Source organism: Burkholderia sp. Bp9090 (genome assembly GCF_003857985.1).
In the GTDB taxonomy this organism is placed as follows: Bacteria; Pseudomonadota; Gammaproteobacteria; order Burkholderiales; family Burkholderiaceae; genus Burkholderia.
Window position 1 is genome coordinate 1 of the sequence record NZ_QTPV01000051.1, and the last position, 54505, is coordinate 54505.

Below are 54505 nucleotides of genomic sequence, written 5' to 3' on the forward strand. Positions count from 1 at the left end.
AGCGCGCGCACGGCCGGGAAGGTCTTGCTGATGCCGCGCATCTCGAGCAGCGGCCGGGGGGACTCAGAACGCGACATGGTTGACCTCCTGCGATTCGGTGCGGGCGCCCTTGAGGATGCCGGCCCGTGGAGAGAAGTTGAAGAACATCGGCAGTGTCGCGGCACCGATCGCGCCGGCGTCGGCGCCGAACGTGCCGCGTACGAGCGTCGGCGTGCCGCGCGCTTCCGGCGCGGTGGCGACGAGCGCCGCGCGCAGGCGGGTCGTCACCGCATCGAGCAGGCCGGCGTCGGTATCGGCGTCGAGTACGACCACCGGCGCATCGACGACGCACAGCACCGCACGCAATGCCGGCGCGAGCGCGTCGACACAGTCGTCGATCCATTCGTCGACCGCCGGCAGGCCACGCGCGATGCAGGCCTCGAGATCGGCGCGGTTCTCGACCGTCTCGCCGCAATGGCGCAGATGACGCACGAGCGCGTGCAGCGATGCGCGGGCGAGCAGGATGTCCCACGGGCCGCGGGGCGGCGGCGCGGACGCCAGCCGGCTCGGCGGCACAGGAATCACGGCGATGTCGCCGGCATTGCCGGTCACGCCGCGCAGGCAGTCGCCGTCGATCGCGATGCCGCCGCCGATCGCGGGACCGATGAACAGGTACACGAAATCGTCGCACTGCCGGCCGTACCCGTAGAACAGTTCGGCGATCGCGGCCGCGTTGCCGTCGTTTTCGCCGAACACGGGCAGCGACAGCGTGCGCCCGAGGTCGCTCGCGAAGTCGACGTCTTCCCACGCGCGGAACGTGTCGGGTGCGAGGCCGAGTTCGCGCATCCACGCGCCGAGGTTGTACGGCTGGGCGACGCCGACGCCCGTCAGGCGCGCGCGCTCATGCGTGGGGAGCAGGTCCTGCATCGCATCGATGTCGCGCCGCACGATGTCGAGCACGTCGGCGGGCGGGGGGAGCAGGCAGTCGTGGGAGCGGCGGCCGAGCACGTCGCCCGCGAAATTGACGAGCGCCGTCTCGATGCGCATCCGGTCGAGGTGGACGCCGATGCCGAACGCGCCGCGCGGATCGAGGCGGATCAGCGACGCCGGCTGGCCGCGCTGGCCCTCGGTGCGGCCGGCGGATTCGATCAGCTTCGCGTCGGCGAGGGACGCGATGATGCCGCCGACAGCCGCGCTCGTCATGTTCGCGAGACGCGCGAGGTCGGCCTTCGACGCGCTGCCCACGCGGCGCAGCGTCTTCAGCAGCAGGCGCTCGTTGTAACGGCGCACGTTGGCCGAATTGCTGCCCTGACCGAAGTGCGGGCTTCGCATGGCGTCTCCTTCCATGTTGCGTCGAACATCGACGCATTAAATAAATCATGTTGATTTATTTAACCGCGTGAGCGCTGGCATGTCAGCCTAGGGAAATCCCGGTTTTGTTGCGGGATGAAGGCGGGGCTTGGGTTGCTGCGGGCGGATGGCGACCGCGGCGTGCAGCGGGGCCGACGCTTTCGAATTCGTGCGATGGATCGCGGCTGGCGTGCGCTCGACGGATCGCCGGCCGGACTGACTCGTCGCGCGGGCCGGGGCGATTTGTCCTGATGCGCGGGCGGCGAAGGAAGGATGGCGCGTCATGCGCGTCACCGGGACGGGGACGGCATGGGACGCGGCGTGAACCTGGTATCGATTCGGCGCCGGAAATGAAAAAAGGCCGGCTAAAAGCCGGCCTTTTTAGAAAACAGATGGTGCCCAGGAGAGGACTCGGTCACACGAGCGCGACCCCGGCTGCGCTTGCAAGCGCAGCCTTTCGAGTCCTCGCGCAAAGCGCGCAGGCGCTTTGCTTCCTGGGCTGAAAAAGAAAAAGGCCGGCAGAAGCCGACCTTTTTTAAATAAGTGGTGCCCAGGAGAGGACTCGAACCTCCACGATGTTGCCACCGCTAGGACCTGAACCTAGTGCGTCTACCAATTCCGCCACCTGGGCACGTTTCGCTTGCTGCGATGCGAAGACTGCTATTCTAGCGTGTCTGAAGGATCTGTCAACAGAATTTGAGGTTACGAACGAAAATAATTTGCCGGCCTGCTTGCGATGCGAGAGGGGAGCGGGAGTGTTCGTCGATGCGTCGTGATGGTCAGGTGCGACCATCGTGCCGCGGCGAGCGTATCGATTCGGCGCCGGAAATAAAAAAAGGCCGTCTGAAAGCCGGCCTTTTTAGAAAACAGATGGTGCCCAGGAGAGGACTCGGTCACACGAGCGCGACCCCGGCTGCGCTTGCAAGCGCAGTCTTTCGAGTCCTCGCGCAAAGCGCGCAGGCGCTTTGCTTCCTGGGCCTGAAAAAGAAAAAGGCCGGCAGAAGCCGACCTTTTTAAATAAGTGGTGCCCAGGAGAGGACTCGAACCTCCACGATGTTGCCACCGCTAGGACCTGAACCTAGTGCGTCTACCAATTCCGCCACCTGGGCACGTTTCGCTTGCTGCGATGCGAAGACCGCTATTCTAGCGTGTCTGGAGCATCTGTCAACACAATTTTTCGATGGCGATCAAAATTATCGCGCGTTGCAGGTTCCGGGCATCAGGCGTCGATCGGCTCAGCACGCTTTGCCGCGAAATTCCAGCGCAGCGCTTCACCCGTGTCGACGCGGGCGGGCAGCAAACCGGCCGCGAGGAACGTATCGGCGATCTTCTGCTGCTCACCGAAGTTCTGCGTGGCCACGGTGCGCACGAGATAGCTGCGTCGTGCGTTCGCGCGCTCGATCGTCTTCGCGTCGAGTCCCCAGATCGGGGCGAGGGTATTGGCGGCCTCCTGCTGATGTTCGCGCAGCCAGGTGCCGGCTTGCGACAACTGGTCGAACACGATCTGGATGACGTCGGGGCGCGCGGCGGCAAAGCTGCCCGACGCCAGGTAATAGCGTTGGTACGACGCAAGCCCGTCGCCGTCGGCAAGAATCCGCACGTCGGGATTCGCGTCGACCGATGCGACATACGGGTCCCACGTGATCCATGCATCGACGCTGCCGCGCTCGAACGCCGCGCGGCCGTCGGCCGGCGTCAGGTAGTGGATTGCGGCGTCGGCGGGGGGGAGCTTTGCGCGCGCGAGTGCGGCAAGCAGCAGGTAGTGGCTGCCGGCTGCCTTCGTGACGGCGATGCGCTTGCCCTTGAGATCGGCGAGCGTGCGCAGCGCGCTGTCGCGCTTGACGATGATGGCCTGCGCTTTCGGTGACGGCGCTTCCTGCGCGACGTATACGAAGCGCGCATGCGCGGCCTGCGCGAAGACGGGAACGGTGTCGGCCACGTCGGCACTGAAATCGACCGCGCCGACGTTGAGCGCTTCGGTCAGCGGCAAGCCGCTCGCGAATTCATGCCACGACACGCGCAGGCCGAGCGTCGCGAGCGACTGCTCCAGCGTGCCGCGCGTCTTGAGCAGCGTAATGAGCGTCGACGATTTCTGGTATCCGATGCGCAACGTGGAGGGCGCGTTCTCGGCGTGCGTCCGGATGCCGGCGACGCTCAGGCCGGCGGCCAGCATCGCGCGCGCGAACGCGCGGCGGTTCATCGACGTCATGGGGTGGTTCCTCGTCGGGTTCGTTGAAAGCGAGGCGGCTAACGTACCAACGGGGAGAGCAATCGATAACCGATTAATTCTGCTATCGATCGGAGTGGCGGGCATATGGCGCGGTACAGGACGCGCAATGTGCGGCCGGAAATGAAAAAAGGCCGGCTAGAAGCCGACCTTTTCAAAAACAGATGGTGCCCAGGAGAGGACTCGGTCACACGAGCGCGACCCCGGCTGCGCTTGCAAGCGCAGCCTTTCGAGTCCTCGCGCAAAGCGCGCAGGCGCTTTGCTTCCTGGACCTGAAAAAGAAAAAGGCCGGCAGAAGCCGACCTTTTTAAATAAGTGGTGCCCAGGAGAGGACTCGAACCTCCACGATGTTGCCACCGCTAGGACCTGAACCTAGTGCGTCTACCAATTCCGCCACCTGGGCACGTTTTGCAGTAGCTGCTTGCTGCAAAGAAGCGAAATTATAGCGCCCCAATTAATCGTGTCAACACTTTTTTGCGATGCACCGCAAACCGGTCGCCGCGGCGCCTGCACGCGGCATTCGCGTCATTTGGCGACACAGGCGGGTGATAGAATGATCCGCCGCCGTCACTATAGAACTGTCTGACGGACACTTCTATGTTGATGCCGTGCACCATTAGTCAACGCAACGAGAACAATCATCGACAAACCCTTGAGCAAATATCCGTACCCCATTCCGAGCCGTGAAGAAATTCTCGGCGTGCTGCGTACGAGCGACGCGCCGCTGGCAGCCAACGACATCGCCGAAGCGCTGTCGATCAAGCGTCAGGAGCGCGAGGGGTTCTTCCGGCGTGTCGCCGCAATGGAACGCGACGGCCAGATCCGCCTCGACAAGCGCGGCCACTACCAGCTCACCCATCCGTCGAACTTCGTTGCCGGCCGCGTGCAGGGCCATCGCGACGGCTACGGGTTCGTGATCCGCGACGACGGCCAGGACGACCTGTTCCTGCCGAACGGCGAAATGCAGAAGGTCATGCACAACGACCGCGTGCTCGCGCGGATCGTCGGCTACGATCGCCGCGGCCGGCCGGAAGGGCACGTCGTCGAAGTCACCGAGCGCGCGAACAAGCGCGTGATCGGCCGCCTGCTCAACGAGAACGGCGCGCTGATCGTCGCCCCCGAAGACAAGCGCATCGGCCACGACATCCTGATCACGCAGAACGTGAAGAAGGCGAAGGTCGGGCAGGTCGTCGTCGTCGAACTGACCGACTTCCCGAGCCGTCATTCGCAACCGCTCGGCCGCGTCGTCGAAGTGCTCGGCGACATCGACGATCCGGGCATGGAAATCGAGATCGCCGTGCGCAAGTACGGCGTGCCGCACGAATTCAGCCAGCCGGCGCTCGACGAAGCCGCCGCGCTGCCGGACAAGGTACGGCCGACCGACCTGCGCTTCCGCGTCGACCTGCGCGACGTGCCGCTCGTGACGATCGACGGCGAGGATGCCCGCGACTTCGACGATGCCGTCTACTGCGAGCCGACCAAGGTCGGCCGCGGCGACGGCTTCCGCCTGATCGTCGCGATCGCCGACGTGTCGCACTACGTGCAGCCGGGCAGCGGGCTCGATGCCGACGCGCTCGAGCGCAGTACGTCGGTCTACTTCCCGCGCCGCGTGATCCCGATGCTGCCGGAGAAGCTGTCGAACGGCCTCTGTTCGCTGAACCCGCAGGTCGATCGCTGCGTGCTCGCATGCGACATGGTGATTACCGCGCGCGGCGAGATCAAGGCGTACCAGTTCTATCCGGCCGTGATCCATTCGGCCGCGCGCCTCACGTACACCGAAGTCGCGGCCGTGCTGTCGAACACGAAGGGGCCGGAGGCCGCGCGCCGCGCGGACCTGCTGCCGCACCTGCAGGATCTGTACGGCGTCTACAAGGCGCTGTTCGCCGCACGCCAGAAGCGCGGCGCGATCGACTTCGACACGACCGAGACCTACATCGTCTGCAACTCGCAAGGCAAGATCGAGCAGATCGTCCCGCGTCAGCGCAACGATGCGCACAAGCTGATCGAGGAATGCATGCTGGCCGCGAACGTGTGCGCGGCCGATTTCCTGAAGCGCCACAAGCACCCGGGCCTGTACCGCGTGCACGCGGGGCCGACGCCGGAGAAGCTCGAGAACCTGCGCGCGTTCCTGCGCGGCATGGGCCTCTCTCTCGGCGGCGGCGACAAGCCGCATGCGAGCGACTACGCGGCGCTGATGGCGCAGATCCGCGACCGGCCCGACGCGCAGATGCTGCAGCCGATGCTGCTGCGCTCGATGCAGCAGGCCGTCTACAGCCCTGACAACATCGGTCACTTCGGTCTCGCATACGAGGCGTACGCGCACTTCACGAGCCCGATTCGCCGCTATCCCGACCTGCTCACGCACCGCGCGATCTACGCGATCCTGTCCGGCAAGAAGTATGCGCCGAAGGCGCCGGACGGCTTCGAGCTGAACACCGCGCTGTCGCCGCGCGCCCGTGCGATGCAGCAGGCCGACGACGAAGCGCGCGGCCGTTCGCGCTCGAACACGGCGATCTGGGAAGAACTCGGCCTGCACTGCTCGGCGAACGAGCGCCGTGCCGACGAAGCGTCGCGCGACGTCGAGGCCTGGCTCAAGTGCTACTTCATGCGCGACAAGCTCGGCGAGGAGTACGGCGGGATGGTGAACGGCGTCACGTCGTTCGGCATCTTCGTGCAGCTCGATACGCTGTTCATCGAGGGGCTCGTGCACGTCACGGAACTCGGCTCGGACTACTTCCAGTACGACGAGATCAAGAACGAGCTGCGCGGCGAGCGCACGGGCATCCGTTATCGCCTGTCGGATCGCGTGCGCGTGCAGGTGAGCCGCGTCGATCTCGACGCGCGCAAGATCGACTTCCGCCTCGTGCGCGACACGCCGGTGAAGGCGCCGCGTCCGGCACCGGCGCCGGCTGTCGCCGGCAACGGTAACGGTAACGATCGCGGCGGCCCGCGCGTGCGCGCGTTGCCGCCGGTGGAGGACGCCGCGCCGCGCCGCAAGAAGGCGGCCAGCGCGCCGACCGTCGCGGTGAAGGAGGCGCGCGCCGCGCGTGCCGCGAAGAAGAAGGGCGGCGCGGCGGCGAAGACGGCCGCGAAGAAGGTGCACGCCCGCAAGAAGTATTGAGCGTTCGGGGCGGCGCACGCGCACGCCCTTGCAGTATCGAGAGACGCCGCGCTTGACCGGTCACCGGCCGGCAACGCGGCGCTTTCCTTTTCCATGGATCGCGGCTGCGCACGTCGCGCGGCCGCACGTTTGATCGAAGGTTGTTCCAGTCATGTCTCGTCTGAAGGTTCTTTACGGTTTTCATGCGGTGACCGCACGTTTGCGGCACGATGCGTCGACGGTTGCGGAGGTGCTGTACGACCAGACGCGCCGCGACCGCCGCATGCAGGACTTCCTGCACGCCGCGAAGGAAGCGGGCGTGCGGCTGATTGCGGCCGATGAAACCCGCCTGTGGGGCCTCGCGCATACCGAGCGCCACCAGGGCGTCGTGGCGCGCGTCGAGGATGTTCCGCTCGCACAGAACCTGTCCGAGCTGCTCGACGGCATCCAGGGCCCGGCGCTGCTGCTGGTACTCGACGGCGTCACCGATCCGCACAACCTCGGTGCATGCCTGCGTGTCGCCGATTCGGCCGGCGCGCATGCGGTGATCGCGCCGCGCGACCGCGCGGTCGGCCTGAACGCGACCGCGGCGAAGGTCGCCAGTGGCGCGGCCGACACGGTGCCGTACATCACGGTCACGAACCTCGCCCGCGCGCTGCGCGAGCTGAAGGACGCGGGCGTGTGGGTCATCGGTACGTCGGACGAGGCGTCGGGCACGCTGTACGACACGAAGCTCGACGGTCCCGTCGCCATCGTGATGGGTGCGGAAGGCGAAGGCATGCGCCGGCTCACGCGCGACACCTGCGACGAAGTGATGAGCATCCCGATGGCCGGCAGCGTGGAAAGCCTGAACGTGTCGGTCGCGAGCGGCGTGTGCCTGTATGAAGCGGTGCGGCAGCGGCGCGTGAAGGGCTGATACACGGGCTGACGCGCGCGGTCTCGCGCGCTGCGCGGGGCTGTCACGACCCGCACGACGCGTGCCGCGACTGCGCGCGGCACGCGCCTCCCGGAACTCGCGAACATGACCCTGTTTCGACTCGGCGCATCGTGCGCCATCCTCGGCCTGCTGGCCGCCTGCACGTCGCCGTCACTGGTCGGGCGCGGCACTTACTACGCCGACACGAGCTTGCACGCACGCGGCGCCGATTCGCGGATCCGCTTTCTCGTGATGCATTACACCGAAAGCGACGAAGCGAAATCGCTGCGCACGCTGACGGGCGATTCGGTCAGCGCGCACTACGTCGTGCCGCCGCAACCGCGCATCGAACGCGGGATGCCGGTGGTCTACCAGCTCGTGCCCGAATCGGAACGCGCATGGCAGGCGGGTATCAGCGAATGGCAGGGCACGACCGAGCTCAACGCAGCGTCGATCGGCATCGAGAACGTGAATCGCGGCCCGCTCGATCCGCAAAACCGCACGTGGCAGCCGTATCCGCCCGAACAGGTCGATGCGCTGATCCGTCTGTCGAAAGATGTCGTCGCGCGCTACCGGATTCCGCCGACGCGCGTGGTCGGGCACAGCGACATCGCGCCGCAACGCAAGATCGATCCGGGGCCGCTGTTCCCGTGGCATGCGCTCGCGCAAGCCGGTGTCGGCGCGTGGCCGGACGATGCGACCGTGGCCGCCCGGCTCGGCGGCCGCGATCCGCACGCGCTCGTCGACGTGCGCGAACTGCAGCTGAAGCTCGCGCGCTACGGCTACGACGTGCCGGCCGACGGCGTGCTCGACACCCGCACGCGACGCGTACTCGCGGCGTTCCAGATGCATTTCCGGCCGGCCGACTATGCGGGCAATCCGGACGCCGAAACCGATGCGATCGCACAGGCGCTGCTCGACAAGTATTTCTCCGCCACGCCGCCGGCGGGCGACGCATCCGCCACCGGCGCGCCGTGATCGCCGGCGTGCCCGGCGCTGATCGCAGCGCCGGCACCCCACCGAAAATGCCCGGGTCGTCTCCCGAGTCCGGTAAACTGGCGGTTTTCCGCAATCCCGCTGTATTCCCACCCCCATGACTCAAGACGAACTCAAACGCCTGGTCGGCCAGGCGGCCGCCGATTATGTGATCCAGAACGTGCCGGAAGGCGCCGTGATCGGCGTCGGCACCGGCTCGACCGCCAACTGCTTCATCGACGCGCTCGCGGCCGTCAAGTCGCGCTATCGCGGCGCCGTGTCGAGCTCCATCGCGACCACCGAACGCCTGAAATCGCACGGCATCAAGGTGTTCGACCTGAACGAGGTCGAATCGCTGCAGGTGTACGTCGACGGTGCCGACGAGATCGACGCAAGCGGTGCAATGATCAAGGGCGGCGGTGGCGCATTGACGCGCGAAAAGATCGTCGCGTCGGTGGCCGATACGTTCGTCTGCATCGCGGACGGCAGCAAGCGCGTGCCGGTGCTCGGCGCATTCCCGCTGCCGATCGAGGTCGTGCCGATGGCACGCACGGCGATCGGCCGGCGCGTGACCGCGCTGGGCGGCGTGCCGGTGCTGCGCGTGACGAAGGACGGCGCGCCGTACATCACCGACAACGGCAACGAGATCATCGACGTCAAGGGGCTGCAAATCACCGATCCGCGCGGTTTCGAGGCGCAGGTCAACGCATGGCCGGGCGTCGTGACGGTCGGCCTGTTCGCCGCGCGCGGCGCGAATCTGTGCCTGCTCGGCACGGCAAACGGCGTTGAAACGATCGTTTATCCCGATTAATCGAAACTGAATGAGAAGCAGTCCGTAATGGCATCCGGATGCCGTAATGGATTGCATGTTCAAAGTTCGTGGAAAGCCCGGCCCGGCAAGCGCAGCGCGCTTTCCGGGCTTTTTTTGAAGCCTTATAAATCAACCGCATCAAAAAGAGGGATAACCCTGTCAGGTGTTTACCAGATAGCGAAATATCCCCGAACTCATCAACTTATAGATCATAAGAACAGTCGTAACCAGGGCCGGCGGAACTGCGGAGCAGGTGTTCGCAAATCGACGCACGGGGAGGTGTCATGGAGCAGGGCAAAGACCGGTCACTGGTCGCCAAAGTGATGGATGGGCTTGTCGCAGGTATCGTCGAGGACAAGTACGGCGGCATTCTGCCGCCGCAGGATGTGCTGTCGAAAGAGTTCGACGTGAGTCGCACGGTGATGCGCGAAGCATTGTCGATGTTGCTCGCGCGCGACATGCTCGACGTGCGTCCGAAAGTCGGTACGCGCGTTCGGCCGATGCGCGACTGGCGCATGATCGATGAAGACGTGGTGAGCTGGCGGTTTCGTGCGAAGCCGGATCCGCAGTTCATGCGCGACGTCATCGAATTCCGGATGCTGATCGAACCGCGCGCGACCGCGCAGGCGGCGGTCCGTGCGACGGCGGCCGACATCGCGGGCATCCGCGAGGCGTTCGAAGCGTTCAAGGTGTTGCAACCGGGCGACCCCGGTTATGACACGGCGGACGAACTGCTGCACACGCGAATCGTCCAGGCGAGCGGCAACCAGTTTTTCCAGCAGATGGCGGCGATCGTGCGCGGCGCTGTGCGGCTCGTGAATCCGCGCGTCGCGCAGAAGGACGGTGCGCACGACATCGCGGTGAAGGCGCATGCGCGCGTCGTCGATGCGATCGAACGCCGCGATCCGCGCGAAGCCGAGGCGGCGTCGCTTGCCCTGATCGATTTCAGCGCCGACGAGATCTCGCGCGATTTCTCCGTCGACGTGCCCGTGCGCGCTTGAATCGGCGCGGGTCGCTTATCCCTGTGCCGGCGAGCCGTTTATCATGACGGCCGGCCGGCAGCGTGCCGGCCACCGTCATACGACCGACACGGAAGATCCGGATGAACGAATTCGACAACCGCCCGGTGCGCTTCGGCATCGTCGGCGCAGGCAGCATCGCACGCCGTTTCGCGCAAAGCCTCGCGCACGTGCCGGGTGCCACGCTCGCCGGCGTGTGGGCCCGCCGCGCCGATGCGGCAACCGCTTTCTGCGACAGCTGCGGCGGCAAGCCTGCCGCCAGCCTCGACGCGCTCCTCGCGAGCGACATCGACGCGATCTATATCGCGACCCTCCACGACAGTCACGCGCACTACGCGCAAGCGGCGCTCGCCGCCGGCAAGGCCGTGCTGTGCGAAAAACCCGCGACGCTGAACGCGACGCAGCTCGATGCCGTGCTGGATGCGGCACGCACGGCCGGCCGGCTCTTCATGGAAGCGATGAAGCCGCCGTTCTTTCCGTTGTATCGTCGGTTGCGCGCGCATCTGCATGACGATCCGATCGGCGAGATCAGGCTCGTGCGCGCGGGCTGCGCGTCGTCGTCGGTGCCGGACGATCATTCCGTCTATCGGCTCGACCGCGCCGGTGGCGCGCTGCTCGACATCGGAATCTACGAAGCCTTTCTCGCGGTCGACTGGCTCGGCGCGGCAGTCGACGTGCAGACGCTCGGCCGCATCGGCGCGACGGGTGTCGACGTGTTCGCGAGCCTGAACAGTCGTCACGCGAACGGCGGCATTGCGCAGCTCTTTTGCGGGCTCGACGTGATGGGACGCGGCGATGCGCTGATCGCTGCAGCAGGCGGGCACGTGACGATTCACGAAAAGTGGTGGAACCCCGCGCGGGCGACGATCCGCTATGCGGACGGGCGCACGGTCGAACTCGACGCGCCGGTCGACGGCGGCGGCCTGAACTACGAGACCGCGCATTTCTGCGACCTGCTGCGCGCGGGCGAACTCGAGAGCCCGATCATGACGCACGACCATTCGCGGCGAATGATCGCGATGACAGATGCGGCACGCGCGGCGCTCGGCGTGCGCTATTCGGGCGAGTAGGCGGGAAGGACGGGAAGGCGGGGGCCGGGCGCGCATCCGCGGCCCGGCGGGAGAGGCGACGTGCTCAGTGCCGCGCGGGCAGCGACAGGCGCTTTTCGTACCAGCGCTGGACCCATTCGAGGATCTGGCACAGCACCCAGTAGATCGCGGCGGCGGCCAGGTACAGCGGCAACGGCTGGTAGGTCGCCGCGATCACTTCCTGCGCGCTGCGCAGCAGTTCGGTCACGGTGATGACGGACACGAGCGACGTGTCCTTGATCAGGCTGATCAGGCTGTTCGACAGGCTCGGCACCGCGATGCGCAGCGCCTGCGGGCCGATCACGTAGCGCAGCGTCTGCCCCCACGACAGCCCGAGGCTGTAGGCGGCCAGCCATTGGCCGCGCGCGATTCCGTTGATCGCGCCGCGCATGCTTTCGGACATGTAAGCGGCGACATTCGCGGAGAGCGCGATCACGCCGGCCGGTGTCGGGTCGAGCGAGATGCCGAGGCTCGGCAGTCCGTAATAGATGACGAAGATCTGCACGAGCAGCGGCGTGCCGCGCATCAGGCTCACGTAGGCGCGCGCGAGCCCCGCGAGCGCGTTGACCCAGATGCGTTCGAAGCCGTCGAGCGGTTCGCTTTGCCGGATGCCCATCATCGCGAGCACGACGGCGCCGAGCAGGCCGAACACCATCGACAGCACGGCGAACTTGACGGTCAGTACGGCACCCTGGGCGAGCACCGGCAGCGATTGGACGAGCAGGGACGTTGTCGACATGGAATACGAATCGAATGCGTGCGCGAAAGCGCAATCATAAACCGGACCGATAAAACAAAGGGCGGCATCGCTTCGGATGCCGCCCTTTCCGGCCCGCCGTCAGGCGGGAAGCAGAGGCGTGCTTACTTGACCGGCTTCGTCACGTCGATGCCGAACCACTTGTCCGAGATCTTCGTGAACGTGCCGTCGGCCTCGAGTTGCGCCATCGCGTCGTCGATCGCCTTCTGGAACTTCGGGTTGCCCTTCTTGAACGGGATGCCCGACGGATTCGCCGAGCCGACGTTCGCGCCCGGGCGCAGCGGCAGTTGCGAGTTCTTCGTCAGGTACGCGAGCATCAGGCGGTCGTTGAGCGCCGCATCGAGACGGCCGGCCGCGAGGTCGCGCAGGTACTCGGGCGCGCCCGGGTAGGTCTTCACGTCGATGCCGGGCACCGACTTCGCCATGTCCATGTAGTTCGTGCCGAGCGCGACGCCGAGCTTCTTGCCCTTCAGGTCGTCGAGCGACTTGAACTGGCGCGTGTCGTCCTTGCGCTGGATCAACTGGGCGGACGAATAGGTGTACGCGGGCGAGAAGTCGAGCGTTTCCTTGCGCTTGTCGGTGATGCCGACCTGGTTGGCGATCACGTCGAACTTGCCGGCCTGCAGGCCCGCGATGATGCCGCTCCATTCGGTCGTGACGAACTCGGCCTTCACGCCGAGCTTCGCGGCGACGGCATTCGCGATGTCGACGTCGAAGCCGACGAGTTCGCCTTGCGGGTTCTTCGAGTTGAACGGAGGGAACGTGCCTTCGAGGCCGACGCGCAGCGTGCCGCGTTGTTTCACCTGGTCGAGGAGGTCGGCCGCCTGCGCGGTGGCGGCGGCGAACGACGTGCCGATCAGGCCGGCGACCAGCAGCTTCTTCAGCAGCGAAATTTTCATCGTGTGAGCTTCCTTGCCCCAGCGGGGCGCTTGATTCTGACTGTGGGGTCGATCATAGCAAAAATACAATCGACCATTAAATATCGTTTGTTTATGGCTATATTACACGGTGCGGTCACGCGCGATCGCCTTCACGCACTCGGCGACGAGCGCGGGGCCGCGATAGATGAAGCCCGTGTACAGCTGGACGAGCGACGCGCCGGCCGCGAGCTTCGCGCGCGCGTCCTCGCCCGAGAAGATGCCGCCGACGCCGATGATCGGCACCGCGCTGCCGACTTCGGCATGCAGTTTGCGGATCACTTCGTTGGACGCATCGAACACCGGACGGCCCGACAGGCCGCCGGCTTCGTCCGCGTGCGGCAGGCCCTGCACGGCCGCACGCGACAGCGTCGTGTTGGTGGCGATGACCGCCTCGATCTTGTGGCGCAGCAGCGTGTCGGCGATTTCCTTGACCTGTTCGTCGTCGAGATCGGGCGCGATCTTCAGCGCGAGCGGCACGAGCTTGCCGTGCAGGTCGGCGAGGCGTTGCTGCTTGTCCTTCAGCGCCGCGAGCAGCGCGTCGAGTTCGCCCGCGCCCTGCAGCTGGCGCAGGTTCTTCGTGTTCGGCGACGAAATGTTGATCGTCACGTAGCTTGCGAACGGATACACGCGCTCGAGGCAGTAGAGATAGTCTTCCGCGGCGCGTTCGATCGGCGTGTCGGCGTTCTTGCCGATGTTCAGGCCGAGGATGCCGCGATAGCGGGCCGCCTGGACGTTCTTCACGAACTGATCGACCCCGTGGTTGTTGAAGCCCATCCGGTTGATCAGCGCTTCCGCCTGCGGCAGGCGGAACATCCGCGGGCGCGGATTGCCCGGCTGCGGGCGCGGCGTGACCGTGCCGACCTCGATGAAGCCGAAGCCGAGCGCCGCGAGGCCGTCGATGGCCGCGCCGTCCTTGTCGAGGCCGGCGGCGAGGCCGACCGGGTTGCGGAACGTGAGTCCCATCACGGTGCGCGGCGCATCGGGCACGCGGGCCGACAGCGCGCAGGCGAGGCCCGTGCGGCCGGCCGCGCCGAGCGCGCGCAGCGTGAGGTGGTGAGCGTCTTCCGCATCCATCTTGAACAGGGATGCGCGGGCCAGCGGATAGAGGGAACTGAACACGGGAATTGGGCGGACGGCCGGAATGAATGACAACCCGCTATTTTACCGGGAGTTGCGCGGCAAGGGCGGGCTTCGCTTCGCATGCGCGGCCGGTGGCACCGCTTGTGCCGCGCGGCAACGCGTGCAAGGGCCGCAGGGTGCCCGTTGCAGGCGCGCCGCCGCGCCGCGGGATGGCCCGTCAGCCCGACCCGGAATGTCCGCCCGGCAGCGGCGCACGGGCGAGTGCCGCGTCGACCGGCGGCAGGTCGATGCGATCCGGATCGAGTATTTTCCAGCGGCCGTCGAGCAACCCTTCGAGCGGATGGAAGTTGGCCTTGTAGGCCATCTTCGGGCTCTCGCGGATCCAGTAGCCGAGATACACGTACGGCAGGCCGAGGCTCTTCGCCTGCTCGATCTGCCACAGGATGTTGTACGTGCCGTAGCTCGTATGCTGCTCGTCCGGCTCGAAGAACGTATAGACCGACGACAGTCCGTCGCCGAGGATGTCGATCATGCTGACCATGCGCAGCTTGCCGGGCTCGCCGCCCGGCGCGTCGAGGTCGCGGAATTCGACGAGGCGCGAATTGATCCGGCTCTGCAGCAGGAACTGCTCGTACTGGTCGCGGCTGTCGCGATCCATGCCGCCGCCCGCGTGGCGCGCCGACTGGTAGCGCATGTAGAGCGCGTAGTGCTCCTCGTCGTAGTGCAGCGGCGAGACCGTCGCGACGAGCGCGCGGTGCCGCTTCCACATCCGGCGCTGGGTGCGCGACGGCGTGAACGCGCCGACCGGCACGCGCACCGGCACGCAGGCACGGCAGCCGTCGCAGTACGGGCGATAGGTGAACACGCCCGAGCGCCGGAAGCCGGCCTTCACGAGCTCGGTATAGATGTCGGAATTGATCAGGTGGCTCGGCGTCGCGACTTGCGAGCGCGCGACGCGGCCGTCCAGATAGCTGCACGGATAGGGCGCCGTTGCATAGAATTGCAGCGCCGAAAGCGGTGAAAGCGGCAGCTCAGTCGGGTGAGTCATGGGCAGCTCTCGATGCAGGGAGGGAGTGCCGCGCTAGCGCTCGATCCCGGAGGGGGCGGCCGGTTCGGCAGGGCTCGTCAGCATGGCGAGCACACGCTTGTCGAACTGCCACGGAATCGGCGGTTCGGCTACCGCGCGGCGCACGTGAGCGACAAAGGCCTTGCGTGCGATCTCGCGGCCACCGAGCGACGCTAGATGCGACGTATTCTGCTGGCAGTCTATCATCTCCAGCCCCTGCTCGCGAAGGTGGGCGACGAGCGTCGCCAGAGCGATCTTCGAGGCATCGGTGACATCCGCATACATCGATTCGCCGAAAAACATCCGCCCGAACGCGACGCCGTAGAGGCCGCCCACGCGTCGCCCGTCGTGCCACGCCTCGATGCTGTGCGCGTTGCCGGAACGGTAGAGCGACGAATACGCGTCGATGATCTCGGCCGTGATCCAGGTACCGCGCTGCCCGCGGCGCGGCGCTTGCGCGCACGCGCGCATCACGCCCGGAAAGTCATGGTCGACGCGCACTTCCCACGCGGAGTCGCGCAGCACGCGCTTGAGCGTCTTGCGCAGCGACGGGGACACCTTGAATTCGGCCGGCGCGAGGATCATCCGCGGGTCGGGGCTCCACCACAGCACGGGCTGGCCGTCCGAATACCACGGGAAGATGCCGCGCAGGTAGGCCTCGATCAGGCGGGACGGCAGCAGGTCGGCGCTCGCGGCGAGCAGCCCCGGCGCGCCGGTCGCGGAGCCGAGCGCGCGTTCGACGGGCGGGAACGGATCGTCCGGGCCGAGCCAGGGGACCATGGGGCGCGGGCTCAGCCGTTGCGCAGCGAGCGGAAGATATCGCCGGTATGGACGCCGTAGTCGCCGGCGGCGCGATCGGCGAAGAAGAAACGCAGCGTCTGGCTGACGGTCGGGAACGCGATCTCGTCCCACGGAATGTCGGCTTCGTCGAACAGCTTGACTTCGAGGCTTTCCTCGCCGGCCTCGTAAGCCGGATCGACGAGCCGCGCCAGATAGAACAGATGGACCTGGTGCACGTGCGGCACGTTGAGCAGCGTGAACAGGTTCTGAACCTCGACGCGTGCGCCGGCTTCCTCGAGCGTTTCGCGCGCGGCGGCCTCGGCCGTCGTCTCGCCCATTTCCATGAAGCCTGCCGGCAGCGTCCAGAAACCGTAGCGCGGTTCGATCGCACGGCGGCACAGCAGCACCTGATCGCCCCAGACCGGCACCGTGCCGACCACGTTGCGCGGATTCTGGTAATGGATCGTGCCGCAGTGATCGCAAATGAAGCGCTCGCGGTTGTCGCCCGGAGGAATGCGCGCGATGACTTCGTGACCGCAGACGGAGCAGAATTTCATGTCGAGTGGAAGGGACGAGGTGCTGCGAGTGTATCACCGGGGCGGGGCATTCTCGAACGCGAGCGCATGTGCGCGGCGTGCGGCGCGAAGCGCAACGTGCGAGGCGCGCAATCGCGCGCCGGAAAACAAAAAGCCCGGCGTGGAGCCGGGCTTTTTGCATGAATCGGGACGTTGGTTGCGGGGGTAGGATTTGAACCTACGACCTTCGGGTTATGAGCCCGACGAGCTGCCAGACTGCTCCACCCCGCGTCCGTCTAAGAAATGAATTATATGGACTAACCCGAATGCTTGCAAGCACTTTCTGACAATCGCGTTTCAGTCGCCGGCGGGACGCCGGCAGGGCCGGTACGGCAGGCGCGTGCGCTAGAATCGAGCGGTTTGCTTGTGTCGTTCACGCCTGCAGCGGAGAGTCGCGCGCGATCGCGTCGGTGCCGTTGCAACACTCACTACAGCATCGACGGATTCATGGACATCGCTCACGATCTGCAATCGATCGGCGCGCAGGAACAGGCGCTCGTGTTTCCCCATTTCGACCCGGCTCGTGCCTGGGCGCTCGGCAACCGGATGCATGCGCTCGCGACGTCGCGCGGCCATGCGATCGCGATCGACATCGTCACGTTCGGCCAGCCGCTGTTCTATGCGGCGCTCGCCGGCGCGACGCCCGACAACGCCGACTGGGTACGCCGCAAGCGCAACGTCGTCGCGCACTTCCGCCGCAGTTCGTATGCGATCGGCCTGCGCATGCAGCAGGCCGGCGCCACGCTCGCCGACAAGCACGGGCTGCCGATCTCCGACTATTCGCCGCACGGCGGCGCGTTTCCGCTGACCGTCGCGGGGGCCGGCGTGATCGGCTCGATCACCGCATCGGGGCTGCCGCAGCGCGCGGATCACGAGTTCGTCGTCGAAGCCCTGTGCGCCGAGCTCGGGCAGGACTATGCCGTGCTGGCACTTGCAAGGAGCTGAGCGATGCAGATTCCGGGTTACGCATGGCTCGCGATCGCGATCGTCGCGGAAGTGGTCGGCACGTCCGCGCTGCGCGCGGCGGACGGCTTCACGCGCTTCTGGCCGTCGGCGCTCGTCGTGGCCGGTTACGGCATCGCGTTCTACTGTCTGTCGCTCACGCTGCGCACGATGCCCGTCGGCATCATCTATGCGGTGTGGTCGGGGGCCGGCATCGTGCTGATCACGCTCGTCGCGATGCTGCTCTATCGCCAGGTGCCGGACCTGCCGGCCGTGATCGGCCTCGGGCTGATCGTCTCGGGCGTCGTGGTGCTGAACCTGTTCTCGAAGATGCAGGCGCACTGAGCGTGCGCCCGCGATACGCCGGATGGCTCACATGACCGATTCCACTGCCGCTTCCGCCGAAGCCGCCCAGCCCGACGTGCGCGCGTATGTCGCGAACCGCATCGGCTATCTCGAACTGAACCGGCCGAAGGCGCTGAATGCGCTGTCGGTGGGGATGATCCGACTGATGCAGCAGGCGCTCGATGCATGGCGCGACGACGCGGAGGTGACGGCCGTCGTCGTGCACAGCCCGCATCCGCGCGCGTTCTGCGCGGGCGGCGACGTGCGCTTCTTCCACGATGCGTGGCAGCGCGGCGATCGCGATGCGGTCGACACGTTCTTCATCGAGGAATACACGCTCAACCATACGATCTTCACCTATCCGAAACCGTACATCGCGTTGATGCACGGCGTCGTGATGGGCGGCGGCATGGGCATTTCGCAGGCGGCGCGACATACGGGCGGCCTGCGTGTGGTCACCGATTCGACGAAGATGGCGATGCCCGAAACGCGCATCGGGCTGTTCCCGGACGTCGGGATGAGCTGGTTCCTCGCGCGCACGCCGGGCGCGCTCGGCCGCTATCTCGCGGTGACCGGCGCGACGCTCGACGCGGCCGGCGCACTGTATGCGCAGCTCGCCGACGTATACCTGCCTGACGCCGCGCTGCCGGCGCTGCTCGATACGCTGCACGGCGCGCGGATCGACAGCGGCGCGCAGGCCGTCGCGTGCGTGGCCGACGCAGCTGCCGCGCACAAGGTCGTGCCGACGCCCGACACGTCGGCGCTGGCCGACGCGCGCGCCGGGATCGACCGGCATTTCGCGCAGCCCGATATCGGCGCGATCCTGGCGTCGCTCGACGCCGAGCAGGATTGCGCGGCCATCGACGGATGGGTCGAGAAGGCGACCCACGCGATGCGCAGCCAGTTGTCGCCGCTGTCGATGGCCGTGTCGCTCGAAGTCGTCGAGCGCGCGCGCGGCGCGACGATGGCCGATTGCCTGCGGCGCGATCTCGACCTCACGCGTTCGACGTTCGCGCACGGCGACGTGATCGAAGGCGTGCGCGCGCTGATCGTCGACAAGGATCAACAGCCGGTCTGGCGTTTCAAGTCGACGGCCGATATCGACCGGGCCGACGTGCTCGCGATGTTCGACAGCCCGTGGACGCCCGACACGCATCCGCTGCGCAACCTGAAGGACTGACGCTCGCGGTATCGAAGCGAAAAGCAAAAAGGCCGCTTGCATGTGCAGGCGGCCTTTCCGTTTGCGGATGCCGATCCGGCTCGGCGACAGGGCCGGGGCCTCGCCGCAAGCCGTGCGTTATTCGTCGCCGGCGTCGTCCGACATGAACGCGCGCATGAACACCAGCGCACCGAAACCCCACACCGCGTGTGCCGCGAAACCGGCGGCGAGCACCGGCATCATGTTGCCCGACGGCCAGATCCCGCGCAGCGGATCGATCGCGAACACGCGGGCGGCCGTCAGCACGACGCCGCCGAACACCAGCGCGCCGATCCACGGCGCTTCGCGCTCCGGCGACACGCGCAGCAGCCACGCCATCGGGATCGCGCAGCACGCGCTGATCAGCGCGTTCGCGACAAATTCAGGAATGCCGAGCGGCGCGAAAGGTTGCGTGGAGAATCCGGCTGCGGCGATCAGGTCGGCCGTATGTAGCAGCGCGAGCGTCGCTTCGCGAAAGAAGAGGGCGGCCAGGAAGCCGGACAGGAACGGCAGGATGACTTTCTGCATCGATGAGCGTATTGCAGGCGTGGCCGGCCGGGGCCGTCCGCGCGAAGTTGTTCGGATAGGTGCGTCATTATAGGGCCCGGCCGATGCGATATTCGCTGGAGCGTCGCGCTAATCACGAAAGCGGAAAACCTAAGCTCAAAAAAATCGTTCCAAAGCCCTGCACCGATCCATAGACTGATTTCCCAGAAACAGCCGTGCAATCGCGTACTCGTCCGCGGCACGGCCTGACCGGCGAGCCATCCCGATTCGAATGCACACCATGCATGCGTCGCTGATTCGCGACGCGAGCAGGGCTTCGTTTTATCCAGATTCCGGCAAGGACAGTCAAGCAGGAGCAGCAGATGAATGTTTTCTGGTTTATTCCCACGCACGGCGACAGCCGTTATCTCGGCACCGCCGAAGGCGCGCGCGCCGCGGATTACGATTATTTCAAGCAGATCGCCGTCGCGGCCGACACGCTCGGCTACGAAGGCGTGCTGCTGCCGACCGGCCGTTCCTGCGAGGATGCGTGGGTCGTTGCGTCGAGCCTGATTCCGGCGACGCAGCGTCTGAAGTTCCTGGTCGCCGTGCGTCCCGGCATCGCATCGCCCGGTCTCGCGGCGCGGATGGCCGCGACGTTCGACCGCCTGTCGGGCGGCCGCCTGCTGATCAACGTCGTGACGGGCGGCGACGCCGCCGAACTCGAAGGCGACGGGCTGTTCGCGGATCACGATACGCGCTACGAGATCACCGACGACTTCCTGAACATCTGGCGCGGACTGCTGTCCGCCTCGCACGATAACGGCGGCTTCGACTACATCGGCAAGCACCTTCAGTCGAAGGGCGGCAAGGCGCTGTATCCGCCCGTGCAGCGCCCGCATCCGCCGCTGTGGTTCGGCGGATCGTCGCCGGCCGCGCACGCGATCGCCGCGGATCACATCGACACCTACCTGACCTGGGGCGAGCCGCCCGAGGCCGTCGCGAAGAAGATCGCCGACATCCGCGCCCGCGCCGAGGCGCGTGGCCGCAAGGTCAAGTTCGGCATCCGCCTGCACGTGATCGTGCGCGAGACCGAGGACGAGGCGTGGCGCGATGCCGACCGCCTGATCAGCCGTCTCGACGACGAGACGATCGCCCGCGCGCAGCAGGCATTCGCGAACATGGATTCGGAAGGCCAGCGCCGGATGGCCGCGCTGCACGGTGGCAAGCGCGGCGGCCGCGAGGCGCTCGAGGTGTATCCGAACCTGTGGGCCGGTGTCGGTCTCGTGCGCGGCGGCGCGGGTACCGCGCTCGTCGGCAACCCCGAGCAGGTCGCGGAACGCATGCGCGAATACGCGGATCTCGGCATCGAGACGTTCATCCTGTCCGGCTATCCGCACCTCGAGGAGTCGTACCGCTTCGCCGAGCTCGTGTTCCCGCTGATCAAGGGCAAGGGCGCGGCGCGTCCGTCCGGCCCGCTGTCGGGGCCGTTCGGCGAGATCGTCGGCAACAACTACCTGCCGAAGGCGAGCCAGAGCTGAACGAAGGAGGCCTGCGATGACAACGAAAACGTCGACGACGGGCGCCGCCGTGGCCGCCCGCGCCTGGCGCGGCATCGCGCCGTGGCTCGTGCCGCTCGCGCTGCTGGCCGCATGGGAGGTCGGCGCGCGCGTCGGCTGGCTGTCGACCCGCGTGCTGCCCGAGCCGCTGGCGGTCGTGCGTGCCGCGTGGTCGCTCGTGACGTCGGGCGAGATGTGGGCGAACGTGAAGGTCAGTACCTGGCGCGCGCTGTTCGGCTTCGCGATCGGCGGCGGCGTGGGTCTCGCGCTCGGGCTCGCGACCGGCCTGTCGAAAGCGGCGGAGGTCGCGCTCGATTCGACGATCCAGATGATCCGCAACATCCCCGCGCTCGCGATGATTCCGCTCGTGATCCTGTGGTTCGGCATCGACGAGAAGGCGAAGCTGTTCCTCGTTTCGCTCGGCGTGTTCTTCCCGGTTTACATCAACACGTATCACGGGATCCGCTCGGTCGACGCGAACCTGATCGAGATGGCGAAGAGCTATGGCGTGCGCGGCTTCGCGCTGTATCGCGACGTGATCCTGCCCGGCGCATTGCCGTCGATTCTCGTCGGCGTGCGCTTCGCGCTCGGGCTGATGTGGGTGATGCTGATCGTCGCGGAAACGATCTCCGCGCAATCGGGCATCGGCTACATGACGATGAACGCGCGCGAATTCCTGCAAACCGATGTGGTGGTGGTCGGCATCCTGCTGTATGCGGTGCTCGGCAAGCTGGCCGATGTGCTGGCGAAATGGATCGAGCGCGTGACGCTGCGCTGGCACCCCGCTTATCAATCAGGAGCAAAGGCATGAATGCGACGACTTCGGCGGCCGCCTACGGCCCGCTCGCCGGCGCAGACCTCGAGGCCGAACTGGTACAGGCACGCGTCACGGACGACGACGCACGCGATGCGGCGATCGTCGATCGGGACGGCGGTGCATCCGTCGTTCCGCTCGCGCGGCGGCGCGCGGGCAGCCCGGCAGCCGACGACGCGGTGACGCTGTCGGGCGTCAGCAAGCGCTTCGGCACGCGCACCGTGCTCGACAACGTCGAACTCGGCATCGCGCGCGGCAGCTTCGTCGCGATCGTCGGCCGCAGCGGCTGCGGAAAATCCACGCTGCTGCGTCTCGTCGCGGGGCTCGAGGCGCCGAGCAGCGGTGCGCTCGTGACGCGCGGCGAGGGTGGCGGCACGCTCGACACCCGGATCATGTACCAGGATGCGCGACTGCTGCCGTGGAAGACCGTGCTGCAGAACGTGATGCTGGGCCTGGGCCGCGGGGCACGCGATCAGGCGCGCGCGGTGCTCGACGAAGTCGGGCTGCTCGAGCGCGCGAATGACTGGCCCGCCCAGCTGTCGGGCGGCCAGCGGCAGCGCGTCGCGCTCGCCCGCGCGCTCGTGCACCGGCCGCAATTGCTGCTGCTCGACGAGCCGCTCGGTGCGCTCGACGCGCTGACCCGCATCGAGATGCATGCGCTGATCGAGCGCTTGTGGCGCGAGCATCGGTTCACCGCGCTGCTCGTCACGCACGACGTGCAGGAAGCCGTCGCGCTCGGCGACCGGATCCTGTTGATCGAGCAAGGGCGCGTCGCCCTCGATCAGTCCGTTCCGCTCGACCGGCCGCGTGCGCGCGCGTCGGCCGCATTCGCGGCGCTGGAAGACCGTGTGCTGCAACGCGTACTCGCCGGCGGGCCGGGCGGGGGCGAGCAGGGTGCGGTGCCTGAGGTGGAGCACGTACGACCGGTCGGGCAGATTCGCTGGGCCGTTTAAATCCGGGCGGCACCGGCCGCCCGTTCTCAGACTTTTTTCTTCGGAGCGATCAACCCGATGAGCATCACTGCAATCAACGTGCGTAACCAGTTCAAAGGCAAGGTGAAGGAGATCATTCGCGGGCCCGTGGTGTCCGAGGTCGACGTCGAGACGCCGTTCGGCATCGTCACGTCGGTGATCACGACGCGCTCGGTCGACGAACTCGAACTGAAGGTCGGCGCGGAAGTCGTCGCGCTCGTGAAATCCACCGAGGTGTCGATCGCGCGCCTTTGAGCGCGTTTCCGGTGCAGGGCGCCGCGGGCGGGCCGTCTGGCCGTCCGCGGCGCCCCTGTTTCATGGTCGAGCGTTTGCCTCGGTATTCGGCGTCAGGACGAAGTGCTAGGATGGAGCGACACCGACGCCGGAGGCCAACGCATGACCCCCATCCTTTCTCCCGAAGCCATCGTGGCGCTGAAGTGGATCGACCAGTTCGGCGACAGCCGGCCGGTCCCTGCCGCGTTCGACGACGTCGTCTATGCGTTGCTGAACGAAGGGCTGATCTACCAGGCGGCTGCCGACCGTGTCGACCTGACCGCCGATGGCAAATCCGTTTTGTCCAACGAATACGATTGAGCGCACGGCGCCGGCCGCCGCGGTGGCCTGGCGCCGTGTCGCCACGGAGCGAGCGATGGAACCGAGAGGCAGCGATCTCGGCGATTTCAGCGAGCCGTACCGCGGCTACGAGATCGAGGTGAAGACCGAGCAGGTGTGGGACGGCGAGCATGCGCACTACCGCGTGCTGCAGGGTTCGGCCGTGCGGATCGACTGGCGGCTCGTGAAAGTCGATGGGATGCTGCTGACCGAACGGCGCGTGATCGAGCGCGTACTTGACGAGGCGCGGCGGGCCGTCGACGTCGAACTGGGCGACGGCGGGCCGGTCTAGTCAGGCTGCCGGGCCGGCCTGGTCGCGTTGCGGTAAAATGTCGGGTTGTTTCCCGCGCCGCTTGCTGCCCCGAATTCCATGTCCGTACCGTCCTCGCTTCCTCCCCGCCGCGTTTCCGTGGCGCCCATGCTCGACTGGACCGACCGTCATTGCCGGTCGTTCCATCGCACGCTGACGCGCGACACGTGGCTGTATACGGAAATGATCACGACGGGCGCGCTGCTGTTCGGCGACGCCCAGCGGCATCTCGCGTTCACGCCGAACGAATCGCCGGTCGCGCTGCAACTGGGCGGCAGCGAACGGGACGATCTCGCGCGCGCCGCGAAACTCGGCGAGCAGTGGGGCTACGACGAGATCAACCTGAATTGCGGCTGTCCGTCCGAGCGCGTGCAGCGCGGCGCATTCGGCGCGTGCCTGATGAACGAGCCGCAACTCGTTGCCGACTGCGTGAAGGCGATGCGCGATGCGGTGTCGGTGCCGGTCACGGTCAAGCACCGGATCGGTGTCGACGCGGTCGAGGATTATGCGTTCGTGCGGGACTTCGTCGGCACGGTGGCGGAGGCCGGCTGCGAAACGTTCGTGGTGCACGCGCGCAATGCGATCCTGAAGGGGCTCTCGCCGAAGGAGAACCGCGAGATCCCGCCGCTCAAGTACGACTATGCGTATCAGCTGAAGCGCGATTTCCCGTCGCTGGAGATCGTGATCAACGGCGGGATCAAGACGCTCGACGAAGTCGCGCAGCATCTCGAGCACGTGGACGGCGTGATGCTCGGCCGCGAGGCTTATCACAACCCGTATGTGCTCGCGGGTGTCGATGCGCGCTTCTACGGGTCGACTGCGGCGGTGCCGACGCGCGAAGAGGCCGAGGCGAAACTGATCGAATACTGCGCGGCGGAACTGAAGCGCGGCACGTATCTCGGCGCGATCGTGCGGCATGCTCTCGGGCTCTATCGTGGCGTCGCGGGTGCGCGCGGCTGGCGTCGTGTGCTGTCCGACAACAAGAAGCTCGCGCGCGGCGATCTGGCCGTGTTCGACGAGGCGCGCACGCATCTGAACGATGCCGAAGAAATTTTTGAAAAAAATGCTTTGCAAGACGGAAAAGTCTTCGTATAATCTTGTTCTTCGCTGCTGAACACGAAACGAAACGAAACAGCGAAGAAACAAGGCAGTATCAGTGGTGGCTGTAGCTCAGTTGGTAGAGTCCAGGATTGTGATTCCTGTTGTCGTGGGTTCGAGTCCCATCAGCCACCCCAAAATTCTCAAACAAAACAGGCGCTTCGGCGCCTGTTTTGTTTTGTGCGGAAAATTCGATGCGATTGCATCGATTCGAGCCGCGCCATTTCCAGAGCGTTCTGCTCGCCATTCATCCATTTCGCGTCAGCCGACGAAAGCCGTTTCGATATTGAGACTGCGCGCCGAGTCACGTCACTCGCGCGTGGCCGATCCATTGAGCGGCCGCTGCTCATGAGCCCCGCGAAGCGAAGCGGCGACCGGCTTCGCTCATCGTCTCGCAGATTGGCGGATTAAACCAATGACTTGGCACGAGCCGCCAATGCTTAATAGTCTTACATTCATGTAATGTATCGATTCCTCGTGCCCTTAGCTTTGCAGGGCCGTTCGGTCCCGACGCCCCGGAAGGCGTCGGGACATTTTTTTTGGCGGCGCTGCTGTCGAGGAATTGGAGAAAGCGGCAGGCGTCACGGTGCATTAAGCGATGACCACGGCATGACGCGCACTGCCGCACGCGACTCCCTGTGCAACCCGCCGTTGAAACATCGCGATTGCTACACTTTCCCTGCCTCCATCGCACAACGAGAGCGACCCTCGCATGCCGGAAAACCGCACCATCACGCTACGCAACGCGACACCACACGACGCGGAACACATCGCTCGCTTGCACACGCTGAGCTGGCAGAACGCCTATAGCCATATCCTGCCGGCGGCCTATCTCGCCGACGAGGTGCCGACGGAGCACGCGACGCGGTGGCGAAACTATTTCGACCGCGCCGAAGCGGAGTGGGGCCTCGTGCTGATCGCCGAGTCCGACGGGGCGCCGGTCGGTTTCGTCAGCGCCGAAAGGCCGGTCGATCCGGCGCGCGGCGTCCTGCTCGATTGCCTTCATGTGCATCCCGCGCATCACGGAAGCGGTACCGGCAAGCGCATGATCGAAGCCGTTCGCGCATGGGCCCGCCATATCGGCGAGGACAAGGTTCATCTTTCGGTACTCGACGGCAACGTCCGCGCGATTGGCTTCTACGAGCACAACGGCTGGCGGTTGGCAGGCGTCGAAACCAGCTTCATCGGCCGCACGGAGGTCGCCGACCGGATCTACGTGATCGATGCCGGCACCGAACCCCAAGGCGGCACGCTGCACGACCGATGCCGCTGAAGATGAGGCGGCGCGTCCGTTACTCGCCGCAATACCGCACGAGCAAATCCGCCTCGGTTTCATGCACCTCGACAGGCAGGCTCGTTGCCCCTGCAAACGCCAGATAGCGCGCGCGATGCTGACCGTTCCGGAACGACGCGATGCCGACTTTCGACAGGCCCGGAAGGCCAAGCAGCGTCCGCGTTCTCGTCTCGCGAAACGTGATGAAGGGCATGTCGGGAATCCGGGCTTCGGCCGGATCGAGGAAATCGCGGATGCCGGCGGCCTTGCCGGGCGCCCAGTATTGAACCGACGGCAGCACATAGTCGGTCGTGTCGCGATCGGCGCACGCGAGCAGCTTCGCCAGGTCGACCGTCACGACGCGATGCCGCGAGTCGTCGGACGCGAATACCCGTTTGAGATGTGTATAGGCATAGGCGGGGTGTCCCGGAAGCTGGATGATCCAGACATCGACGCCGTCATGTTGTGCCCGAGCGACTGTCATTGTTTCCTTGGGTGGGGCAAGCGTTTTTTGTGGCGGGAGTGTAACAGCGCGGCTGCGGCTGCGGCCGCGGAGCACGCGGATACCCGGAATCGAGCCGGCGCAATCATGCGCGAAAGAATGCGGCACGGAATCGATCACGCAACGGGTTTCGGTTACTGGACGGGTGCGGCCATGCATTTTCAGTCGCGGTCGACAGCTTGCGAGAATATCGCGATACTGCCTGTCTGCATGACGCGCGGTCCGGAATTCACACAAGATTCACGCGGCGCGTGAAACCGGACTGGCGCGGCACATCGATAAGAACCGAGAGAGCGGAGTGGCCGCAGAAAATCATGTCGCCTGAACTTGAGATCGAATATCTCGATTACCGCTTCACAGCGACGCTCGAAACCCGGGAAACGGGGCGGGTCGCCGTAACCGAATGGCAACTGGATTCCGTTTCCCGAAGCAAGACGCTCGCGTGGGTCGTGTTCGACCGTTTTCTGAAACGCAACGACTTCGCCGACGAGGACGACGCGCGCGCCAGTATCGTCGACTGGCTGGAGCAACTGGTCAGCCCGCGGGGCGCGCCGCTCGTCGAAATCCCAGCCGCGAAGGCGGTCGCAGCAGTTGCTGCCGCTGGTACCGCCAGTGCGGTCGCCAGCGATTCTTCAGTCGAAGAAACCATCAGCGACGTCGTCGTCGAAATCGCCAGCGATCTCGACTGGATCGACATGATTGCGGAATGGTTCACGGACGGCCCGGCGTAGCGTCGGGTTCGCGCCGCTCCATCCAGAAATCCAGAAAAAATGGGTTAGGTCGTGAAACGTCGTTTCACGAAAATCCGGAGAAACAGCGCGGATTCACGGAAAAGCGCATCACGCTGCTTTGACGATGCATGCGCGATACCGGAGACTGGCGCGATTTAAAAATCGCCGATATAAATCAAAAAAATCCGGACTCGAAACATGAAAAGAAGAACGCTGCTGACTGCCGGCACGATCGTCGCTGCCACCGGTCTGGCAGGATGTACCGCGATGCTGTTCGAAAACGGCCGATACGAAGAGACGGTCGATCGATTCCTCATCAGCGAGGACGGCAAGAAATTCGTCGTGCTCGGCAACCAGTATCACTACATCTTCGACATGCCCGCGCATCTCGGCGCCGTGCTGGCCTCGTCCTACCGGAAGTCGATCGAGGCGGCGCTCCATGGATTCGTCGCGCAGGGCAGCAAGATCTCGGGCGAATACCGGCTCGTGCTTTCCCGCGCCGGCATGATGGATGACGATTGGGCGCGTGCGCAGGCGGACGGCTTTACGACGTCCCGTCATGGCGAACTGAGCATGGAAGGCGCGCTGAATGGTTCGCGCTATCGGGCCGACGGGTTTGAGCAGGGCAAGACGTGGTCGTCGTTTTCCCATACCTACACGATCGAGGTCGACGATCGCCTGACGAAGGGCGACAAGGCCGTTCGCGTGCTCGCGACGCCGGTCACGCTGGCGGCCGACGGCGTGATGATGATCGGGGCCGTCGTGTTGTTCCCGGTGATCGTCGCGGTCGCCGCGCCACTCGCCGGCGTCGCGCGCTGACCGCGACGTGCCGCATGCGGTGCCGGCGCGTGCGGGCTTTCCGGTTGAAAGGGTGAGTTGCCGCACAGACGGTTGCACGGGCCACGATGACAATCTGGCCGGTTGACCGTTCTACCCCGGCCCGGTCAACCGTTACCCCGCTCGCTCGCGCAGGAGCGGGGGCTTTTTGGCCGCACGACGCATGCAAGCCGCGTCGGCGGAACCGGACAGGCGTTCGGCAGACGACGTTTCGCGTCCCGGCATCCGTTCGCCTGATCCGCATGAATCGCATTCCTCGTGCGTGAGCGATCGCTTGGGGCCGCTCGCCGGTTGCGGCCGGCGATGCCTGGATCCCGGCGGTACGCGGTCGCGCCGCCGGGATGCTTTTGATCCCGAACCATCCACGGTCCGATCGCGCGTCACGCGCGTGTCAGCGCAATCAGCCTGCCTGCTCGACGCTGGTTTCCCAGCCATCGTATTCGCCGCCGAGCGAGTGCACCTCGCGATTGATCTCGAGTGTATGGTGCGTGATGTCGGCCAGCACCGTCGTACCTTCGTGCGCGAACCGCACGGCCGATTTGCCGTCCTCGGTGGGCGCGACCGATTCGACCAGATAGCCTTTCGACTCGGCCCAGTCGGCGAACTGGTGCGCGTCGCTGGGGTCCGGGAAGTAGGCCCAGTGCATCACGCGCCGGCTCACGTCGCTCACGTCGCCTTTCTGCCGCAGCGCCTCGAGCACGCGCATGTCGCGCATCAGTTGCCAGTCGTCGTCGGTCGGGTAGAGCGTGCGCCAGTATGTTTCCTTGTCCGGATCGTCCTGATAGGCGTACTGAAGTGCGTATGTCGTCTGTTCGGCCAGCGAGTCGACGATCTCGCCCGCGGCTGCTTCGTCGAACGGCACGTAGAACAGGAAATCCTGGTTGCCGTCGACCGTGATGCGGCCGACCTGCACGCCGTTTTTCGCGGTCACCGCGGCGTCCAGCAGATCCTCGATCTTCGTGAGATCGGCGAATTCGTCACCGCTCGGCAGGCCGTCGGGCGTCGGATGCGCAAGGGTGACGCGCACGCTGAGCAGCGACGTGCGCGGGTCGCTTTCGGCGATTTCCGCGAAGCCGTGATTGAAGCTGATGAAGGCCTGATGGTCGCCCATTCTGGCAGGGAAGGTTCCCCAGGCGTCGGTCATGTGTTTCTCCCGTGCACGATTGTCTGTTGACGGTTGCAAAGCGTCCCAATGTATCATCGAAAATCGCGTTGGCCGAAGCTGCGTGCCTGGGTGATCGCGCGTCCGGCGGGTCCGGTGGCGATCGAACGCGTGCTGTCGCGCCATCGCCGGTTTCCATCGTCGGGCGTTCGCCCGGCCGCAACCGTTTCGAAGGAGATTCCGATGTCGATGTTCGCGGTGAATGGTGTCCGAATCGATGTGCGCAGTGCGCGTGTGACGCACGTGCGCTGGGCAGCTGTCAATCCGGCGGACCGGTCGTGGGCGGCGACGCCGAGCGAGGCGTCGGTGGCGGAAGTGGCACGTGCGCTCGCGGCCGGCAACGACGTTCGCGCCGTATTTGACGAAGCGGACGGCACAGCGGTGGGGCCGAGGCTGAAACGCGTGCTGTATCGCGACGCGTCGGAGGGGATCGAACTCGACATCGATGCGACGAGCGAGTCGCGCACGTTGCGCGACCTTCCGCAGATCTGAGCGGCGATCGGCGCGTGTTCCCACGAGCCGTGCCATCGCGCACGAGGCCATGCCCGGATGTGCGATCGCCCCATTGGAGGTCGCACGCGGCCTGATGCTCGCGCCTTGTCGGGCCGAACCTGTTCCGGCGCCAGTCGCGAATGAAAAAATGTCGTCCGGCGTGTCGATTTCCGTCGAGTCCGTCCGTCGTAGCATCGGAGGCGTGCGCATCGTGCGTCCGTCCCGATTTCCGACACGACAACCGACTGAAGGAGCGACACCCATGACCACATCCGTCAATCCGATCCCGGAAGGGATGCGCACGCTGACGCCGCATCTGATCTGCGCCGGCGCCGCCGCAGCCATCGACTTCTACAAGCGCGCGTTCAACGCGACCGAACGGTTCCGCCTGCCGACCCCGGACGGCCGGCTCGCGCATGCATGCCTCGCAATCGGCGATTCGACGCTGATGCTCGTGGATGAAATGCCGGAGCACGGCGCACTCGGGCCGAAGACGCTGAAAGGCACGCCGGTCTGCCTGCACCTGTTCGTGCCGGACACCGATGCGGCGATCGCGCAGGCCGTCGCGGCCGGCGCGACAGTCACGATGCCGGCCGCCGACATGTTCTGGGGCGATCGCTATGGGCAAGTGGAGGATCCGTTCGGCCATCGCTGGTCGATCGCGACCCACCAGCGCGACCTGACGCCCGAGCAGATCGCGGAAGCGATGGCGAGCGCGCCGCCGTGCGGAGCCTGACCGGGCCGGGCGAATCCGGTTGAACGCGACTGAACGTGGCTCTTGGCCGCGCGTATCGGCGCGCGGCTCGTCCGCGCTCAGGTGCCGGCGGCGTTGCTTCGCCGCTTGTCCGCGGATTCGTACCTGTGCCGATCGGCCGATCCGAGCCGGTCGGCGACCGCGCGATGCCGCGCGGGATCGTGTGTCGCTCGGCGCTCGCGCAAGCCGGGCGGCGTGCTTCGCTTCTGTCGATACCGCAACGCTCGACGAGCGCCCGTCGAGCAGCATCACGCATTCTCCATCGTGCTGCCACCACGCGTTGTAGCCGTGTCGATGCGATACGGACGCTTCACGCGTCGTGCGTTGCTGCCGGCCATGCAATTCAACGCCCGATGCTCAAGCTGTCCGACGTGATGCCGTAAACAGGGCAAGATCAATCGTTCATCTAACGCACCATGGTTCGAATTCTGTACGCGGGGTATCTCGCGTTGGCGCTGTATCTGCTCTATCCGATGGTCCAGAACACGTTGACCTTCAGTGCCGACTGCGTACTCGACGCGTTGCCTGGCGGTACGCGCGATCGGCCGAAGCCTTCGGCAAGCGATGCGCGTGCGCATGCCGGCCGGTGCGTCGCGGCCACGCAGATCGCCGAGCGCTCGCCCGACATCCACTGATTTCAACTGATTCCAGTGATCGCGGCGCCGTCATGTCCGGTGTGCAGGCCATTCGGCCAGGTTGATCGCCATGCAATGTGCGCCGATCATTGACGACATCACGACGCGGATGTGCGACGCCGACGCGCGTCGGCCGCGCCACACGCGAACGGCGCCCGCGATCGCGTGCGGCGAAGCGTCAGTACGACGAGCGGTACGGCGTGCCCTGGTCGAAGCGGCTTTGCCAATGCGCGAGGTAGCGCGACGCGAGTTGCGGATTGTTCCAGACCACGACGACGTTTTCGGAATTGCGGCTGGCTGCCGAAGCGCTGTAGTTGAACGAGCCCGTCTCGACATGTTCGGCATCGATCACGAGGTACTTGTCGTGGTGGATCGCATAGGCGTCGATCGTGCGCGTCGGAATGCCCGCGTTGACGAGCAGGTTCAGCGCCTGCTTGCTGCTCTTCGCGCGATTGCCCTTGTCGTCCACGACGACCGCGACGTTCACGCCGCGTCGCTTCGCGGCGAGCAGCGCGCGCGTGACGGGCGGCGACGTGAACGAGTAGGCGGCCACGCGAATCGAGGTGCGCGCGGCACCGATTGCCTTCAGCACGAGCGCCTCCGCACCGCCATCGGGCGAGAACGCCGATTCGACGGATTGCGTGGCGGGCGCTTCATGGGTCGGGGTCGGCAGCAGTTGCGCGATGAAGTCGAACGCCTGCTGCAGCAGCGATTCATTGTGCGTCTTGCCGAAGGCGGCGAAGGGTGTGGCGATGAGGGAAGCAGCGAGGCAGGCGGCGGCGAGGCGTTTGCGCGACAACATCTTGGACAGCGAATCTTTTTTGAGACAGCGGGCCGTGAGTGTAACGCAGACACGGCGGCGCGGTCACGCCCGGATGCGAATGGACGACAGCTGGATGGCTGTCTGCAGCGCCCGACGTGGTGATGTTCATCATGTCGCGCGGCGCCTGCATCGGCTCGGCAGTCGTGCCGGGTGACGGAAGTCGATGCGGTGCGCGCATGTGCGCAGACGGCACGGTCCCTGCGTGACGAACGGCACGCACGTGCGGGCGCAGGGGCAATGCGGCGTGCGATCGACGAGACGGGAACGGCAGACAGGGCGCGGCAACACGAACGATGCGCGTCGAGCGAAGACGCATGCAACACGCGCACGCATGATGGCCGCGCCGCGCTGTCATGGGCGTACCCATGTTCGTACGACCGGCGCTCAGCGCGACGCGTCAGGCATCGTGCGTTCCGGCCACCTCGTGCGCGACCCAGCCGGGCCCGGGTTCCGGCTGCACGTGGCGCGGGTCGAGCGGCTCACCGCACGCCGAGCACACCGCGACCGCATGCATCGGCTGGCCACAGGTGCGATGGCGCAATTGCACCGGCGGCCCCTGGCCGTCGTCCTTCCAGCGATCGCCCCAGGTCATCAGCGCGAGCAGGGCCGGGTACAGGTCGAGGCCTTTTTCGGTCAACCGGTATTCGAAGCGCGGCGGGCGTTCCTGATACGCGCGCTTGACCAGTACGCCTTCGTCGACGAGGCGCGCGAGCCGCTCGGCCAGTACGTGACGCGTGAGGCCCAGCTGCGTCTGGAATGCATCGAAGCGGCGGCAGCCGAGAAAGGCGTTGCGCAGGATCAGCATGGTCCAGCGATCGCCGAGCACGGCAAGCGTGCGCGCGACCGAGCAGTTCAGCGTACCGATGTCATCCCATTTCATGATCGAGTCTCGTGCGGCAGTTCAGCGAAGGAGCGGGTTCGATTATAGAACTGAGCTTCGGTTGCACCGGGCGCCGGCTGCATTGACAAGCCTGGCGCGCTTGTCAATAATCAGTTCCAATTTGGAACTTACTCGCGCGGCGACGCGCGTTCAATCAGGAGACAACCCGATGAATCCGCTTTCCCTGTCCGGTCTCGAACTGCTGCGCGCGGCGGCGGCAGGCGACGTGCCGCTCGCGTCGATCTCGGAGACGATGCCGATGCGGCCGCTGGGCGTCGAGCTCGGTTACGTGAAGTTTTCCGCGCGGGCGGACGGCCGGCACCTGAATCCGCTCGGCGGCGTGCACGGCGGATTCGCCGCGACGGTGCTCGACTCGGTCACGGGCTGCGCGGTGCATTCGATGCTCGACGCGGGCGTCGGCTACGGCACGGTCGACCTGCACGTGAAGATGCTGCGTCCCGTGCCGCGCGACGTCGACCTGATCGCCGAAGGGCGCGTGATTCACCTGTCGCGTTCGCTGGGCGTCGCCGAAGGCACGCTGAAGACGCCGGACGACAAGATCGTCGCGCATGCATCGGCGACCTGCTTCATTCAGCGGCCGCAGTAACGGGAGGCGTGGCGTCGTTACGCCCGGCGCGGCCGTCCGGCGCCATCCACCGGACGACGCGCGCGAAGGCGGCCGTATCCGTATCGGCGAGGGCTGAACGCACATCGAAGGCCGCCTGTAAGTGAACGCATCGGCCATCTGAAGCATTCGCTTCAGTGTGATAGCGTTTCTGCTTTCCACTGACGCGACAGGAACAGCATGGAATACCGCACACTCGGCGATTCGGGCATCGAGGTCAGCCTGATCGGTCTCGGCACGATGACGTGGGGCGAGCAGAATTCGGAGCGCGACGCGCACGAGCAGATCGATTACGCGCTCGGGCAGGGCGTCACGCTGATCGATGCCGCGGAAATGTATCCGGTTCCCCCGAAGCCCGATACCCAGGGCCGCACCGAGCAGTACATCGGCACCTGGCTCGCGCAGCATCGTGCGCAGCGCGACCGGATCGTGCTCGCGACGAAGATCGCGGGCCCGGCGCGGCAGCCGCACAATCCGCGCCATATTCGCGGCGAAGGCAACCAGTTCGACCGCAAGAACCTGACGGAGGCGCTCGACGGCAGCCTCAAGCGCCTGCAGACCGATTATGTCGACCTGTACCAGCTGCATTGGCCCGATCGCAGCACGACGACGTTCGGCCGCCCCGCGTATCCGTGGGTCGACGACGCGTATACGGTGCCGATCGAGGAAACGCTCGGCGTGCTCGCCGAATTCGTGAAGGCCGGCAAGATCCGCGCGATCGGCGTGTCGAACGAAACGCCGTGGGGCGTCGCGCAGTTCCTGCGCGCGGCCGAGAAGCTCGGGCTGCCGCGCATCGCGAGCATCCAGAATCCGTACAGCCTGCTGAACCGCACGTTCGAGAACGGCCTGTCCGAATTCACGCATCGCGACGGCATCGGCCTGCTCGCGTATTCGCCGCTCGCGTTCGGCTGGCTGTCCGGCAAGTACGAGAACGGCGCGCGTCCGGCCGGCGCGCGCATCACGCTGTTCGAGCGCTTCCAGCGTTACAGCAAGCCGCAGGCGGTCGAAGCGACGTCACGCTACGTCGCGCTTGCGCAGCGCCACGGGCTGTCGCCCGCGCAGCTCGCGCTCGCGTTCGTCAACAGCCGGCCGTTCGTGCGCAGCAACCTGGTCGGGGCGACATCGCTCGCGCAACTGAAGGAGAACATCGGCAGCATCGGCGTGAAGCTGTCCGACGAGATCCTCGCCGAGATCGACGCGCTGCACGAGCTGCAGCCGAATCCGGCGCCGTAAACGTCACGGTAAATGGCGCGCGGCACGGATGCCGCGCCGTCGTTTTGTTCGCGAGCGCGGTCAGCGCATCCCGAGCCGCGTGCGCGCGACCAGCAGTGCGATGAGACTCAACACGGCGCAACCGATCAGGTACAGCGCCGGCGACAGCCGATTGCCGGTCGCGCTGATCAGCCACGTGATCACGAACGGCGCGAAGCCGCCGAACAGCGTGACGCCCGTGTTGTAGCTGACGGCGAGACCGGTCGCACGGGTCTGCGACGGAAACAGCTCGGCCATCAGCGCCGGCAGCGCGCCGCAGTACGTCGCCTTCAGCAGGCCGATCCAGATCAGCGCGGCGAGCATCGTCGCGAACGACGCGTGATGCGTGAGCCACGCGAACGTCGGCCAGACGGTGACGAGCATCAGCACGGCGGCTGCCGCCATCACGCGGATCCGTCCGGTGCGATCGGACAGGTGGCCGACGAGCGGCGTGACGAGCGTCAGCACGAAACCGGTCGCGAGCGTCGCCGCGAAGCCCGTCGATGCCGGCAGCCCGAGCTGCTTGATCGCGTACGTCGGCATGTACAGCACCATGTAGTTGATCGCGGTCGAGATCACGAGCACGCCGATCGACAGCAGCACGCGCATCTTCTGGTCCGCGAACAGTTCGCGCACGGGCGCTTCCGAGCGCGCCTGCGTCTTGAACTCGATGCCTTCGTCGACGTAGCGGCGGATGTAGAGCCCGACCGGGCCGATCGCGAGGCCGAACAGGAACGGCACGCGCCAGCCCCAGCTTTCGAGTTGCGCGGTGCTCAGCGTCGACGTCAGCAGTGCACCGAAGCCCGATGCGAGCAGCGTCGCGAGACCCTGGCTCGCGAACTGCCAGCTCGACATGAAGCCGCGCCGCTGCGGCGCGTGTTCGACGAGGAACGCGGTCGAGCTCGCGAATTCGCCGCCGGCGGAAAAACCCTGCATCAGCCGCGACAGCATGATCCCGAGCGGCGCGAGGATGCCGATCGACGCATAGGTCGGCATCAGCGCGATCAGCAGCGTGCCGGCCATCATCATCGCGATCGACAGCAGCAGCGACGCCTTGCGGCCCGCGCGGTCCGCGTAGGCGCCGAGCACGAAGCCGCCGATCGGCCGGATCAGGTAGGACAGCCCGAACGTGCCGAGCGTGAGCAGCAGCGAGGTCGCCTCGCTCGTCGCGGGGAAGAACAGCTTGGCGATCGTCACCGCGAAAAAGCCGTAGACGATCAGGTCGAACCATTCGAGCGCGTTGCCGATCGACGCGGCGAAGATGATGCGGCGGATCTTCGCGGTGCTGGGGCGCGCGGCGTCCTGCGAGGTCAGGGTGGTCGTATTCATCGTGTGAGCAGTCCCGAGAAAGGGGGCGAAGCGCGTTACAGGGCGGCGCCGGCCGCGGCGGGTGCCGCGCGGCGAACGGGCGGCGCGGCGTCGCCGAGATCCCAGAAGAGGCCGGCCATCATCTGCAGTCCTTCCCGCACGACGCTCGCGAGCAGGTGCTCGTCGGGCGCGTGCTGCGAGCACGCCGGATACGAGTGCGGCACCCACAGGGTCGGCAGCCCGAGCGTGTCGGCGAACACTTCGTTCGGCAGCGTGCCGCCGAGGTTCGGCAGGATCGCGGGCTTCTTGCCGGTCGTGCGCGCGAGCGACGCGACGGCCCAGCGGACCCACGGATCGTCCGGCGGCAGACGCGTCGCCGGTGCGCCGCGTTCGACGTCGATCTCGATGTCGGCGAAGCCGTGCGCATCCAGATGCGCGCGCAGGTGCGCGTGCAGCGCCTCCCAGTCGGTGCCGACCACGAAACGCAGCTGGCAGTGCGCATACGCGACGGGTGGAATAGCATTGACCGGATGGTCGGGATTGCCGGCCTTGAACGCGAGGATCTCGAACGTATTCCAGCCGAACACGCGCTCGGCGGCAGAGAGGCCCGGTTCGCCCCAGTCGGCGTCGAACGCCGGATCACCGGGGCCGCCGCCGACGGACAGGTCGGCGAGCGCGGCGCGCACGGCGGCCGGGATCGGCGGGGGGCGCAGCCCCGCGACGCGGATCGCGCCGCGCGCGTCGACGAGGCTTGCGAGCGCATTCGCGAGCACGGTCGCCGGGTTGCGCAGCAGGCCGCCCCAGTTGCCCGAGTGATGGCCGCCGTCGCGGGCGCGCAGGCTGAGCTTGAAGTTGACGGAGCCGCGCGAGCCGAGGAACACGGTGGGGCGTTCGGCGGTGACGCGCGGCCCGTCGGACGCGATCAGCACGTCGGCCGCGAGCGTGTCGCGCTCCTGGCGGCACAGTGCGTCGAGGCCCGGCGACCCCGTTTCCTCGCCCATCTCGATCAGCAGTTTCGCGTTGAAGCCGAGCCGGCCGCCGCGCGCGGCGAGCACGCTCGCCAGCGCGGCCAGGTTGATCGTGTGCTGCCCCTTGTTGTCGGCACTGCCGCGGCCGTACCAGCGATCGCCGTCGACGGTCAGCGTCCACGGCGACAGCGGCGCGCGCCATTGCGCGTCGTAGCCGCGCACGACGTCGCCGTGGCCGTAGATCAGCACGGTCGGCAGTGCGTCGTCCTCGTGGCGCGAGGCCAGCAGGAACGGGCCGCCGCCGTCGGCCGGATTCTCGACGATCCGCGACGTGAAGCCGAGGCGCGCGGCCTCCGGTACGATCTCGTCGGTCAGGTAGGCGCGCAGCGCGGCGCCCGAGCCGCTGTCCTGGCTTTCGGTGCGCAGGCTGACGCGGCGGCTCAGGGTCGTGAAGAGCGCGCCCGATTCGAACTGGTTCAGCGCGTGCTGGATGGCGGCGGTACGGCTCAAGACGGGTCTCCTGTATCGGTTTTCCGGCGGGCGCGGCGCGCACGACCGGGAGTGCGATCGATTCTAGGAAGCGGCTTTTTTTGTCACAATGATCGAATTTCGAACATTTCTTTGCCGAAAAGGCAAAGCAGAGCGGCCTGGGCGACAGGCCCGGGGACAGAACGATGGCGGCTTTCCTGCATGGTCTTGCGTTGCGGTATTTCGTCGAAGTGGCGCGTACCGGGTCGATCAGCGACGCATCGGCGCGGCTGCACGTGGCCGTCTCGGCGATCAGCCGGCAGATCGCGAAGCTCGAGAGCGAACTCGGCGCGCCGCTGTTCGAGCGCCGGCCGCGCGGGATGGCGCTGTCGGAGGCCGGCGAACGGTTGCTGGGCTTCGCGCAGCGCAGCCTGCTGGAGGCCGAGCACGTGATGAAGGAAATCGGCGGGCTGGAGGCGCTGCACGGCAGCCTGCTGAAGGTCGCCTGCTCGGAAGGGTTCGCGATCGATTTCCTGCCGGGTGCGCTCGCGGGCTTCAAGGCGCGCCACCCGGGCGTCGATTTCTCGGTGTGGGTCGTGTCGCCGGCGGAGGCGACGCGGCGCGTGCGCGACGGCGATGCCGACATCGGGCTGACGTTCAGCCTGGCGCCGGAGCAGGGCGTACGCGTCGAACACACGGAGCGTGCGCCGGTCTTCGCGCTCGTGCGGCGCGACCATCCGCTCGCGGCACGCGATTCGGTGTCGCTCGCCGATGTCGCCCGGCACCCGCATGTGCTGCCCGAGGCCGGCACGACGGTGCGCCAGCTGATCGACATCGCGTGCGTGCTCGACGGGCTCATGCTCGAGCCGGAACTGACCAGCAACAACACCGCGGTGATGTACCGCTACGCGCAGCGTACCGGTGCGGTCATGTTCACCGGGCTGCTATCGGTGCGGGACCGCTTCGACGCGGACGGCTTCGTCGTCGTGCCCGTCACGAACCCCCAGCTGCGCGAGCGCAGCATCCAGGTGCAGACCATGGCGGGGCGCGATCTGCCCGCGTCGGTGCGCGCGTTTCGCGACCATCTGATCGACGTGATGAGCGCCGCGTCGCCGCCGCCGGTTGCCGCGCGCGGCCCGGGACGCCCGGGCGTGAGATAATCGCGAATCCGCCTTGCGTGCCCGTGCGGCTCGCCGAGCCGCATCGCCCCTGTTCGACGCCAAATTGAAGAACCTGATTGTCACCCTCGATCGCGCCGGCGAGTTCGACGAGATCATCGACGTGCGCACGCCGCTCGAGTTCGCCGAGGATCACATCCCCGGCGCGCTGAACGCGCCCGTGCTCAGCAACGAGGAGCGCGTGATCGTCGGCACGATGTACCGTCAGGTGTCGCCGTATGAGGCGACGCGCGTCGGCGCGGCGATGGTCGCACGCAACATCGCGCGCCATCTCGACACCACGTTTGCAGACCGTCCGCGCAACTGGCGGCCGCTGATCTACTGCTGGCGCGGCGGCAAGCGCTCGGGTTCGATGACGACCTGGTTCAACCTGATCGGCTGGCAGGCGCGCCAGCTCGACGGCGGCTACAAGGCGTACCGCCACTCGGTGTGCGCGACGCTCGACACGCTGCCGACACGGTTTCGCTACATCGCGCTCGTCGGTCATACCGGCTGCGGCAAGACGCGGCTGCTGAACGCGCTACGCGACGAAGGGGCGCAGACGCTCGATCTCGAAGCGCTCGCGCGCCATCGCGGCTCGCTGCTCGGCGCGCTGCCGGGCAAGCCGCAGCCGTCGCAGAAGGGCTTCGATTCGGGGCTCGTCGAGACACTCGGGCGTTTCGACCCCGAATGGCCGGTGTTCGTCGAATCGGAAAGCCGCAGGATCGGGCTCGTGCACCTGCCGATCGCGTTGATCGACGCGTTTCACGCCGGGCCGTGGGTGCAGGTCGAGGCGGCGCACGACGAACGCATCGCGTTTCTCCTTGACGACTATGCCCACCTGTTCGACGAGCCGGCCGCGTTCAAGGCGCAGCTCAATCGGCTGATCGGCCTGCACAGCCGTGACGAGGTGGCGCACTGGCATGCGCTGATCGATGCCGACGCGCGGGCCGAGCTGTTCACCGAATTGATCGACAAGCATTACGATCCCGCCTATGCGCGCACCTACCGCGCCACGTACAACAAGCCGAACCGCGCACTGGCGTTCACTTTCCGGCCGAATGCGGCCGACGGGCGCGAGCAGGCGTGCGCGCTGCTCGACGCGCTCGCGCAGGCCGGGCTGCCGGCCTCGCCCGCCGCCGGCGGGGCGGCGCGAGCCGCCACCGACCACAACCCTACGACCACCGCACGATGACGACCACACGCACCCAACCCAGTCCGGCGCTCGGCTGGCTGACCTTCCTGCTGATCGCGGTCGCGGGACTGTTCTACGTGAAATGGTTCCCGTACTACAACAAGGCGTTCGTCGCCGCCGAGCATCATTCGATCGGCCAGTCGATCCTGATGGGCACGTCGGCGAGCGCGCCCGAGCCGTCGCTGAAGGCGGCGCTCGACTACGCATGGGCGTACGGCAAGGCGATCTGGCAGGCCATGGTGCTCGGCCTGCTGCTCGGTTCGGCCGTGCAGGCGCTGCTGCCCGCGCACTGGGTCGCGCGCGTGCTCGGCCGCACGGGCTTCGGCAGTGTCGCCGCGGGCGGCCTGCTGTCGCTGCCGGGCATGATGTGCACGTGCTGCGCGGCGCCGGTCGTCGCGGGCCTGCGTGCGCGGCACGCGTCGCCGGGCGGCGCGGTCGCGTTCTGGCTTGGCAACACGGTGCTGAATCCGGCCGCGCTGGTGTTCATGGGCTTCGTGCTCGGCTGGCACTGGAGCGCGTTGCGGCTCGTGCTCGGCATCGCGATGGTGTTCGGGATCGGCTATCTGCTGAACCGCATCGCGCGTCCGGAGGACCGCAGTATCGACGACGCGCAACTCGCCGCGCTGGTGGCCGAACAGGCTGCCGCAGGCAATCCGTTCGTCCGCTGGATGAAGCTGCTCGCACGCATGGCCGTGCGGCTCGTGCCCGAATACATCGTGCTCGTGCTGCTGCTCGGCGCGGCGCGCGCGTGGCTGTTCCCGCATATCGGCCCGGACATCGGCAACCATCTCGGCTGGATCATCGCGTTCGCGGTCGCGGGGACGTTGTTCGTGATCCCGACGGCCGGTGAAGTGCCGATCATCCAGGCGATGCTGTCGCTCGGCATGGGCGTCGGCCCGGCCGCCGCGCTGCTGATGACGCTGCCGCCGATCAGCGTGCCGTCGCTCGCGATGCTCGCGCGGTCGTTCAAGCCTTACATGCTGGCGATCGTCACGGGCCTCGTCGTCGTGTTCGGGATCGTGAGCGGGCTGCTCGCGATCGCATTCGGGTTCTGACGGACTCGCGGACGGGACGGCGAGCGGGCGCGACGGCCGGACAAGTCCGGCTCGCGTGGCCGATCGAGGCGCGGGGCACGACATGCCCGGCTGCCGGCGACCGGACCCTGCGCGATGGCCGCCGCGGCGGGCGCCGACCGGTCCCGTCGCATGACCGTCGTATTCATCCGGCGCCGCCGCCTCACGCGCGCGGTGCCCTTTACAAGAAGCAAACAGGAAAACGCATGACCCAACCGAAGATTCATCCTCGACTCGAAAAGGCGCTGACGCGTGGCGATCTCGCGATCCGCCAGGCCAATTCCGCGCGGGCGACTGCCGTGCTGAACGCGCTCGGCACGATGATCATCGAGGCCTCCGCCACGATCGGCGTCGAGGCCAGCATCGAGATTCCGCAGGGCGACCGCATCTACGATCCGGTGAACGGCCTGTGGCCGCAGAAGATGCTGGTGTCGTTCGACGGTCCGGTCGACGAAGCCGACGCCGAAGAATTGCGCGCGGTCTATCTGGTTGCCGACGATCCGGGTACGCAGTTCCGCGTCGAATGGCATCGCGCGGACGGCAAGCTCGGCCGCCACGAAGGCGGCCCGCTGGCGACCGTCGCATTCCTGACCGACGTCGAGATTCCGTGGAGCGACGACGACGAGTAACGCCGCCGCCGCTTCGTCGCAGCGAGCCGGCGCGCCGTGCGCGTCGGCCGTCAGCGCATCATGCGCCGCCGGAACAGCCACGCGGAGACGATGAATCCGCCGACCGCATAACCGGCGAGCACCGCGAGATGCAGGCCGGCGTCCGTCGCCGGCCGGCCGAGCATCGCGGGCCGGATCAGTTCGACCGCGTTGGCGAGCGGCAGCACGTGCGCGGCATGCTGCGCGATCGGCGGCAACTGCGTGATCGGGAAGAACACGCCCGACAGCAGCAGCATCGGCGTCAGCACGAGCGTCTGATAGAACATGAAGAAGTCGTAGGACGGCGCGAGCGCGGTGACGATCATCGCGGTGCTCGCGAACGCGAGGCCGGCGAGCACGATCACGGGTAGCGCCGCGAGCATCGACGGAAAGCGCGCATAGCCGAGCAGGCCCGCGACGAGCATGATCGCGACGCCCGACAACAGCGCCTTGCTCGCCGCCCAGACGATCTCCCCGAGCACGATGTCGCCCAGCGCGAGCGGCGTGTGCATGATCGCTTCCCAGGTGCGCTGCACGTGCATCCGCGAGAAGCCCGAATACATCGACTCGAAGCTCGCGGACATCATCACGCTCGAACCGACCGTGCCGGCCGCGAGGAACGCGATATACGACACGCCGTCGACGTGGCCGAGCATCAGGCCGAGCCCGAATCCCAGCCCGAACAGGTAGATCATCGGATCGGCGAGATTGCCGAACAGCGACGCGAGCGCGAGCTTGCGCCACACGAGGTAGTTGCGCCGCCACACGGCGATCCAGTTGGTGGCATTCGCGGGCAGCGCGACTGCGAAGCGTGATTCGCGTGGCGGTGCGGACGGCGCGGCGGCGGAATAGTTGCGTGCGTCCATGATCGATCAGTCCTGCATTTCGCGGCCCGTGAGCCGCAGGAACACGTCTTCCAGATTGGCCGGACGATGCAGATAGCGCAATCCCGTGCGACCCTTGAGCCGGGCGCTGAGCGGCTCGGGATCGCTCACGTAGCAGAACAGCGTCTCGCCGCTGATCTCGGTGCGTTTCGCGAACGGCGTCAGCTCGTCGCGCAGCGCGACCGGGTCCGGCCCGTAGATCTCGATCACGTCGCAGCCGATCTCCGATTCGATCAGCGCGTGCGGCGCGCCTTCGGCGATCTTGCGGCCTTCCTCGATCACGCACAGCCGGTCGCACAGGCGCTCGGCTTCCTCCATGAAATGCGTGGTGATCAGGATCGTCTTGCCGCGCGCGAGCAGCGAACGCAAGCGCTCCCACATCAGGTGCCGCGCCTGTGGATCGAGCCCCGTCGTCGGCTCGTCGAGCACCAGCACGTCCGGATCGTTGACGAGCGCGCGCGCAAGCGTCAGGCGGCGCTTCATCCCGCCCGACAGCTCGCCGACCTTCGCATCGGCCTTGTTCTCCAGCTTCGCGAATTCCAGCAGCGGCTGCACCAGCGCGCGTGAAGCCTGCGCCGACATCCCGAAATAGCGGCTGAACACGAGCAGGTTTTCGCGGACCGTGAAGTCGGGGTCGAGGTTGTCGAACTGCGGGACGACGCCGACGCGCTGGCGCGCATGCCGCGCGCGCGACGGAACCGGTTCGCCGCACAGTGAAATGGTGCCGGCGTTGGGATACACGAGGCCGAGCAGCATTTTCAGCGTCGTGGTCTTGCCGGCGCCGTTCGGCCCGAGCAGGCCGTAGCATTCGCCGGCCTGCACGTGGAAGGACAGGCCGTTGACGACGAGCTTGTCGCCATAGCGCTTTTCGACGTTCCGGAAATCGATCGGTGCAACGGACATGGGCAGGTTGTCGTTGTAGGCAGGCGCGGACGCGTTTCGCGGCCGGCCGGATGGGCATGCCGCTCGGCGAACGGATCGGGCGAATGCGTGTCACATGGGCATGACCGGGGCGAACGCACGTCGAGGACACGGACGGGCCATTCTAGTGCATCGGCTGCGTCTCTTCAGGGCGCGCACGCGCGCGACGGTGCATGCGCGCACGGATCGTGCACCGCATCATCGCCGACGCGCCCCGCGTGGCGAATCAGCGTTTTCCATCCCTTGCGTCCGGAATTGCGGCGCACCATGATGAGTGCATAGGGCACGTTGTCGCGATAGGGAGGTCTCATGGCTAGCTACAACAAGATTCTGCTGTGCTACGACGGCACGCTCGAAGGACGCAAGGCCTTGCGGTGCGGTGCGAATCTCGCGCTGGACCTGAAGGCGGAAACGCATTTGCTGTCGGTCGTCGACATGCGCTCGAGCATCGCGCAAAGCGCGGGGCTGCTGACCGACGTCGCCTGCGGCCGCTTCGAGGAAACCGCGCGCGAGATCCTGCAGGAAGGCGTGAACTGGCTGCGCGAGCGCGGCGTCCAGGCGGAAGGCCATTTTGCGTTCGGTTATCCGATCGACGAAATCGCGAATCTCGCGACCGAGTTGAAGGCCGACCTCGTCGTGGTCGGCCATCGGTGCCGCAGCGGATTGTCGAGATGGTGGATGGGGTCGGGCAATACGCAACTGCTCGATCGCGTGAACTGCAGCATTCTGGTCGCGTGTTCGTCGGCTGAAGAGCAAAAGGCCGAGATCGCGCGCGAACGCGAAGCGGCCACCGCGAGCGGCAAGTGACACAGTGAGATCGTGTGACCGGCCGGGTTGTCCTGCGATCCGCGCCGGTCGCTCGCCATTGCCGCCGCAGCGGCATCGATCCCGATCGCGACCGCTCACGCGTGCAGGTCGATCGCGGACAGCTTCCACGAAAACAGGCCAAAGCGGTGGAAGATCGCCGCATAGCGCGTGCCGTCGGCACTGCGCTGGTAGGTCACGACAAATTCATCGATATTCCGGTAGCCGGCGCTCGTTTGCTGCGGATGGCGCGTGTCGCCCGGGCCGGCTGGCGCGGATGCGGGGGCCGGCGCGGACGCGACCGAGGCATTGCTGCCCGGTACGGGGGTGCTCGCCGGATTGGCCGGCGGTGCGGCCGATGCGCTGCCAGGCGCACCGCCTGACGGCGGGCCCGACCATTCGGGTGGCCGCTCGCCCGGATTACCGCGCGGGGGAATGCCGCTCATCAGCGCCGCGACGCCTTCCGGCGTCGCATACGCATCGACGAGCGGGCCGATCAATGCAGAGCCGATCAGCGCGCCGATCACCGCGAACGGGTTGTCCTTCTTCACCGCGTCGATCCGGTGCATCAACTCTTCCGTGACCTGCTGCTTCAGGCTGATGCGCAGCGACGGAAAATCGACATATTCGCTGACCGATTGCGCATCGCGCGCATCGATCGCCGATTTCAGGCGACCGAGCGCGACATACGGCGATGCGTACGCATAGCCGATCGCCACCAAAACGGCGACGGCCAGCACGACGATCAGCAGGGGCTTGAGCCGCCACGCGCGGCCCGAAGATCCAGTCACGATGCCTCCGGTGCGGACAGGTTCCGCAATCAGAGACCGCCGTGCGTGGCCGATCGTTCCTCGTCGATGCAGCGATCGATCATCCGGCACACGGCATCGATCGTCCCGACCATGATCAGGCGCGACCGGCCGTGATAAACGCGCACGGGCGCACGGCGCGCCGGTTCCGCGTGGTGCAGGCCGGCGTTCAGCGAGACCCGTGCGAAGGCGGGAAGCGCTGAGGGCAGCAGCGACGCCTGCCGTTCAACTGCGACTTCTTGGCTCACCACGGGCGCCGCGGCGGACAGCGGCGCGCAGGGCGTGCGGCCGCGCAGGTGACGCAGGCGGCCGAATTGACGGAAAGGCAGCAAACGGGAAAGGCGTTCCATGATGTTCTCCTCAGCGAGACCGATTGTCAGAGTTCGCCCGAGCGGATCAGCCCGACGGCGATGCCTTCCAGCGCGAATTCCGCGCTGCCGGCCTTGACGAAGATGTTTTCGTAATCCGGGTTCTCCGCGATCAGCTCGAGGCCGCCTGGCCGGCGCATCAGGCGCTTGACCGTGACGTCGTCGCCAAGCCGCGCGACGATGATCTGGCCGTCCTTCGCTTCCGTGCGCTTCTGCACGGCGAGGAGGTCGCCGTCGAGAATGCCGGCGTCGCGCATCGACAGGCCGCGCACCTTCAGCAGGTAGTCGGGCTTGCTGGTGAACAGCGCGGGATCGCACGCGTAATGCTGCGAGATGTGCTCCTGCGCGAGGATCGGGCTACCGGCCGCCACCCGGCCGACGAGCGGCAGCGACAGTTGCATCAGGCCGGCATGCGGCAGCGTGAACTGATGGGGGGCGTCGTCGATGCCGAGCAGGCGGATGCCGCGCGACGCGCCGGCGGCCAGCTCGATCACCCCTTTGCGCGCCAGCGCACGGAGGTGTTCCTCGGCCGCATTCGGCGAGCTGAAGCCCAGCTCTGCCGCGATCTCGGCGCGTGTGGGCGGGAAACCGGAGCGCTCGATCGCGCGGCGGATCAAGTCGAACACTTGCTGCTGACGGGCGGTGAGTTTGGTCATGGCTGAACTGTATGGATAGACAGTGAGCTGTATTTTTATACAGTACTTCGCGAATTTCAAGTGTTACTTGAAGTTCGACGCGATCGCGCCGGTTCCGACGTGATTTCGCGACGCCCGGACGCCGGTTCATCTGCCTCAACCGTCCATCCCGTCTGCGTTAGCACTTTTGAGTATTAAAAAATAAGGAACGATTATTTTTAATCATGTAACCCGTTCGCTAGACTGGCCCGACATCGCAATACCGACAACACTGGAGAACCAAGGATGGCGAAGCGCAATACGGGGCTGGTGGGCGGAGTGGGCCGCCTGATCGCAACACTCGCGCTGGGCGCGGCGGCGGCGCTGGGCGTCGCGACGCATGCCCAGGCCGATACGACGTTCCTGAACGTGTCCTACGACCCGACGCGCGAGTTGTACCAGGACTTCAACCAGGCGTTCGGCAAGGCGTGGAAGGCGCAGACGGGCGAGACGGTCAACTTCAAGCAGTCGCACGGCGGCTCGGGCGCGCAGGCGCGCTCGGTGCTCGACGGCCTGCAGGCCGACGTCGTGACGCTGGCGCTCGCCTACGACATCGACGCGATCGCCAACAAGGGGCTCGTCAACAAGGACTGGCAGAAGCGCCTGCCCGACAACGCATCGCCGTACACGTCGACGATCGTGTTCCTGGTGCGCAAGGGCAACCCGAAAGGGATCAAGGACTGGGATGACCTGACCAAGCCGGGCATCTCGATCGTTACGCCGAACCCGAAGACGTCGGGCGGGGCGCGCTGGAACTACCTGGCCGCATGGGCATACGCGGTCCACAAGCCGGGCGGCAACGAGCAGAGCGCAAAGGAATTCGTGACGAAGCTCTACAAGAATGCGGGCGTGCTCGACTCGGGCGCGCGCGGTGCGACGACGAGCTTCGTGCAGCGCGGGATCGGCGACGTGCTGATCGCGTGGGAGAACGAGGCGTTCCTGTCGATCAAGGAATTCGGCACCGACAAGTTCGAGATCGTCGTGCCGTCGGTGAGCATCCTGGCCGAGCCGCCCGTTGCCGTGGTCGACAAGGTGGTCGACAAGAAGGGCACGCGCAAGCTGGCCGAGGCCTACCTGAATTTCCTGTACAGCCCGCAGGGCCAGGAAATCGCGGCGCGCAACTACTACCGTCCGCGTTCGAAGAACGTGCCGGCGGACCTGACGAAGCAGTTTCCGAAGCTGAAGCTGTACACGGTCGACGACACGTTCGGCGGCTGGACGAACGCGCAGAAGACGCATTTCGCGGACGGCGGCGTGTTCGACTCGATCTACAAGCCGCAGTAACACCAGGCAGCAGCAAACCACAACGACAGCGGCGCGCCACGACAGCGCGCCGCATCCCCGACGGCCCGCCGGCGCGACTCCCCGCGCCGGCGTTTGCGTCGGACCCGTGAGCAGCAACGACCCAGCAAGAGCATCCGATGACGACGTACACCTTTCGCAAGCCGAGCGCGCTGCCCGGTTTCGGCGTGACGCTCGGCATCACGGTGGCCTATTTGAGCCTCGTGGTGCTGATTCCGCTCGCCGCCACGTTCCTGAAGACCGCGACGCTGTCGTGGGACCAGTTCGTCACCGCCGTCGCGTCGCCGCGCGTACTCGCGTCGTACCGGCTGACGTTTGCCTCCGCGCTCGGCGGTGCGGTGATCAATGCCGTGTTCGGCTTTCTCGTCGCGTGGGTGCTGGTGCGCTACACGTTCCCGTTCAAGCGGCTCGTCGACGCGATCGTCGACCTGCCGTTCGCGCTGCCGACGTCGGTCGCCGGCATCTCGCTTGCCGCCGTCTACGCGACCAACGGCTGGGTGGGCCAGTATCTCGCGCCGTTCGGCATCAAGATCGCGTTCACGCCGGTCGGCGTGCTGGTGGCGCTGACCTTCATCGGGCTGCCGTTCGTCGTGCGCACCGTGCAGCCCGTGCTCGAGGATTTCGAGCGCGAGCAGGAAGAGGCCGCCGCGTGCCTCGGCGCAACGCGCTGGCTGACGTTCCGCCGCGTCGTGCTGCCGGCCGTGCTGCCCGCGCTGCTCACCGGCTTCGCACTGGCGTTCGCGCGCGCGCTCGGCGAGTACGGGTCGGTGATCTTCATCGCCGGCAACGTGCCGATGAAATCCGAGATCACGTCGCTGCTGATCATCACGAAGCTCGAGCAGTACGACTACGCGGGCGCGACCGCGCTGGCGGTCGTGATGCTGGTCGTGTCGTTCCTGATGCTGCTGCTCATCAACACGCTGCAGTGGTATCTGCAGCGCCGCACGAGCAAGGGCGCGAGCGGCCCCGCGCCCGCGACCGTCGCCGTTGCCGCGACTGCCGCCGGAGGCCAGCAATGAGCCAGGAGTCCACCGCCGTGCTGAACAACCCGTCCGCCGCGCGCGTGCGCGCCGCGAAACAACCGGATCCCGTCAGCGAGCCGCGCGCCGTGCGCTGGCTGCTGATCGGCGTCGCGCTGGCGTTCCTCGCGTTCTTCCTCGTCGTGCCGCTCGCCGCGGTGTTTTTTGAGGCGCTGCGCAAGGGCGTCGGCTTCTATCTCGAATCGCTCGCGGATCCCGACGCATGGTCGGCGATCAAGCTGACGCTGACCGTCGCGGTGATCGCGGTGCCGCTGAACCTCGTGTTCGGCGTGTGCGCGTCGTGGGCGATCGCGAAGTTCGAATTCCGCGGCAAGGCTTTACTGACGACGCTGATCGACCTGCCGTTCTCCGTGTCGCCGGTGATCTCGGGCCTCGTCTACGTGCTGCTGTTCGGTGCGCAGGGCTGGCTCGGGCCGTGGCTGCAGGGCCACGACGTGCAGATCATCTTCGCGGTGCCGGGCATCGTGCTCGCGACGATCTTCGTCACGTTCCCGTTCGTCGCGCGTGAACTGATCCCGCTGATGCAGGCGCAGGGCACCGACGAGGAGGAGGCCGCGCGCGTGCTGGGCGCATCGGGCTGGCAGATCTTCCGGCGCGTGACGCTGCCGAACGTGAAGTGGGGCCTGCTGTACGGCGTGATCCTGTGCAATGCGCGCGCGATGGGCGAGTTCGGCGCGGTGTCGGTCGTGTCCGGCCACATCCGCGGCGTGACCGACACGATGCCGCTGCACGTCGAGATCCTGTACAACGAATACAACTTCGCGGCGGCGTTCGCGGTGGCGTCGGTGCTGGCGCTGCTCGCGCTCGTCACGCTCGCGCTGAAGCTGCTCGCCGAGCGTCACCTCGCCGCCGAACTGGCCGGTGCACGCGATGACGTTCCCGCTCATGCCGGCCCCGCCGCCGCCATTTCGTCGAAATCGTAAAGAGGCAACCAGAATGGGTATCACCGTCCGTCACCTTCAGAAGCGCTTCGGCGATTTCACCGCGCTCGACAACGTGTCGCTCGACTTTCCGCCGGGCGAGCTCGTCGCACTGCTCGGACCGTCCGGTTGCGGCAAGACCACGCTGCTGCGCGTGATCGCGGGCCTCGAGCACGCGGACGCCGGCCAGGTCGTGCTGCAGGGGCTCGACGTCGCGTCGGTCGGCGCGCGCGAGCGCCAGGTCGGTTTCGTGTTCCAGCATTACGCGCTGTTCCGCCACATGACCGTGTTCGAGAACGTCGCGTTCGGGCTGCGCGTGAAGCCGCGCCGCGAGCGGCCGTCGGAAGCCGTGATCCGCGAGAAAGTGCACGAACTGCTGAAGCTCGTGCAGCTCGACTGGCTTGCGCAGCGCTACCCGTCCGAGCTGTCGGGCGGCCAGCGTCAGCGGATCGCGCTGGCCCGCGCGCTCGCGGTCGAGCCGAAGGTGCTGCTGCTCGACGAGCCGTTCGGCGCGCTCGACGCGAAGGTGCGCAAGGAACTGCGCGGCTGGCTGCGGCGCCTGCACGACGACCTGCACATCTCGACGATCTTCGTCACGCACGACCAGGAGGAGGCGCTGGAAGTGGCCGACCGGATCGTCGTGCTGAACCGCGGTCATGTGGAGCAGGTCGGCAGCCCGCAGGACGTCTACGATCATCCGCAAAGCGCGTTCGTCTACGAATTCCTCGGTGCGGCGAACCGGTTGCCGGGCACGGTCGCCGGGCGCGGCTTCGTGGCCGAGGGGGCGGCCGCGCCGATCGCGGTCGACGCCGATTTCGCGGGTCCCGCGAACGCATACGTGCGGCCGCACGACCTGCAGCTGTGGCCGGCCGGCGACGACCATCGCGACGGCATCGCGGTCGACGTGCGCCGCGTGATCCCGCTCGGCGGCTCGGTGCGGGTCGAACTCGAGGCGCGCACGGGCGGCGCACTCGAAGCGGAACTCGATCGCGACGCGTGGCGTGCGCTCGCGCTGCAGGTCGGCGACGGCGCGACGGCCGTGCCGCGCGCGGTCCGCGTGTTTCCCGCGCACTGACGCCCGGACGCGGTAAAGAGAAGAGGGCGGATACCGCTCCGAATCGACATTCAAACAACGACAGCCTAAGAGGCATACCCATGAATTTTCAGCAATTGCGTTTCGTGCGCGAGGCCGTGCGCCAGAACATGAACCTGACGGAAGTCGCGAACGTGCTGTACACGTCGCAGTCGGGCGTGTCGAAGCAGATCAAGGATCTCGAGGATGAACTGGGCGTCGATATCTTCATCCGGCGCGGCAAGCGGCTCACGGGGCTCACGGAGCCCGGCAAGGCCGTGCACCAGCTGATCGAGCGGATGCTGCTGGATGCGGAAAACCTGCGCCGCGTCGCGCGCCAGTTCGCGGACCAGGACAGCGGCCACCTCGTCGTCGCGACGACGCACACGCAAGCGCGCTACGCGCTGCCGAAGGTGATCCGCCAGTTCACCGAGGTGTTTCCGAAGGTGCATCTCGCGCTGCGCCAGGGCAGCCCGCAGCAGATCGCGCAGATGATCCTGAACGGCGAAGCCGATCTCGGCATCTCGACCGAGGCGCTCGATCGCTATCCGGACATCGTCACGTTCCCGTGCTATTCGTGGCACCACACGGTCGTCGTGCCGAAGGGGCATCCGCTCGTCGGTCGCGAGAACCTGACGCTCGACGAAATCGCCGAGTACCCGATCATCACGTATGACCAGGACTTCACGGGCCGCTCGCACATCGACCAGGCATTCGCGCAGGCCGGCGCCGTGCCCGACGTCGTGCTGACTGCAATCGACGCGGACGTGATCAAGACCTACGTCGAGCTCGGGATGGGGATCGGCGTCGTCGCAGCGATGGCCTTCGATCCGCAGCGCGACACCGGGCTCGTCGCGCTCGACACGCAGCACCTGTTCGAGGCGAGCACGACGCGGGTCGGGTTGCGCAAGGGCGCATTCCTGCGCGCGTATGCGTACCGGCTGATCGAGATGTTCGCGCCGCACCTGAACGAAGCGGAAATCGCCGGGCTGCTGCGCGAAGCGGTCTGACGGCGGGACGATGTTCCGGGGGCGCGGCAGGCGCCCTTCGGACGCGTTGCATCGGGCGCCGATGCTGCATCCGCCATCTCAGGGCGTGCCGACGCGTCGGTCCTTCGATCGAAGCTGTCGCTCACAAGCCGGGTTGCCGTGAGCGGCGGCCGTCATCTGATCGCCGACCAATAGAAAAACAAGACGGCGCATGCGCGTGCCTCGCTTCGATCATGTAACGCGCCGCAATCGGCACGTGCAACCGCGGGCTCCGAATAAACCCTTAAATATTGATCAGACGGGTTGCGCGTCGAACCGAAACGGTACAGCATAGCTTCCACTCCGCCGGCGTCCCGCCGGCGGTGGCGCGTCACGACAGCACGCGCCAGGCAGTCGGCCGTCTGCCTCGCTTCCATTCCGTGGTACCGACAAGCAGCAACGATGGCCAATGCCCGGGAAGTGTAGCGCAAACGTTTGCTCTCATTAAAACAACAGTCAAACAATAATCTGGCCCGTGGGCCAGTCGCCAGGAGATGTGTATGAATGTCCTCTTTCGCCGTCGCTTCCTGACCGCCGCGCTTGCCGCCGTCGCGGTCGCTGCCGCACCGGCCGTCCATGCGCAGGCCGCGGCCAAGCCGAAGGTCGCGCTCGTGATGAAGTCGCTCGCCAACGAGTTCTTCCTGACGATGGAAAACGGCGCGAAGGAATACCAGAAGCACAACGCCGGCCAGTTCGACCTGATCACGAACGGCATCAAGGACGAGACCGACACCGCGAACCAGATCCGCATCGTCGAGCAGATGATCGTGTCGAAGGTCGATGCGATCGTGCTCGCGCCGGCCGATTCGAAGGCGCTCGTGCCGGTCGTGAAGAAGGCGGTCGACGCGGGCATCACCGTCGTGAACATCGACAACCGGCTCGACCCGGACGTGCTGAAATCGAAGAACCTGAACGTGCCGTTCGTCGGCCCCGACAACCGCAAGGGCGCGCGCAAGATCGGCGACTACCTCGCGAAGCGGCTGAAGGCGGGCGACCAGGTCGGCATCCTCGAAGGCGTGTCGACGACGACCAACGCGCAGCAGCGCACGGCCGGCTTCGAGGACGCGATGAAGGCGGGCGGGATGAAGGTCGTGTCGGTGCAGTCGGGCGAATGGGAGATCGACAAGGGCAATGCGGTCGCGTCCGCGATGCTCAACGAATACCCGAACCTGCGCGCGTTGCTGTGCGGCAATGACAACATGGCGATCGGCGCCGTGTCGGCCGTGCGCGCGGCGGGCAAGCAGGGCAAGGTGTTCGTGGTCGGCTACGACAACATCAATGCGATCAGGCCGATGCTGAAGGACGGCCGCGTGCTCGCGACCGCCGACCAGTACGCGGCGAAGCAGGCCGTGTTCGGCATCGACACGGCGCTCAAGGCGATCGCCGAGCATCGCAAGCAGGCCGACATGTCCGGCGTGGTCGAGACGCCGGTGGATCTCGTGACGAAGTAACGCCGCCCCGTCGCGGCCGCCGGCCTCAAGAAGCGGGCCCGGCGGCCGTTATACGGAGTGAGCGCGATCACGGCCACTGCATGCACATGCACTTGTGAGCGTCACACCCGCGCGCCGCGTGCGCGCGGCCGCAACCAGGATCGCGATGGAACCGACCTTCCAACCCTCCCGTTCAGCCGTTCCCGTGCTGTCCGTCTCCGGTGTGGGCAAGACCTACGCCGAACCGGTGCTCGCCGACGTCACGTTGACGCTCGTGCCGGGTGAAGCGCTCGCGCTGACGGGCGAGAACGGCGCCGGCAAGAGCACGCTGTCGAAGATCATCGGCGGGCTCGTCGACCCGACGACCGGCACGATGCAACTCGGCGGCCAGGCCTACGCGCCGGCGAGCCGCACGCAGGCCGAGGCGCTCGGCGTGCGCATGGTGATGCAGGAGCTGAACCTGCTGCCGACGCTGACGGTCGCCGAGAACCTGTTCCTGAACCGTCTGCCGCGGCGCTTCGGCATCATCGATCGCGCGCGGCTGCGCGACGATGCGCGTGCCGCGATGGCGCAGGTCGGGCTCGACGCGGTCGATCCCGATACGCCGGTCGGCGCACTCGGCATCGGCCACCAGCAGATGGTCGAGATCGCGCGCAACCTGATCGGCGACTGCCGTGTGCTGATCCTCGACGAACCGACCGCGATGCTGACCGCGCGCGAGGTCGAACTGCTGTTCGAGCAGATCGACCGGCTGAAGGCGCGTGGCGTGGCGATCGTCTACATCTCGCACCGGCTCGAGGAACTCGCGCGGGTCGCCGAGCGTGTCGCGGTGCTGCGCGACGGCCGGCTCGTGCACGTCGGCGACATGGCCGCGACGACGTCCGACGGGCTCGTCACGCTGATGGTCGGGCGCGAGCTCGGCGAGCACATCGACCTCGGCGCGCGCCGCATCGGCGCGCCGCGCCTCGTCGTGTCGGGCATGACGCGCGGCACGGCCGTGCAGGACGTGTCGCTCGAAGTGCGCTCGGGCGAAATCTTCGGCATCTCGGGGCTGATCGGTGCCGGGCGCACCGAATTGCTGCGGCTGATCTACGGCGCGGACACGCCGGACGCCGGGATGATCGCGGTCGGCGATCCGCTGAAGCCGGCGCGCATCGGCTCGCCCGTCGACGCGGTGAAGCACGGCATCGCGCTGATCACCGAGGACCGCAAGGGCGAAGGGCTGCTGCTGTCGCAGTCGGTCACGTCGAACGTGTCGCTCGGCCAGCTCGACCGGCTCGCGCGCGGCGGCATCGTCGATACGGCGCGCGAGACGGCGCTCGCCGAGCAGCAGATCGACGCGCTGCGGATCCGCACCCACGGCGCCGCGCAGGCGGTCGGCGAACTGTCGGGCGGCAACCAGCAGAAGGTCGTGATCGGCCGCTGGCTCGCGCGCGACATGGGCGTGCTGCTGTTCGACGAACCGACCCGCGGGATCGACGTCGGCGCCAAATT

The 54505-nt window shown here is 66.7% G+C and carries 57 protein-coding genes and 5 tRNA genes; 37 read left to right on the forward strand and 25 right to left on the reverse strand.

The annotated features are described in order from the left end of the window. Nucleotides 1–63 precede the first annotated feature (63 nt). The 5 genes from DIE16_RS31285 to DIE16_RS31305 form a co-directional block, all read right to left on the reverse strand. A complete protein-coding gene (locus tag DIE16_RS31285; protein ID WP_124668207.1) occupies nucleotides 64–1311 on the reverse strand; it encodes an ROK family transcriptional regulator in 1248 nt (415 codons plus the stop codon). A gap of 562 nt (nucleotides 1312–1873) precedes the next feature. Then, nucleotides 1874–1960 (reverse strand) — tRNA-Leu (locus DIE16_RS31290). Nucleotides 1961–2351: 391 nt separating this feature from the next. Next, nucleotides 2352–2438, reverse strand: a tRNA-Leu gene (locus tag DIE16_RS31295). Nucleotides 2439–2548: 110 nt separating this feature from the next. Further along, nucleotides 2549–3538, reverse strand: a complete 990-nt coding sequence (locus DIE16_RS31300; protein WP_124894065.1) for an aliphatic sulfonate ABC transporter substrate-binding protein — start codon at nucleotides 3536–3538, stop codon at nucleotides 2549–2551. Nucleotides 3539–3872: 334 nt separating this feature from the next. After that, nucleotides 3873–3959: transfer RNA gene (locus tag DIE16_RS31305), tRNA-Leu, on the reverse strand. Between the two features lie 249 nt (nucleotides 3960–4208). Here DIE16_RS31305 and rnr point away from each other — a divergent pair. The 6 genes from rnr (at nucleotide 4209) to DIE16_RS31335 (ending at nucleotide 11447) form a co-directional block, all read left to right on the forward strand. Continuing rightward, nucleotides 4209–6677, forward strand: a complete 2469-nt coding sequence (gene rnr / locus DIE16_RS31310) for a ribonuclease R (RefSeq protein ID WP_124485696.1) — start codon at nucleotides 4209–4211, stop codon at nucleotides 6675–6677. A gap of 151 nt (nucleotides 6678–6828) precedes the next feature. Continuing rightward, a complete protein-coding gene (gene rlmB, locus DIE16_RS31315) occupies nucleotides 6829–7572 on the forward strand; it encodes a 23S rRNA (guanosine(2251)-2'-O)-methyltransferase RlmB (protein WP_044845081.1) in 744 nt (247 codons plus the stop codon). Nucleotides 7573–7677: 105 nt separating this feature from the next. Then, on the forward strand, nucleotides 7678–8550 hold the full coding sequence (locus DIE16_RS31320; protein WP_124894066.1) for an N-acetylmuramoyl-L-alanine amidase: 873 nt from the start codon (nucleotides 7678–7680) through the stop codon (nucleotides 8548–8550). 115 nt (nucleotides 8551–8665) lie between these two features. Continuing rightward, a complete protein-coding gene (gene rpiA / locus DIE16_RS31325) occupies nucleotides 8666–9358 on the forward strand; it encodes a ribose-5-phosphate isomerase RpiA (RefSeq protein WP_044845079.1) in 693 nt (230 codons plus the stop codon). Nucleotides 9359–9642: 284 nt separating this feature from the next. Continuing rightward, nucleotides 9643–10359: a FadR/GntR family transcriptional regulator gene (locus DIE16_RS31330; RefSeq protein ID WP_044845078.1), complete on the forward strand. Its 717-nt coding sequence runs from the start codon at nucleotides 9643–9645 to the stop codon at nucleotides 10357–10359. Between the two features lie 101 nt (nucleotides 10360–10460). After that, complete coding sequence (locus DIE16_RS31335) at nucleotides 10461–11447, forward strand: Gfo/Idh/MocA family protein (RefSeq protein WP_124485693.1); 987 nt, start codon at nucleotides 10461–10463, stop codon at nucleotides 11445–11447. 64 nt (nucleotides 11448–11511) lie between these two features. Here the strand turns inward: DIE16_RS31335 and DIE16_RS31340 are convergent, their stop codons facing one another. The 7 genes from DIE16_RS31340 to DIE16_RS31370 form a co-directional block, all read right to left on the reverse strand. After that, on the reverse strand, nucleotides 11512–12204 hold the full coding sequence (locus DIE16_RS31340; protein ID WP_044845076.1) for an amino acid ABC transporter permease: 693 nt from the start codon (nucleotides 12202–12204) through the stop codon (nucleotides 11512–11514). A gap of 122 nt (nucleotides 12205–12326) precedes the next feature. After that, complete coding sequence (locus tag DIE16_RS31345; protein WP_044845075.1) at nucleotides 12327–13121, reverse strand: cystine ABC transporter substrate-binding protein; 795 nt, start codon at nucleotides 13119–13121, stop codon at nucleotides 12327–12329. A gap of 102 nt (nucleotides 13122–13223) precedes the next feature. Further along, nucleotides 13224–14261: a quinone-dependent dihydroorotate dehydrogenase gene (locus tag DIE16_RS31350; RefSeq protein WP_124894067.1), complete on the reverse strand. Its 1038-nt coding sequence runs from the start codon at nucleotides 14259–14261 to the stop codon at nucleotides 13224–13226. A 178-nt stretch (nucleotides 14262–14439) separates the two neighbouring features. Then, entirely contained in the window at nucleotides 14440–15270 is an 831-nt protein-coding gene (locus tag DIE16_RS31355; RefSeq protein ID WP_044845073.1) for an arginyltransferase, read from the reverse strand. Nucleotides 15271–15303: 33 nt separating this feature from the next. Further along, nucleotides 15304–16068 (reverse strand): leucyl/phenylalanyl-tRNA--protein transferase, encoded by a 765-nt coding sequence (aat, locus tag DIE16_RS31360; RefSeq protein ID WP_124485690.1) that lies wholly within the window; start codon nucleotides 16066–16068, stop codon nucleotides 15304–15306. 11 nt (nucleotides 16069–16079) lie between these two features. Further along, nucleotides 16080–16625 (reverse strand): NUDIX hydrolase, encoded by a 546-nt coding sequence (locus DIE16_RS31365; protein ID WP_040144100.1) that lies wholly within the window; start codon nucleotides 16623–16625, stop codon nucleotides 16080–16082. A 172-nt stretch (nucleotides 16626–16797) separates the two neighbouring features. Continuing rightward, a tRNA-Met gene (locus tag DIE16_RS31370) sits at nucleotides 16798–16874 on the reverse strand. Nucleotides 16875–17090: 216 nt separating this feature from the next. Between DIE16_RS31370 and DIE16_RS31375 the strand changes: the two genes are divergently transcribed. Genes DIE16_RS31375 through DIE16_RS31385 form a run of 3 tightly spaced genes read left to right on the forward strand, consistent with a single transcriptional unit; the run spans nucleotide 17091 to nucleotide 19110 of the window. Further along, a complete protein-coding gene (locus DIE16_RS31375; protein WP_044845071.1) occupies nucleotides 17091–17588 on the forward strand; it encodes a heme-degrading domain-containing protein in 498 nt (165 codons plus the stop codon). A 3-nt stretch (nucleotides 17589–17591) separates the two neighbouring features. Further along, entirely contained in the window at nucleotides 17592–17930 is a 339-nt protein-coding gene (locus DIE16_RS31380) for a multidrug efflux SMR transporter (protein WP_044845070.1), read from the forward strand. Nucleotides 17931–17961: 31 nt separating this feature from the next. After that, nucleotides 17962–19110, forward strand: a complete 1149-nt coding sequence (locus DIE16_RS31385; protein ID WP_124485689.1) for an enoyl-CoA hydratase/isomerase family protein — start codon at nucleotides 17962–17964, stop codon at nucleotides 19108–19110. A 117-nt stretch (nucleotides 19111–19227) separates the two neighbouring features. On the opposite strand, the gene DIE16_RS31390 is transcribed toward DIE16_RS31385, so the two are convergent. Beyond that, nucleotides 19228–19656, reverse strand: a complete 429-nt coding sequence (locus DIE16_RS31390; RefSeq protein ID WP_124894068.1) for a hypothetical protein — start codon at nucleotides 19654–19656, stop codon at nucleotides 19228–19230. Nucleotides 19657–19997: 341 nt separating this feature from the next. On the opposite strand from DIE16_RS31390, the gene ssuD reads away from it, so the two are divergent. From ssuD to DIE16_RS31435, 9 genes are all read left to right on the forward strand, one after another. After that, nucleotides 19998–21155 (forward strand): FMNH2-dependent alkanesulfonate monooxygenase, encoded by a 1158-nt coding sequence (gene ssuD, locus DIE16_RS31395; RefSeq protein WP_124894069.1) that lies wholly within the window; start codon nucleotides 19998–20000, stop codon nucleotides 21153–21155. 16 nt (nucleotides 21156–21171) lie between these two features. Then, nucleotides 21172–21984 carry an aliphatic sulfonate ABC transporter permease SsuC gene (gene ssuC / locus DIE16_RS31400; protein ID WP_044845066.1) on the forward strand — a complete coding sequence of 271 codons (813 nt, stop codon included), beginning with the start codon at nucleotides 21172–21174 and terminating at the stop codon, nucleotides 21982–21984. Beyond that, entirely contained in the window at nucleotides 21981–22940 is a 960-nt protein-coding gene (locus DIE16_RS31405) for an ATP-binding cassette domain-containing protein (RefSeq protein ID WP_124522225.1), read from the forward strand. The genes ssuC and DIE16_RS31405 overlap by 4 nt, the downstream gene beginning before the upstream one ends. A 57-nt stretch (nucleotides 22941–22997) precedes the next feature. Then, nucleotides 22998–23213 (forward strand): molybdopterin-binding protein, encoded by a 216-nt coding sequence (locus DIE16_RS31410; protein ID WP_006400187.1) that lies wholly within the window; start codon nucleotides 22998–23000, stop codon nucleotides 23211–23213. Between the two features lie 141 nt (nucleotides 23214–23354). Next, nucleotides 23355–23552 (forward strand): hypothetical protein, encoded by a 198-nt coding sequence (locus DIE16_RS31415; protein ID WP_044845064.1) that lies wholly within the window; start codon nucleotides 23355–23357, stop codon nucleotides 23550–23552. A 55-nt stretch (nucleotides 23553–23607) separates the two neighbouring features. Further along, nucleotides 23608–23862, forward strand: coding sequence for a hypothetical protein (locus DIE16_RS31420; RefSeq protein WP_124485687.1), 255 nt, complete (start codon nucleotides 23608–23610; stop codon nucleotides 23860–23862). A 126-nt stretch (nucleotides 23863–23988) separates the two neighbouring features. Next, nucleotides 23989–24975 (forward strand): tRNA dihydrouridine(20/20a) synthase DusA, encoded by a 987-nt coding sequence (dusA, locus tag DIE16_RS31425; protein ID WP_044845062.1) that lies wholly within the window; start codon nucleotides 23989–23991, stop codon nucleotides 24973–24975. A gap of 64 nt (nucleotides 24976–25039) precedes the next feature. Then, nucleotides 25040–25115: transfer RNA gene (locus DIE16_RS31430), tRNA-His, on the forward strand. Nucleotides 25116–25690: 575 nt separating this feature from the next. Beyond that, on the forward strand, nucleotides 25691–26251 hold the full coding sequence (locus DIE16_RS31435) for a GNAT family N-acetyltransferase (RefSeq protein WP_124570446.1): 561 nt from the start codon (nucleotides 25691–25693) through the stop codon (nucleotides 26249–26251). Between the two features lie 19 nt (nucleotides 26252–26270). Here DIE16_RS31435 and DIE16_RS31440 read toward each other — a convergent pair whose 3' ends face one another. Further along, nucleotides 26271–26735 carry a plasmid fertility inhibition factor family protein gene (locus tag DIE16_RS31440; protein WP_044845051.1) on the reverse strand — a complete coding sequence of 155 codons (465 nt, stop codon included), beginning with the start codon at nucleotides 26733–26735 and terminating at the stop codon, nucleotides 26271–26273. 332 nt (nucleotides 26736–27067) lie between these two features. On the opposite strand from DIE16_RS31440, the gene DIE16_RS31445 reads away from it, so the two are divergent. Together DIE16_RS31445 and DIE16_RS31450 are read left to right on the forward strand one after the other, a co-directional pair. Then, nucleotides 27068–27484, forward strand: coding sequence for a hypothetical protein (locus DIE16_RS31445; protein WP_124485552.1), 417 nt, complete (start codon nucleotides 27068–27070; stop codon nucleotides 27482–27484). A 198-nt stretch (nucleotides 27485–27682) separates the two neighbouring features. Continuing rightward, nucleotides 27683–28303, forward strand: a complete 621-nt coding sequence (locus DIE16_RS31450) for a hypothetical protein (protein WP_185735535.1) — start codon at nucleotides 27683–27685, stop codon at nucleotides 28301–28303. 418 nt (nucleotides 28304–28721) lie between these two features. Here the strand turns inward: DIE16_RS31450 and DIE16_RS31455 are convergent, their stop codons facing one another. After that, a complete protein-coding gene (locus tag DIE16_RS31455; RefSeq protein ID WP_044845048.1) occupies nucleotides 28722–29465 on the reverse strand; it encodes a DUF695 domain-containing protein in 744 nt (247 codons plus the stop codon). A 201-nt stretch (nucleotides 29466–29666) separates the two neighbouring features. On the opposite strand from DIE16_RS31455, the gene DIE16_RS31460 reads away from it, so the two are divergent. The 3 genes from DIE16_RS31460 to DIE16_RS31470 all read left to right on the forward strand — a co-directional run bounded on the left by DIE16_RS31460 (nucleotide 29667) and on the right by DIE16_RS31470 (nucleotide 31364). Further along, nucleotides 29667–29975 (forward strand): hypothetical protein, encoded by a 309-nt coding sequence (locus DIE16_RS31460; protein WP_044845154.1) that lies wholly within the window; start codon nucleotides 29667–29669, stop codon nucleotides 29973–29975. A 262-nt stretch (nucleotides 29976–30237) separates the two neighbouring features. After that, the gene (locus tag DIE16_RS31465; RefSeq protein WP_124485551.1) at nucleotides 30238–30711 is read left to right on the forward strand and encodes a VOC family protein; all 474 of its coding nucleotides are present in this window, start codon (nucleotides 30238–30240) and stop codon (nucleotides 30709–30711) included. A gap of 434 nt (nucleotides 30712–31145) precedes the next feature. Next, the gene (locus DIE16_RS31470; RefSeq protein WP_124485550.1) at nucleotides 31146–31364 is read left to right on the forward strand and encodes a hypothetical protein; all 219 of its coding nucleotides are present in this window, start codon (nucleotides 31146–31148) and stop codon (nucleotides 31362–31364) included. A 178-nt stretch (nucleotides 31365–31542) separates the two neighbouring features. On the opposite strand, the gene DIE16_RS31475 is transcribed toward DIE16_RS31470, so the two are convergent. Beyond that, complete coding sequence (locus tag DIE16_RS31475; protein WP_124570448.1) at nucleotides 31543–32166, reverse strand: phospholipase D family protein; 624 nt, start codon at nucleotides 32164–32166, stop codon at nucleotides 31543–31545. 418 nt (nucleotides 32167–32584) lie between these two features. Then, nucleotides 32585–33067 carry a helix-turn-helix domain-containing protein gene (locus tag DIE16_RS31480; protein WP_124894070.1) on the reverse strand — a complete coding sequence of 161 codons (483 nt, stop codon included), beginning with the start codon at nucleotides 33065–33067 and terminating at the stop codon, nucleotides 32585–32587. 169 nt (nucleotides 33068–33236) lie between these two features. Here DIE16_RS31480 and DIE16_RS31485 point away from each other — a divergent pair, with 169 nt between their 5' ends. Continuing rightward, nucleotides 33237–33674 (forward strand): PaaI family thioesterase, encoded by a 438-nt coding sequence (locus DIE16_RS31485; RefSeq protein WP_124485548.1) that lies wholly within the window; start codon nucleotides 33237–33239, stop codon nucleotides 33672–33674. Nucleotides 33675–33872: 198 nt separating this feature from the next. Next, nucleotides 33873–34925: an NADP(H)-dependent aldo-keto reductase gene (locus DIE16_RS31490; RefSeq protein WP_044845042.1), complete on the forward strand. Its 1053-nt coding sequence runs from the start codon at nucleotides 33873–33875 to the stop codon at nucleotides 34923–34925. Between the two features lie 60 nt (nucleotides 34926–34985). Here the strand turns inward: DIE16_RS31490 and DIE16_RS31495 are convergent, their stop codons facing one another. Next, a complete protein-coding gene (locus DIE16_RS31495) occupies nucleotides 34986–36272 on the reverse strand; it encodes an MFS transporter (protein WP_124522215.1) in 1287 nt (428 codons plus the stop codon). 35 nt (nucleotides 36273–36307) lie between these two features. Further along, a complete protein-coding gene (locus tag DIE16_RS31500) occupies nucleotides 36308–37729 on the reverse strand; it encodes a M20 family metallopeptidase (RefSeq protein WP_124894071.1) in 1422 nt (473 codons plus the stop codon). Between the two features lie 164 nt (nucleotides 37730–37893). On the opposite strand from DIE16_RS31500, the gene DIE16_RS31505 reads away from it, so the two are divergent. From DIE16_RS31505 to DIE16_RS31520, 4 genes are all read left to right on the forward strand, one after another. After that, nucleotides 37894–38847, forward strand: coding sequence for a LysR family transcriptional regulator (locus DIE16_RS31505; RefSeq protein ID WP_124485544.1), 954 nt, complete (start codon nucleotides 37894–37896; stop codon nucleotides 38845–38847). Between the two features lie 64 nt (nucleotides 38848–38911). Beyond that, a complete protein-coding gene (gene mnmH / locus DIE16_RS31510) occupies nucleotides 38912–40039 on the forward strand; it encodes a tRNA 2-selenouridine(34) synthase MnmH (RefSeq protein WP_124894072.1) in 1128 nt (375 codons plus the stop codon). Next, the gene (locus DIE16_RS31515) at nucleotides 40036–41094 is read left to right on the forward strand and encodes a permease (RefSeq protein ID WP_044843616.1); all 1059 of its coding nucleotides are present in this window, start codon (nucleotides 40036–40038) and stop codon (nucleotides 41092–41094) included. The genes mnmH and DIE16_RS31515 overlap by 4 nt, the downstream gene beginning before the upstream one ends. Nucleotides 41095–41318: 224 nt before the next feature. Continuing rightward, nucleotides 41319–41741 carry a hypothetical protein gene (locus DIE16_RS31520; protein WP_044843615.1) on the forward strand — a complete coding sequence of 141 codons (423 nt, stop codon included), beginning with the start codon at nucleotides 41319–41321 and terminating at the stop codon, nucleotides 41739–41741. A 50-nt stretch (nucleotides 41742–41791) separates the two neighbouring features. On the opposite strand, the gene DIE16_RS31525 is transcribed toward DIE16_RS31520, so the two are convergent. The 3 genes from DIE16_RS31525 to DIE16_RS36805 form a co-directional block, all read right to left on the reverse strand. Then, nucleotides 41792–42625 (reverse strand): ABC transporter permease, encoded by an 834-nt coding sequence (locus DIE16_RS31525; RefSeq protein ID WP_044843614.1) that lies wholly within the window; start codon nucleotides 42623–42625, stop codon nucleotides 41792–41794. Between the two features lie 6 nt (nucleotides 42626–42631). Further along, nucleotides 42632–43546, reverse strand: coding sequence for a nodulation factor ABC transporter ATP-binding protein NodI (nodI, locus tag DIE16_RS31530; protein WP_124485542.1), 915 nt, complete (start codon nucleotides 43544–43546; stop codon nucleotides 42632–42634). 164 nt (nucleotides 43547–43710) lie between these two features. Further along, on the reverse strand, nucleotides 43711–43875 hold the full coding sequence (locus tag DIE16_RS36805) for a hypothetical protein (protein WP_185500322.1): 165 nt from the start codon (nucleotides 43873–43875) through the stop codon (nucleotides 43711–43713). Here DIE16_RS36805 and DIE16_RS31535 point away from each other — a divergent pair. Beyond that, nucleotides 43874–44371: a universal stress protein gene (locus DIE16_RS31535; RefSeq protein ID WP_044843612.1), complete on the forward strand. Its 498-nt coding sequence runs from the start codon at nucleotides 43874–43876 to the stop codon at nucleotides 44369–44371. The genes DIE16_RS36805 and DIE16_RS31535 overlap by 2 nt on opposite strands. A gap of 95 nt (nucleotides 44372–44466) precedes the next feature. On the opposite strand, the gene DIE16_RS31540 is transcribed toward DIE16_RS31535, so the two are convergent. From DIE16_RS31540 to lexA, 3 genes are read right to left on the reverse strand one after another with little or no spacing between them, the layout of a single operon-like run. After that, nucleotides 44467–45159, reverse strand: coding sequence for a DUF2939 domain-containing protein (locus DIE16_RS31540; protein WP_124485541.1), 693 nt, complete (start codon nucleotides 45157–45159; stop codon nucleotides 44467–44469). Between the two features lie 29 nt (nucleotides 45160–45188). Further along, nucleotides 45189–45527 (reverse strand): hypothetical protein, encoded by a 339-nt coding sequence (locus DIE16_RS31545; protein ID WP_044843610.1) that lies wholly within the window; start codon nucleotides 45525–45527, stop codon nucleotides 45189–45191. Nucleotides 45528–45553: 26 nt separating this feature from the next. Beyond that, a complete protein-coding gene (lexA, locus tag DIE16_RS31550) occupies nucleotides 45554–46201 on the reverse strand; it encodes a transcriptional repressor LexA (RefSeq protein ID WP_006754655.1) in 648 nt (215 codons plus the stop codon). A gap of 264 nt (nucleotides 46202–46465) precedes the next feature. Between lexA and DIE16_RS31560 the strand changes: the two genes are divergently transcribed. The 7 genes from DIE16_RS31560 to DIE16_RS31590 form a co-directional block, all read left to right on the forward strand. Then, nucleotides 46466–47503, forward strand: coding sequence for a sulfate ABC transporter substrate-binding protein (locus DIE16_RS31560; RefSeq protein ID WP_124485540.1), 1038 nt, complete (start codon nucleotides 46466–46468; stop codon nucleotides 47501–47503). A gap of 137 nt (nucleotides 47504–47640) precedes the next feature. Continuing rightward, on the forward strand, nucleotides 47641–48540 hold the full coding sequence (gene cysT, locus DIE16_RS31565; protein WP_124894073.1) for a sulfate ABC transporter permease subunit CysT: 900 nt from the start codon (nucleotides 47641–47643) through the stop codon (nucleotides 48538–48540). Continuing rightward, on the forward strand, nucleotides 48537–49484 hold the full coding sequence (gene cysW / locus DIE16_RS31570; protein ID WP_044843607.1) for a sulfate ABC transporter permease subunit CysW: 948 nt from the start codon (nucleotides 48537–48539) through the stop codon (nucleotides 49482–49484). Before cysT ends, cysW begins: the two co-directional genes overlap by 4 nt. 13 nt (nucleotides 49485–49497) lie before the next feature. Beyond that, entirely contained in the window at nucleotides 49498–50556 is a 1059-nt protein-coding gene (locus tag DIE16_RS31575; protein WP_044843606.1) for a sulfate/molybdate ABC transporter ATP-binding protein, read from the forward strand. Nucleotides 50557–50636: 80 nt separating this feature from the next. Beyond that, complete coding sequence (locus DIE16_RS31580; RefSeq protein WP_044843605.1) at nucleotides 50637–51563, forward strand: CysB family HTH-type transcriptional regulator; 927 nt, start codon at nucleotides 50637–50639, stop codon at nucleotides 51561–51563. Between the two features lie 518 nt (nucleotides 51564–52081). After that, nucleotides 52082–53032, forward strand: coding sequence for a sugar ABC transporter substrate-binding protein (locus DIE16_RS31585; RefSeq protein WP_044843604.1), 951 nt, complete (start codon nucleotides 52082–52084; stop codon nucleotides 53030–53032). A gap of 145 nt (nucleotides 53033–53177) precedes the next feature. Continuing rightward, the coding region (locus DIE16_RS31590) for a sugar ABC transporter ATP-binding protein (protein ID WP_148095402.1) at nucleotides 53178–54505 on the forward strand (1328 nt) is incomplete at its 3' end.

Bases quoted from the DNA above. Each gene is read 5' to 3' on its own strand.
- DIE16_RS31285 (WP_124668207.1), bottom strand. From the start codon at position 1,311: ATGCGAAGCCCGCACTTCGGTCAGGGCAGCAATTCGGCCAACGTGCGC.
- DIE16_RS31300 (WP_124894065.1), bottom strand. From the start codon at position 3,538: ATGACGTCGATGAACCGCCGCGCGTTCGCGCGCGCGATGCTGGCCGCC.
- rlmB (WP_044845081.1), top strand. From the start codon at position 6,829: ATGTCTCGTCTGAAGGTTCTTTACGGTTTTCATGCGGTGACCGCACGT.
- DIE16_RS31320 (WP_124894066.1), top strand. From the start codon at position 7,678: ATGACCCTGTTTCGACTCGGCGCATCGTGCGCCATCCTCGGCCTGCTG.
- rpiA (WP_044845079.1), top strand. From the start codon at position 8,666: ATGACTCAAGACGAACTCAAACGCCTGGTCGGCCAGGCGGCCGCCGAT.
- DIE16_RS31330 (WP_044845078.1), top strand. From the start codon at position 9,643: ATGGAGCAGGGCAAAGACCGGTCACTGGTCGCCAAAGTGATGGATGGG.
- DIE16_RS31335 (WP_124485693.1), top strand. From the start codon at position 10,461: ATGAACGAATTCGACAACCGCCCGGTGCGCTTCGGCATCGTCGGCGCA.
- DIE16_RS31340 (WP_044845076.1), bottom strand. From the start codon at position 12,204: ATGTCGACAACGTCCCTGCTCGTCCAATCGCTGCCGGTGCTCGCCCAG.
- DIE16_RS31345 (WP_044845075.1), bottom strand. From the start codon at position 13,121: ATGAAAATTTCGCTGCTGAAGAAGCTGCTGGTCGCCGGCCTGATCGGC.
- DIE16_RS31355 (WP_044845073.1), bottom strand. From the start codon at position 15,270: ATGACTCACCCGACTGAGCTGCCGCTTTCACCGCTTTCGGCGCTGCAA.
- aat (WP_124485690.1), bottom strand. From the start codon at position 16,068: ATGGTCCCCTGGCTCGGCCCGGACGATCCGTTCCCGCCCGTCGAACGC.
- DIE16_RS31365 (WP_040144100.1), bottom strand. From the start codon at position 16,625: ATGAAATTCTGCTCCGTCTGCGGTCACGAAGTCATCGCGCGCATTCCT.
- DIE16_RS31375 (WP_044845071.1), top strand. From the start codon at position 17,091: ATGGACATCGCTCACGATCTGCAATCGATCGGCGCGCAGGAACAGGCG.
- DIE16_RS31380 (WP_044845070.1), top strand. From the start codon at position 17,592: ATGCAGATTCCGGGTTACGCATGGCTCGCGATCGCGATCGTCGCGGAA.
- DIE16_RS31385 (WP_124485689.1), top strand. From the start codon at position 17,962: ATGACCGATTCCACTGCCGCTTCCGCCGAAGCCGCCCAGCCCGACGTG.
- DIE16_RS31390 (WP_124894068.1), bottom strand. From the start codon at position 19,656: ATGCAGAAAGTCATCCTGCCGTTCCTGTCCGGCTTCCTGGCCGCCCTC.
- ssuD (WP_124894069.1), top strand. From the start codon at position 19,998: ATGAATGTTTTCTGGTTTATTCCCACGCACGGCGACAGCCGTTATCTC.
- ssuC (WP_044845066.1), top strand. From the start codon at position 21,172: ATGACAACGAAAACGTCGACGACGGGCGCCGCCGTGGCCGCCCGCGCC.
- DIE16_RS31405 (WP_124522225.1), top strand. From the start codon at position 21,981: ATGAATGCGACGACTTCGGCGGCCGCCTACGGCCCGCTCGCCGGCGCA.
- DIE16_RS31410 (WP_006400187.1), top strand. From the start codon at position 22,998: ATGAGCATCACTGCAATCAACGTGCGTAACCAGTTCAAAGGCAAGGTG.
- DIE16_RS31415 (WP_044845064.1), top strand. From the start codon at position 23,355: ATGACCCCCATCCTTTCTCCCGAAGCCATCGTGGCGCTGAAGTGGATC.
- DIE16_RS31420 (WP_124485687.1), top strand. From the start codon at position 23,608: ATGGAACCGAGAGGCAGCGATCTCGGCGATTTCAGCGAGCCGTACCGC.
- dusA (WP_044845062.1), top strand. From the start codon at position 23,989: ATGCTCGACTGGACCGACCGTCATTGCCGGTCGTTCCATCGCACGCTG.
- DIE16_RS31435 (WP_124570446.1), top strand. From the start codon at position 25,691: ATGCCGGAAAACCGCACCATCACGCTACGCAACGCGACACCACACGAC.
- DIE16_RS31440 (WP_044845051.1), bottom strand. From the start codon at position 26,735: ATGACAGTCGCTCGGGCACAACATGACGGCGTCGATGTCTGGATCATC.
- DIE16_RS31445 (WP_124485552.1), top strand. From the start codon at position 27,068: ATGTCGCCTGAACTTGAGATCGAATATCTCGATTACCGCTTCACAGCG.
- DIE16_RS31450 (WP_185735535.1), top strand. From the start codon at position 27,683: ATGAAAAGAAGAACGCTGCTGACTGCCGGCACGATCGTCGCTGCCACC.
- DIE16_RS31455 (WP_044845048.1), bottom strand. From the start codon at position 29,465: ATGACCGACGCCTGGGGAACCTTCCCTGCCAGAATGGGCGACCATCAG.
- DIE16_RS31460 (WP_044845154.1), top strand. From the start codon at position 29,667: ATGTCGATGTTCGCGGTGAATGGTGTCCGAATCGATGTGCGCAGTGCG.
- DIE16_RS31465 (WP_124485551.1), top strand. From the start codon at position 30,238: ATGACCACATCCGTCAATCCGATCCCGGAAGGGATGCGCACGCTGACG.
- DIE16_RS31470 (WP_124485550.1), top strand. From the start codon at position 31,146: ATGGTTCGAATTCTGTACGCGGGGTATCTCGCGTTGGCGCTGTATCTG.
- DIE16_RS31475 (WP_124570448.1), bottom strand. From the start codon at position 32,166: ATGTTGTCGCGCAAACGCCTCGCCGCCGCCTGCCTCGCTGCTTCCCTC.
- DIE16_RS31480 (WP_124894070.1), bottom strand. From the start codon at position 33,067: ATGAAATGGGATGACATCGGTACGCTGAACTGCTCGGTCGCGCGCACG.
- DIE16_RS31485 (WP_124485548.1), top strand. From the start codon at position 33,237: ATGAATCCGCTTTCCCTGTCCGGTCTCGAACTGCTGCGCGCGGCGGCG.
- DIE16_RS31490 (WP_044845042.1), top strand. From the start codon at position 33,873: ATGGAATACCGCACACTCGGCGATTCGGGCATCGAGGTCAGCCTGATC.
- DIE16_RS31495 (WP_124522215.1), bottom strand. From the start codon at position 36,272: ATGAATACGACCACCCTGACCTCGCAGGACGCCGCGCGCCCCAGCACC.
- DIE16_RS31505 (WP_124485544.1), top strand. From the start codon at position 37,894: ATGGCGGCTTTCCTGCATGGTCTTGCGTTGCGGTATTTCGTCGAAGTG.
- DIE16_RS31515 (WP_044843616.1), top strand. From the start codon at position 40,036: ATGACGACCACACGCACCCAACCCAGTCCGGCGCTCGGCTGGCTGACC.
- DIE16_RS31520 (WP_044843615.1), top strand. From the start codon at position 41,319: ATGACCCAACCGAAGATTCATCCTCGACTCGAAAAGGCGCTGACGCGT.
- DIE16_RS31525 (WP_044843614.1), bottom strand. From the start codon at position 42,625: ATGGACGCACGCAACTATTCCGCCGCCGCGCCGTCCGCACCGCCACGC.
- nodI (WP_124485542.1), bottom strand. From the start codon at position 43,546: ATGTCCGTTGCACCGATCGATTTCCGGAACGTCGAAAAGCGCTATGGC.
- DIE16_RS31535 (WP_044843612.1), top strand. From the start codon at position 43,874: ATGGCTAGCTACAACAAGATTCTGCTGTGCTACGACGGCACGCTCGAA.
- DIE16_RS36805 (WP_185500322.1), bottom strand. From the start codon at position 43,875: ATGAGACCTCCCTATCGCGACAACGTGCCCTATGCACTCATCATGGTG.
- DIE16_RS31545 (WP_044843610.1), bottom strand. From the start codon at position 45,527: ATGGAACGCCTTTCCCGTTTGCTGCCTTTCCGTCAATTCGGCCGCCTG.
- lexA (WP_006754655.1), bottom strand. From the start codon at position 46,201: ATGACCAAACTCACCGCCCGTCAGCAGCAAGTGTTCGACTTGATCCGC.
- DIE16_RS31560 (WP_124485540.1), top strand. From the start codon at position 46,466: ATGGCGAAGCGCAATACGGGGCTGGTGGGCGGAGTGGGCCGCCTGATC.
- cysT (WP_124894073.1), top strand. From the start codon at position 47,641: ATGACGACGTACACCTTTCGCAAGCCGAGCGCGCTGCCCGGTTTCGGC.
- cysW (WP_044843607.1), top strand. From the start codon at position 48,537: ATGAGCCAGGAGTCCACCGCCGTGCTGAACAACCCGTCCGCCGCGCGC.
- DIE16_RS31575 (WP_044843606.1), top strand. From the start codon at position 49,498: ATGGGTATCACCGTCCGTCACCTTCAGAAGCGCTTCGGCGATTTCACC.
- DIE16_RS31580 (WP_044843605.1), top strand. From the start codon at position 50,637: ATGAATTTTCAGCAATTGCGTTTCGTGCGCGAGGCCGTGCGCCAGAAC.
- DIE16_RS31585 (WP_044843604.1), top strand. From the start codon at position 52,082: ATGAATGTCCTCTTTCGCCGTCGCTTCCTGACCGCCGCGCTTGCCGCC.